This window comes from Enterobacter sp. RIT418 (genome assembly GCF_003057745.1).
Classification (GTDB): domain Bacteria; phylum Pseudomonadota; class Gammaproteobacteria; order Enterobacterales; family Enterobacteriaceae; genus Enterobacter.
Map to the genome: position 1 here is coordinate 56,169 of NZ_QBJD02000016.1, position 56,968 is coordinate 113,136.

General features: G+C 55.6%; 54 protein-coding genes and 1 other annotated feature (2 of these 55 only partly in view). Of the genes, 20 read left to right on the top strand and 34 right to left on the bottom strand.

What is annotated here, in order from left to right:
- The 3 genes from DBY73_RS17610 to ibpA form a co-directional block, all read right to left on the bottom strand.
- A protein-coding gene (locus DBY73_RS17610; RefSeq protein WP_112012364.1) for a putative transporter crosses the window boundary here: on the bottom strand, nucleotides 1–1,600 show its 5' portion. The gene continues 62 nt to the left of window position 1, outside the view; the window shows 1,600 of its 1,662 coding nt (coding positions 1–1,600); its start codon is at nucleotides 1,598–1,600; its stop codon lies beyond the left edge, outside the window.
- A gap of 165 nt (nucleotides 1,601–1,765) precedes the next feature.
- Complete coding sequence (gene ibpB, locus DBY73_RS17615) at nucleotides 1,766–2,194, bottom strand: small heat shock chaperone IbpB (protein WP_112012365.1); 429 nt, start codon at nucleotides 2,192–2,194, stop codon at nucleotides 1,766–1,768.
- 135 nt (nucleotides 2,195–2,329) lie between these two features.
- Complete coding sequence (gene ibpA / locus DBY73_RS17620; RefSeq protein ID WP_112012366.1) at nucleotides 2,330–2,740, bottom strand: small heat shock chaperone IbpA; 411 nt, start codon at nucleotides 2,738–2,740, stop codon at nucleotides 2,330–2,332.
- Nucleotides 2,734–2,806: a sequence feature (ROSE (Repression Of Heat Shock gene Expression) occurs in the 5'-region of heat shock genes and acts as an RNA thermometer to modulate expression.), on the bottom strand. It overlaps the preceding gene by 7 nt.
- A gap of 247 nt (nucleotides 2,807–3,053) precedes the next feature.
- On the opposite strand from ibpA, the gene DBY73_RS17625 reads away from it, so the two are divergent.
- Nucleotides 3,054–3,380 carry a YceK/YidQ family lipoprotein gene (locus DBY73_RS17625; protein WP_112012367.1) on the top strand — a complete coding sequence of 109 codons (327 nt, stop codon included), beginning with the start codon at nucleotides 3,054–3,056 and terminating at the stop codon, nucleotides 3,378–3,380.
- Here DBY73_RS17625 and DBY73_RS17630 read toward each other — a convergent pair.
- The 6 genes from DBY73_RS17630 to dnaA all read right to left on the bottom strand — a co-directional run bounded on the left by DBY73_RS17630 (nucleotide 3,377) and on the right by dnaA (nucleotide 11,822).
- Nucleotides 3,377–4,606, bottom strand: a complete 1,230-nt coding sequence (locus tag DBY73_RS17630) for a DUF3748 domain-containing protein (RefSeq protein WP_112012368.1) — start codon at nucleotides 4,604–4,606, stop codon at nucleotides 3,377–3,379. The genes DBY73_RS17625 and DBY73_RS17630 overlap by 4 nt on opposite strands.
- Before the next feature lie 50 nt (nucleotides 4,607–4,656).
- A complete protein-coding gene (yidA, locus tag DBY73_RS17635; RefSeq protein WP_112012369.1) occupies nucleotides 4,657–5,469 on the bottom strand; it encodes a sugar-phosphatase in 813 nt (270 codons plus the stop codon).
- Between the two features lie 192 nt (nucleotides 5,470–5,661).
- Nucleotides 5,662–8,073 (bottom strand): DNA topoisomerase (ATP-hydrolyzing) subunit B, encoded by a 2,412-nt coding sequence (gene gyrB / locus DBY73_RS17640; protein ID WP_112012370.1) that lies wholly within the window; start codon nucleotides 8,071–8,073, stop codon nucleotides 5,662–5,664.
- A gap of 28 nt (nucleotides 8,074–8,101) precedes the next feature.
- Nucleotides 8,102–9,175 carry a DNA replication/repair protein RecF gene (gene recF / locus DBY73_RS17645; protein WP_112012371.1) on the bottom strand — a complete coding sequence of 358 codons (1,074 nt, stop codon included), beginning with the start codon at nucleotides 9,173–9,175 and terminating at the stop codon, nucleotides 8,102–8,104.
- Between the two features lie 147 nt (nucleotides 9,176–9,322).
- Entirely contained in the window at nucleotides 9,323–10,423 is a 1,101-nt protein-coding gene (gene dnaN, locus DBY73_RS17650) for a DNA polymerase III subunit beta (protein ID WP_112012372.1), read from the bottom strand.
- A gap of 4 nt (nucleotides 10,424–10,427) precedes the next feature.
- Nucleotides 10,428–11,822, bottom strand: a complete 1,395-nt coding sequence (gene dnaA, locus DBY73_RS17655; RefSeq protein WP_010426558.1) for a chromosomal replication initiator protein DnaA — start codon at nucleotides 11,820–11,822, stop codon at nucleotides 10,428–10,430.
- A 600-nt stretch (nucleotides 11,823–12,422) separates the two neighbouring features.
- Here dnaA and rpmH point away from each other — a divergent pair.
- The 6 genes from rpmH (at nucleotide 12,423) to DBY73_RS17690 (ending at nucleotide 16,940) form a co-directional block, all read left to right on the top strand.
- Entirely contained in the window at nucleotides 12,423–12,563 is a 141-nt protein-coding gene (gene rpmH / locus DBY73_RS17665; protein ID WP_000831330.1) for a 50S ribosomal protein L34, read from the top strand.
- A 16-nt stretch (nucleotides 12,564–12,579) separates the two neighbouring features.
- Complete coding sequence (rnpA, locus tag DBY73_RS17670; protein ID WP_014072458.1) at nucleotides 12,580–12,939, top strand: ribonuclease P protein component; 360 nt, start codon at nucleotides 12,580–12,582, stop codon at nucleotides 12,937–12,939.
- Nucleotides 12,903–13,160, top strand: coding sequence for a membrane protein insertion efficiency factor YidD (gene yidD, locus DBY73_RS17675; protein WP_001307474.1), 258 nt, complete (start codon nucleotides 12,903–12,905; stop codon nucleotides 13,158–13,160). Before rnpA ends, yidD begins: the two co-directional genes overlap by 37 nt.
- Nucleotides 13,161–13,162: 2 nt before the next feature.
- Nucleotides 13,163–14,806 (top strand): membrane protein insertase YidC, encoded by a 1,644-nt coding sequence (gene yidC / locus DBY73_RS17680; protein ID WP_112012374.1) that lies wholly within the window; start codon nucleotides 13,163–13,165, stop codon nucleotides 14,804–14,806.
- Nucleotides 14,807–14,998: 192 nt separating this feature from the next.
- Nucleotides 14,999–16,363: a tRNA uridine-5-carboxymethylaminomethyl(34) synthesis GTPase MnmE gene (gene mnmE, locus DBY73_RS17685; protein WP_112012375.1), complete on the top strand. Its 1,365-nt coding sequence runs from the start codon at nucleotides 14,999–15,001 to the stop codon at nucleotides 16,361–16,363.
- A gap of 169 nt (nucleotides 16,364–16,532) precedes the next feature.
- Nucleotides 16,533–16,940, top strand: coding sequence for a GNAT family N-acetyltransferase (locus DBY73_RS17690; protein WP_112012376.1), 408 nt, complete (start codon nucleotides 16,533–16,535; stop codon nucleotides 16,938–16,940).
- Between the two features lie 199 nt (nucleotides 16,941–17,139).
- Here DBY73_RS17690 and DBY73_RS17695 read toward each other — a convergent pair whose 3' ends face one another.
- Nucleotides 17,140–17,514, bottom strand: a complete 375-nt coding sequence (locus DBY73_RS17695; protein ID WP_112012377.1) for a DUF6232 family protein — start codon at nucleotides 17,512–17,514, stop codon at nucleotides 17,140–17,142.
- A gap of 343 nt (nucleotides 17,515–17,857) precedes the next feature.
- Here DBY73_RS17695 and DBY73_RS17700 point away from each other — a divergent pair, with 343 nt between their 5' ends.
- The 4 genes from DBY73_RS17700 (at nucleotide 17,858) to DBY73_RS17715 (ending at nucleotide 21,456) form a co-directional block, all read left to right on the top strand.
- Entirely contained in the window at nucleotides 17,858–19,033 is a 1,176-nt protein-coding gene (locus DBY73_RS17700; RefSeq protein WP_112012378.1) for an MFS transporter, read from the top strand.
- Nucleotides 19,002–19,964 (top strand): HTH-type transcriptional regulator YidZ, encoded by a 963-nt coding sequence (yidZ, locus tag DBY73_RS17705; RefSeq protein WP_112012379.1) that lies wholly within the window; start codon nucleotides 19,002–19,004, stop codon nucleotides 19,962–19,964. The genes DBY73_RS17700 and yidZ overlap by 32 nt, the downstream gene beginning before the upstream one ends.
- A 142-nt stretch (nucleotides 19,965–20,106) precedes the next feature.
- Nucleotides 20,107–20,853, top strand: a complete 747-nt coding sequence (locus tag DBY73_RS17710) for a phosphopantetheinyl transferase (RefSeq protein WP_112012380.1) — start codon at nucleotides 20,107–20,109, stop codon at nucleotides 20,851–20,853.
- Nucleotides 20,854–20,889: 36 nt separating this feature from the next.
- A complete protein-coding gene (locus tag DBY73_RS17715) occupies nucleotides 20,890–21,456 on the top strand; it encodes an NADPH-dependent FMN reductase (protein ID WP_112012381.1) in 567 nt (188 codons plus the stop codon).
- A gap of 61 nt (nucleotides 21,457–21,517) precedes the next feature.
- On the opposite strand, the gene adeP is transcribed toward DBY73_RS17715, so the two are convergent.
- On the bottom strand, nucleotides 21,518–22,855 hold the full coding sequence (gene adeP, locus DBY73_RS17720) for an adenine permease AdeP (protein WP_146745787.1): 1,338 nt from the start codon (nucleotides 22,853–22,855) through the stop codon (nucleotides 21,518–21,520).
- 166 nt (nucleotides 22,856–23,021) lie between these two features.
- Between adeP and yieH the strand changes: the two genes are divergently transcribed.
- Nucleotides 23,022–23,687: a 6-phosphogluconate phosphatase gene (yieH, locus tag DBY73_RS17725; RefSeq protein WP_112012383.1), complete on the top strand. Its 666-nt coding sequence runs from the start codon at nucleotides 23,022–23,024 to the stop codon at nucleotides 23,685–23,687.
- Between the two features lie 92 nt (nucleotides 23,688–23,779).
- Here the strand turns inward: yieH and phoU are convergent, their stop codons facing one another.
- From phoU to asnC, 20 genes are all read right to left on the bottom strand, one after another.
- A complete protein-coding gene (phoU, locus tag DBY73_RS17730) occupies nucleotides 23,780–24,505 on the bottom strand; it encodes a phosphate signaling complex protein PhoU (protein ID WP_008500182.1) in 726 nt (241 codons plus the stop codon).
- A 13-nt stretch (nucleotides 24,506–24,518) separates the two neighbouring features.
- The gene (gene pstB / locus DBY73_RS17735; protein ID WP_008500183.1) at nucleotides 24,519–25,292 is read right to left on the bottom strand and encodes a phosphate ABC transporter ATP-binding protein PstB; all 774 of its coding nucleotides are present in this window, start codon (nucleotides 25,290–25,292) and stop codon (nucleotides 24,519–24,521) included.
- Nucleotides 25,293–25,339: 47 nt separating this feature from the next.
- On the bottom strand, nucleotides 25,340–26,230 hold the full coding sequence (gene pstA / locus DBY73_RS17740; RefSeq protein WP_112012384.1) for a phosphate ABC transporter permease PstA: 891 nt from the start codon (nucleotides 26,228–26,230) through the stop codon (nucleotides 25,340–25,342).
- The gene (gene pstC / locus DBY73_RS17745; RefSeq protein WP_112012385.1) at nucleotides 26,230–27,189 is read right to left on the bottom strand and encodes a phosphate ABC transporter permease PstC; all 960 of its coding nucleotides are present in this window, start codon (nucleotides 27,187–27,189) and stop codon (nucleotides 26,230–26,232) included. The genes pstA and pstC overlap by 1 nt, the downstream gene beginning before the upstream one ends.
- A gap of 128 nt (nucleotides 27,190–27,317) precedes the next feature.
- The gene (gene pstS, locus DBY73_RS17750) at nucleotides 27,318–28,358 is read right to left on the bottom strand and encodes a phosphate ABC transporter substrate-binding protein PstS (RefSeq protein WP_112012386.1); all 1,041 of its coding nucleotides are present in this window, start codon (nucleotides 28,356–28,358) and stop codon (nucleotides 27,318–27,320) included.
- Between the two features lie 276 nt (nucleotides 28,359–28,634).
- Entirely contained in the window at nucleotides 28,635–30,464 is a 1,830-nt protein-coding gene (glmS, locus tag DBY73_RS17755; RefSeq protein ID WP_112012387.1) for a glutamine--fructose-6-phosphate transaminase (isomerizing), read from the bottom strand.
- Between the two features lie 361 nt (nucleotides 30,465–30,825).
- A complete protein-coding gene (gene glmU, locus DBY73_RS17765) occupies nucleotides 30,826–32,196 on the bottom strand; it encodes a bifunctional UDP-N-acetylglucosamine diphosphorylase/glucosamine-1-phosphate N-acetyltransferase GlmU (RefSeq protein WP_112012389.1) in 1,371 nt (456 codons plus the stop codon).
- A 138-nt stretch (nucleotides 32,197–32,334) separates the two neighbouring features.
- Nucleotides 32,335–32,754, bottom strand: coding sequence for a F0F1 ATP synthase subunit epsilon (locus DBY73_RS17770; protein ID WP_006177560.1), 420 nt, complete (start codon nucleotides 32,752–32,754; stop codon nucleotides 32,335–32,337).
- Nucleotides 32,755–32,774: 20 nt separating this feature from the next.
- Nucleotides 32,775–34,157 (bottom strand): F0F1 ATP synthase subunit beta, encoded by a 1,383-nt coding sequence (gene atpD, locus DBY73_RS17775; protein ID WP_006177559.1) that lies wholly within the window; start codon nucleotides 34,155–34,157, stop codon nucleotides 32,775–32,777.
- Nucleotides 34,158–34,188: 31 nt separating this feature from the next.
- Complete coding sequence (atpG, locus tag DBY73_RS17780; protein ID WP_014881884.1) at nucleotides 34,189–35,052, bottom strand: F0F1 ATP synthase subunit gamma; 864 nt, start codon at nucleotides 35,050–35,052, stop codon at nucleotides 34,189–34,191.
- 51 nt (nucleotides 35,053–35,103) lie between these two features.
- On the bottom strand, nucleotides 35,104–36,645 hold the full coding sequence (gene atpA / locus DBY73_RS17785) for a F0F1 ATP synthase subunit alpha (protein WP_006808751.1): 1,542 nt from the start codon (nucleotides 36,643–36,645) through the stop codon (nucleotides 35,104–35,106).
- A 12-nt stretch (nucleotides 36,646–36,657) separates the two neighbouring features.
- Nucleotides 36,658–37,191: a F0F1 ATP synthase subunit delta gene (gene atpH / locus DBY73_RS17790; RefSeq protein ID WP_112012390.1), complete on the bottom strand. Its 534-nt coding sequence runs from the start codon at nucleotides 37,189–37,191 to the stop codon at nucleotides 36,658–36,660.
- Between the two features lie 14 nt (nucleotides 37,192–37,205).
- A complete protein-coding gene (gene atpF / locus DBY73_RS17795) occupies nucleotides 37,206–37,676 on the bottom strand; it encodes a F0F1 ATP synthase subunit B (protein WP_003862370.1) in 471 nt (156 codons plus the stop codon).
- 48 nt (nucleotides 37,677–37,724) lie between these two features.
- Nucleotides 37,725–37,964 carry a F0F1 ATP synthase subunit C gene (gene atpE, locus DBY73_RS17800; RefSeq protein WP_000429386.1) on the bottom strand — a complete coding sequence of 80 codons (240 nt, stop codon included), beginning with the start codon at nucleotides 37,962–37,964 and terminating at the stop codon, nucleotides 37,725–37,727.
- Nucleotides 37,965–38,013: 49 nt separating this feature from the next.
- The gene (atpB, locus tag DBY73_RS17805; protein ID WP_006177554.1) at nucleotides 38,014–38,829 is read right to left on the bottom strand and encodes a F0F1 ATP synthase subunit A; all 816 of its coding nucleotides are present in this window, start codon (nucleotides 38,827–38,829) and stop codon (nucleotides 38,014–38,016) included.
- Between the two features lie 8 nt (nucleotides 38,830–38,837).
- A complete protein-coding gene (gene atpI, locus DBY73_RS17810; protein ID WP_112012391.1) occupies nucleotides 38,838–39,218 on the bottom strand; it encodes a F0F1 ATP synthase subunit I in 381 nt (126 codons plus the stop codon).
- 617 nt (nucleotides 39,219–39,835) lie between these two features.
- The gene (rsmG, locus tag DBY73_RS17815) at nucleotides 39,836–40,459 is read right to left on the bottom strand and encodes a 16S rRNA (guanine(527)-N(7))-methyltransferase RsmG (RefSeq protein ID WP_112012392.1); all 624 of its coding nucleotides are present in this window, start codon (nucleotides 40,457–40,459) and stop codon (nucleotides 39,836–39,838) included.
- A 107-nt stretch (nucleotides 40,460–40,566) separates the two neighbouring features.
- Nucleotides 40,567–42,456 carry a tRNA uridine-5-carboxymethylaminomethyl(34) synthesis enzyme MnmG gene (mnmG, locus tag DBY73_RS17820; protein WP_112012393.1) on the bottom strand — a complete coding sequence of 630 codons (1,890 nt, stop codon included), beginning with the start codon at nucleotides 42,454–42,456 and terminating at the stop codon, nucleotides 40,567–40,569.
- A 374-nt stretch (nucleotides 42,457–42,830) separates the two neighbouring features.
- Nucleotides 42,831–43,280 (bottom strand): FMN-binding protein MioC, encoded by a 450-nt coding sequence (gene mioC, locus DBY73_RS17830; protein WP_112012394.1) that lies wholly within the window; start codon nucleotides 43,278–43,280, stop codon nucleotides 42,831–42,833.
- Between the two features lie 90 nt (nucleotides 43,281–43,370).
- On the bottom strand, nucleotides 43,371–43,829 hold the full coding sequence (gene asnC / locus DBY73_RS17835; protein WP_003862383.1) for a transcriptional regulator AsnC: 459 nt from the start codon (nucleotides 43,827–43,829) through the stop codon (nucleotides 43,371–43,373).
- A 150-nt stretch (nucleotides 43,830–43,979) separates the two neighbouring features.
- On the opposite strand from asnC, the gene asnA reads away from it, so the two are divergent.
- Entirely contained in the window at nucleotides 43,980–44,972 is a 993-nt protein-coding gene (gene asnA / locus DBY73_RS17840) for an aspartate--ammonia ligase (protein WP_112012395.1), read from the top strand.
- 4 nt (nucleotides 44,973–44,976) lie between these two features.
- On the opposite strand, the gene viaA is transcribed toward asnA, so the two are convergent.
- Together viaA and ravA are read right to left on the bottom strand one after the other, a co-directional pair.
- A complete protein-coding gene (viaA, locus tag DBY73_RS17845) occupies nucleotides 44,977–46,428 on the bottom strand; it encodes an ATPase RavA stimulator ViaA (protein WP_112012396.1) in 1,452 nt (483 codons plus the stop codon).
- Nucleotides 46,422–47,918 (bottom strand): ATPase RavA, encoded by a 1,497-nt coding sequence (gene ravA, locus DBY73_RS17850; protein ID WP_112012397.1) that lies wholly within the window; start codon nucleotides 47,916–47,918, stop codon nucleotides 46,422–46,424. Before ravA ends, viaA begins: the two co-directional genes overlap by 7 nt.
- Nucleotides 47,919–48,139: 221 nt before the next feature.
- On the opposite strand from ravA, the gene kup reads away from it, so the two are divergent.
- The 7 genes from kup (at nucleotide 48,140) to rbsR (ending at nucleotide 56,088) form a co-directional block, all read left to right on the top strand.
- Nucleotides 48,140–50,008 (top strand): low affinity potassium transporter Kup, encoded by a 1,869-nt coding sequence (gene kup, locus DBY73_RS17855; protein WP_112012398.1) that lies wholly within the window; start codon nucleotides 48,140–48,142, stop codon nucleotides 50,006–50,008.
- Between the two features lie 224 nt (nucleotides 50,009–50,232).
- Entirely contained in the window at nucleotides 50,233–50,652 is a 420-nt protein-coding gene (rbsD, locus tag DBY73_RS17860) for a D-ribose pyranase (RefSeq protein WP_112012399.1), read from the top strand.
- Nucleotides 50,653–50,659: 7 nt separating this feature from the next.
- A complete protein-coding gene (gene rbsA, locus DBY73_RS17865) occupies nucleotides 50,660–52,165 on the top strand; it encodes a ribose ABC transporter ATP-binding protein RbsA (protein ID WP_112012400.1) in 1,506 nt (501 codons plus the stop codon).
- Nucleotides 52,166–52,169: 4 nt separating this feature from the next.
- Nucleotides 52,170–53,135, top strand: a complete 966-nt coding sequence (rbsC, locus tag DBY73_RS17870; protein WP_112012401.1) for a ribose ABC transporter permease — start codon at nucleotides 52,170–52,172, stop codon at nucleotides 53,133–53,135.
- A 27-nt stretch (nucleotides 53,136–53,162) separates the two neighbouring features.
- Nucleotides 53,163–54,053 (top strand): ribose ABC transporter substrate-binding protein RbsB, encoded by an 891-nt coding sequence (gene rbsB / locus DBY73_RS17875; protein ID WP_023333911.1) that lies wholly within the window; start codon nucleotides 53,163–53,165, stop codon nucleotides 54,051–54,053.
- Between the two features lie 109 nt (nucleotides 54,054–54,162).
- On the top strand, nucleotides 54,163–55,092 hold the full coding sequence (gene rbsK / locus DBY73_RS17880) for a ribokinase (RefSeq protein ID WP_112012402.1): 930 nt from the start codon (nucleotides 54,163–54,165) through the stop codon (nucleotides 55,090–55,092).
- A 3-nt stretch (nucleotides 55,093–55,095) separates the two neighbouring features.
- Entirely contained in the window at nucleotides 55,096–56,088 is a 993-nt protein-coding gene (rbsR, locus tag DBY73_RS17885; RefSeq protein WP_112012403.1) for a ribose operon transcriptional repressor RbsR, read from the top strand.
- On the opposite strand, the gene mdtD is transcribed toward rbsR, so the two are convergent.
- On the bottom strand, nucleotides 56,054–56,968 hold the 3' portion of the coding sequence (mdtD, locus tag DBY73_RS17890) for a multidrug transporter subunit MdtD (RefSeq protein ID WP_112012404.1). The gene runs 519 nt beyond the window's last position; only the last 915 of its 1,434 coding nucleotides appear in the window; the start codon falls outside the window, past its right edge; the stop codon is at nucleotides 56,054–56,056. The genes rbsR and mdtD overlap by 35 nt on opposite strands.

Below are 56,968 nucleotides of genomic sequence, written 5' to 3' on the forward strand. Positions count from 1 at the left end.
CCAGCGGATAGACCGTGGCGTACGACAGCGCCGCCGCGCCGCTGGTCGAATGCAGGTTATTGGCAAAGGCCAGCGCGGGCGGATCGGTCATGGAGCCCGCCAGCATCCCGCACAGCGTCAGGTAGTTCATTTTGGCGAACATCCGCGCCAGTATTCCCACCGTCAGCAGCGGGATCGCCGTGATAAAGATGCCGTAACCGACCCAGCTCATCCCCTCGCCCTGAATCAGCGTGTCGACAAAATCGCCGCCGGACTTCAGCCCCACCACCGCCAGGAACAGCACGATGCCCAGCTCGCGCAGCGCCAGGTTAGCGCTCGGGGGCATAAACCAGTAGAGCTTGCCGATGCAGCCGATGCGCCCGAGGATCAGCGCCATAATCAGCGGCCCGCCCGCCAGACCTAGCTTGAGCGCGACAGGGAAGCCGGGCACGTACAGCGGAATAGAGCCGAGCAGCACGCCAAGCCCGATGCCGATAAATACCGGCAGCATCTGCACCTGCTGCAATTTCTGCTGGGCGTTGCCAACCATATCCGCCACGGCGTCGATGGAGGACGGCCGGCCGACAAGGTTGAGGATATCGCCAAACTGCAGGCTGGCCTCCGGGCTGGCGACCAGCTCAACGCCCGCGCGGTTAAGCCGGGAGATCACCACGTCGTAGCGTTCTTTTACCTGCAAATCGCGGATTTTCCTGCCCAGTACCTTTTCGTTCGTCACCACGACGCGCTCGACGCGCATGTCGGTACCGCGCGTCGAAAGCGACGTATCGACCTCCTGGCCAATCACCAGCCGGGCGTTATTGAGGTCCGCCGGCTGCCCGACCAGATGCAGCAGGTCGCCGTGCTGGATCACCGTGCCCGGCGAGGGCACCATCAGCATATCGTCGCGCTTCAGGCGCGAGCAAATGATGGTGGCGCTGTTCAGGATGGGCACGTCCTGAATCGCCATATTGTTCAGGTTGGGATTTTCCACGCGAATGTTGATGGTTTTAATCAGCGCGTGGCCGTTGGTCAGCGTGCTTTCGTGGTCCTTTGCTTCTTTATCCACGTTAACGCGAAACAGGACGCGCACCAGCCACATGGAGAGCAAGATGCCGCAAATGCCAAACGGGTAGGCCATGGCGTAGCTCATTCCCATCTGGTCAACGACGTCCGGGGCGATGCCTAAATCACGCAGGATTTGTTGCCCCGCACCCAGCGCGGGCGTGTTGGTAACCGCACCAGAGAAAATGCCGAGCACCACGGGAAGCGGGATCGCAAAAAGCTTGTGCAGGACGGCGGTGACCAGCCCGCCCATCACCACAATGCCGAGGGCGAAGAGGTTTAGCCGCAGCCCGGAGACGCGAAGCGAGGCGAAAAAGCCCGGCCCTACCTGGATGCCAATGGTATACACGAAGAGGATCAGGCCAAATTCCTGAATAAAGTGGAGCATATCGGCGCTGAGCGTAAGCCCAAGCTGCTCGGCAAAATGGCCGACAAAAATCCCGCCAAACAGCACCCCACCGATGCCAAACCCGACGCCGCGAATTTTGACATTGCCAATCCATAGCCCAACCACCGCGACCAGGGCCAACACGCTAACGGTTAACGCGATATCACTCATGATCATCTTCCTTGCCATAACCTTAGTTATGGTAAGGATTCTCTCAGAGCCGATAACCGTTGTATGGGCGATGGCGCACAAAAAAGCCCTGCCGAAGCAGGGCCTTATCTTTTCACCCTTTCCCTGTGGGAGGGGGCCGGAGTGAGGGCACCAGCCCGCACAAAATTAGCTATTCAACGCCGGACGCTCGCTAATGGCGATGCGCTGCGGCGCAATGGCTTCAGGCAGGTTACGGGTGACGTCGATATGCAGCAGCCCGTTGCTGAACGTTGCGCCGGACACTTCCATATGGTCCGCCAGGGTAAAGCTCAGGCTGAACGGCTGGATGACCAGGCCCTGATGCAGCCATTTGCTGTCGGTCTCTTGTTTCTCAGGCGTTCCTTTCACCGTCAAACGCGTGCCTTCAAGCTGGATATCCAGGTCTTCCTGGCGGAAACCGGCCAATGCCAGCGTGATGCGGTAGTGGTTATCGTCGCTTTTTTCGATGTTGTACGGCGGAAATGCCTGTTGATCAGGGGTGCTTTGCAGGGCGTTAGCCAGCTTGTCAAAACCAATCCACTGACGCAGAAGTGGGGATAAATCGTAGTTACGCATAGGTGTTCTCCTTCTAAGAAGCGAGTTGGCGCAGGTTATTTTTGTGCGCGGTTGTTCCTGCAAATCCAGCTGGATTCGCATATGCTCCCGTTACGGCAAGCAATTCTGGGTGGGCCGCTCGTGCGGCCCGCGACATTAGTTGATTTCGATACGGCGCGGTTTTTTCTCTTCCGGAATCACGCGTTCCAGCTCGATAAACAGCAGGCCGTTCACCAGGTTCGCGCCTTTAACGTGAATGTTTTCAGCTAACTGGAACTTGCGTTCAAAGTTGCGCTCGGCGATGCCCTGGTACAGGTAGGTACGCTCCTTCTGCTCTGCGGTATGGGAACCTTTCACCAGCAGCAGGTTGTCCTGCGCGGTGATTTCCAGTTCGCTTTCTGCGAAACCGGCCACGGCGATAGCGATGCGGTAATGGTTTTCGTCAACCAGCTCAACATTGTATGGAGGGTAGCCGTTGCTCTGGCTCTGGTTATTTTCTAAATGGTTGAACAGGCGGTCAAAACCAATTGCAGAACGGTATAGCGGAGAAAGATCGAAGTTACGCATAGATAAAAACTCCTGAAATCAGCGAGAAATTTAGCCTTCCACCATGGACAGGCTTCTGCATCCCCTGAACGCCCATCAGGCGCGTCCATCATCGGGCTACATTCCTAAAATGGGTCTGGTTACGGATTTTTCAAGCGTATTTATTTGAGATTTTTTTGCACTTTGCGGGTTGTCGCATAGACTGGGACAACAGCACAAAGGGTTAAATTGCGATGGCTGCCACAGTGCGGGGTTTATGCGCTATTCATTTTGAACAGGGCTGATATAACCCTGAGTTGCAGGTCTATGTAGTGCCATTAACGATGACTGAGTGATGATGAAAAATGTTCTGATAAAGCTGACAACGTTCAGCGGGGTGGTTTTACTTTGCGGGTGTTCGAGCGTGATGTCTCACACCGGCGGTAAAGAAGGAACATATCCGGGGACGCGCGCCAGCGCGGCCATGATCTCGGATGACGATACGAACTGGGGAACAAAATCTCTGGCGATCCTCGACATGCCGTTCACGGCAGTCGCCGACACGCTCCTGCTGCCGTGGGATCTGTTCCGTACGGACAGCTCCGTGCGTTCGCGCGTTGAGAAAAGCGAGCGGCAAAATCTGGCAACCAATGCCGTAATCCCCCCAGCCGATATGCCCTAGCGCTTTTCGGTTTCCGTTAGCCAAAGCTGGCGGAAACCGTCCGTCTCCGCCATCCAGGCAATTTTCTTACCGTCAGGGGAAAAGATAATCGCGTCCACCGACGGTGGATTGCCGCGATCGGACGTCAAAAACGTCACCTCTCCGCTCTGCGCGTCGCACAGCGCAATCCGGTTTTTAAGCACAAATCCCAGCATTTTCCCTGAAGGATGCCAGTTAAATGCCGACTGAATGTCGCTGTCATTATGGGTTAACTGACGCGGCTCGCCGCCCTGCGGCGAAATCAGCCAGAGCTGCACAATGCCGTGATCATCGCGCATCAAAAAGGCGATCTGCGTGGCCTGCGGATTGCTGCGCACCCAGTGGCGCGGCGCGTTCACCAGCCCCGGATACGCCCGCTGGTGGGTAAAGGTTAAACGACGCTGGACGATGCCCGCCGGCGGCGCGGGAAGGGTTTCAGGCGTTCCCTGCAGCGGCGCATCGCCCGCGCGCTTCCAGCCCTGCTCGTCTTTCGGAAGGTCGACAATAAACAGCTCAGGCACTTTCACGCCCGTGGCGGACAGCGTATCGCCGATAAACGCCAGCCTGTCGTTGCCCACCCAGCCTTCTTCGTAGGCGCGGTTGATCTCATCGCTGCCCGGTATTGGCGTCGGCGTCGTGCGGCTAACCAGCACGCTCCAGAAGGTGCCAGCATAGTTACGCGGATGGTTGCCGCGCGGCGTGACCGGGCCAAACGGCGACGCGACGCCGACGTTGCGTAAGTCCAGCTTTGGGTCGCGCGCGCGCAGCACGTGGTCATTATAGGTAAAGCTGACGAACTGCCCGTTTGGGCTGAAGACGTGCACGTGGCTGCCGCCGCGCAGCGCGCCCGGCGTGTAGGGTGCGGTGATATCCATCGCATCAAGGTTTTCGACCGCGCCGTTATGTGCAATGACCCCCTGACGGTGGTGAAAATCATACTGCCACGCCGCGTCGGGGTTTTCCGGCCCGTGAATAAACACGTACTTATCTTCTGCAGGATGAACGGTCACCACGCCAACGTGCGCGCCGCGGCAGGCGCGATAAATCACCTCCACCTCGCCGGTATTCACGTTGACCCGCTCGATGGTTTCACCGGTGAACGACGCGCCCGACGGGCGCACGTCAAATGCCAGCCACTGGCTGTCCGGCGTCCAGGTGTTGATGTTGGTGAGCTGGTGGTTGCGGGAAGCGAAGGTGATTTGTTTCATAAGGATACCCTGATGCGCGGTTATCGCATCAGGGTATCGCAAGCTGATTTTTAGTTCAGCACAAACTTCTCAATGGCGTACGCCACGCCGTCTTCCAGGTTAGATTTGGTGACGAAGTTAGCGACTTCCTTCACGGACGGAATGGCATTCTCCATCGCCACGCCCATACCCGCGTATTCGATCATCGCGATGTCGTTTTCCTGATCCCCCAGCGTCATGATCTCTTCTGGCTTAATGCCCAGCGCGTCGGCCAGGGATTTCACGCCCGTGCCTTTATTGACGCGTTTATCGAGGATTTCGAGGAAGTACGGCGCGCTTTTCAGCACGGTGTATTTCTCTTTTACCTCTGCCGGAATGCGCGCGATGGCTTTATCCAGGATCTCAGGCTCGTCGATCATCATCACTTTCAGGAACTGGGTGGCAGGGTCCATTTTCTCCGCTTCGCAGAACACCAGCGGGATGGTCGCAACGTAGGATTCATGCACCGTGTAGTAGCTGATGTCGCGGTTAGCGGTATACAGCGTGTTGCGGTCGAGCGCGTGGAAGTGAGAACCCACCTCGCGGGACAGTTTTTCAAGATACAGGTAATCATCATAGCTCAGCGCGGTTTGCGCCACCGTGCTGCCATCCGCCGCTTTCTGCACCAGCGCGCCGTTGTAGGTAATGCAGTAATCACCCGGCTGGTTCATGTGCAGCTCTTTCAGGTAGCTGTGCACGCCCGCATACGGACGCCCCGTGGTCAGCACTACGTTCACGCCTTTTTCGCGCGCGGCAGCGATGGCATTTTTAACGGCGGGAGAGATAGTGTGGTCCGGCAGCAGCAGCGTGCCGTCCATATCGATTGCAATGAGTTTGATGGCCATGAGATCCCCAGATTAAGTGAGTCTGGACTCATGCTAACGCGATTCGGCTCAAAAAACACGGTAAGAAAGGGGGATTGGATTTGAGGAGAGGATTCCTCTTTTGCGCAGTTTTTTTCCCCGAGAGGAAGAAAAGACGGTACCGGGCATTCCCCTCTCCCCTATGGGGAGAGGGTTAGGGTGAGGGGATATTACTTAGATATCGATATTCGCCGCTTTCAGGGCGTTTTCTTCGATAAAGGCGCGACGAGGCTCAACCGCGTCACCCATCAGAGTGGTGAACAGCTGGTCGGCGGCAATCGCGTCCTTCACGGTCACGCGCAGCATGCGGCGGCTTTCCGGATCCATGGTGGTTTCCCAGAGCTGTTCCGGGTTCATTTCGCCCAGACCTTTATAGCGCTGGATAGCGAGGCCACGACGGGACTCTTTCACCAGCCACTCCAGCGCCTGCTCGAAGCTGGCTACCGGCTGGCGGCGCTCGCCGCGTTCGATGAAGGCATCGTCTTCGATCAGGCCGCGCAGCTTCTCGCCGAGCGTGCAGAGACGACGATATTCCGGACCGGTCACAAACTCGTGCTCGAGCGGATAATCGGTATCAACGCCGTGGGTACGCACGCGGATAATCGGCTCAAACTGCCCGTCAGCGTTCTGCTGAACGTCGCACTTCCACATGCTGCCGTGCTGCTCTTTCTCGTTCAGCTCGCTCACCAGGGCATTGACCCAGCGGGAAACGGTCTGTTCGTTGCTCAGATCGGCCTCGGTCAGCGTTGGCTGATACACCAGCGCTTTCAGCAGCGTCTTCGGATAACGACGCTCCATGCGCGTAATCATTTTCTGCGCGGCGTTGAACTCGGAGACCAGACGTTCCAGCGGCTCGCCGGCCAGCGCAGGCGCGTGGGAGTTGGCGTGCAGGGTGGCACCGTCGAGCGCGATCGCGATTTGGTACTGATCCATCGCTTCGTCGTCTTTGATGTACTGTTCCTGCTTGCCTTTCTTCACTTTGTACAGCGGCGGCTGCGCGATGTAGACGTGGCCACGCTCAACGATTTCCGGCATCTGACGGTAGAAGAAGGTCAACAGCAGCGTACGGATGTGCGAACCGTCGACGTCCGCATCGGTCATGATGATGATGCTGTGATAGCGCAGTTTGTCCGGGTTGTACTCGTCGCGGCCAATGCCGCAGCCCAGCGCGGTGATCAGCGTTGCCACTTCCTGAGAAGAGAGCATCTTGTCGAAGCGCGCTTTCTCAACGTTGAGGATTTTACCCTTCAGCGGCAGGATCGCCTGGTTCTTACGGTTACGGCCCTGCTTCGCAGAACCGCCCGCGGAGTCCCCTTCCACGAGGTACAGTTCGGACAGCGCCGGGTCGCGCTCCTGGCAGTCCGCCAGCTTGCCCGGCAGGCCAGCCAAGTCCAGCGCGCCTTTACGACGGGTCATTTCACGGGCTTTACGCGCCGCTTCGCGCGCGCGCGCCGCGTCGATAATTTTGCCCACGACGATTTTCGCGTCGGACGGGTTTTCCAGCAGGTATTCGCTCAGCAGCTCGTTCATCTGCTGCTCTACCGCCGATTTCACCTCGGAAGAGACCAGCTTGTCTTTGGTCTGCGAGGAGAACTTCGGATCCGGCACCTTCACGGAGACAACGGCAATCAGACCTTCACGGGCGTCGTCGCCGGTGGCGCTGACTTTCGCTTTTTTGCTGTAGCCTTCTTTGTCCATGTAGGCGTTCAGGGTACGGGTCATCGCCGCGCGGAAGCCCGCCAGGTGCGTACCGCCGTCACGCTGTGGAATGTTGTTGGTGAAGCAGTAGATGTTTTCCTGGAAACCGTCGTTCCACTGCAGCGCCACTTCTACGCCAATGCCGTCTTTTTCGGTGGAGAAGTAGAAGATATTCGGGTGAATTGGCGTTTTGTTCTTGTTCAGATACTCAACGAACGCCTTGATGCCGCCTTCGTAATGGAAGTGGTCTTCTTTGCCGTCGCGCTTGTCTTTCAGACGGATAGAGACGCCGGAGTTCAGGAACGACAGCTCACGCAGGCGCTTCGCCAGGATGTCGTATTCGAATTCGGTGACGTTGGTGAAGGTTTCCAGGCTCGGCCAGAAGCGCACCAGGGTACCGGTTTTGTCGGTGTCGCCGGTCACGGCCAGCGGGGCCTGCGGCACGCCGTGGGTGTAGAGCTGGCGGTGAATTTTACCTTCGCGCTGGATAACCAGCTCCAGCTTCTGCGACAGGGCGTTTACCACGGAAACGCCAACGCCATGCAGACCACCGGACACTTTATAGGAGTTATCGTCGAACTTACCGCCCGCGTGCAGCACGGTCATGATAACTTCCGCAGCGGATACCCCTTCTTCCGGATGAATACCGGTTGGGATGCCGCGACCATCATCGGTGACGGAGACGGAGTTGTCCGCATGGATCGTGACCACGATGTCTTTACAGTGACCCGCGAGCGCTTCGTCGATAGCGTTATCCACAACCTCGAATACCATGTGGTGCAGACCGGTGCCGTCATCCGTGTCGCCGATATACATACCCGGGCGCTTACGCACCGCATCCAGCCCTTTCAGGACTTTGATACTGGAGGAGTCATAAGAATTCGACATCAACGTTTCTCGCTCATTTAAACTTGGGTTAATCCGTTATTTTACCCTTTTCCACGGTAAACATCTTCGAATTTTCGTCCGACATGTCTATAACGTGTTCAGCGCTAATCGCGCTGACGAAAACCTGCGACTGCGTGGCTTTTAAGCGGCTGGCAAGCAGCCCGCGCCGCGCGTCGTCGAGTTCCGAGGCAAAATCATCTATCAGATACAGGCAGCGCCGCCCGCTCTCGCGGGTGAGGAACTCCCCCTGCGCCAGGCGCAGCGCGCACATCAGGAGCTTAAGCTGCCCGCGCGACAAGGTATCTTCAACCGGTGCGCCGTCTGCACGAATGCGAAAATCCGCCTTGTGCGGACCGTGCGCGGTGTAGGTCAGCATGCGATCGCGCTCGAAGCTTCTCTCCAGCACGTCGGCATAATCCGTCTCTTTCTCCCAGCCGCGCTGGAAGGAAAAGGTCAGGGAAAACTCCGGTAAAAACTGTTTGCAGGTATCGGCCATGTCTTCGGCGATCCCTGCGCTGTATTCGGCACGCCAGCGGCTGATTTGTTCCGCCAGCGGGATCAGTTCCCTATCCCACGGACGCAGCTGGGCGTAGCGGGTGACCTGGCGCAGCGCGGCGTTGCGCTGCTTGAGCAGGCGCTTCAGATTGCTCCAGGCGTTAAAGAACCCGGCTTCATTGTGAAAGCATCCCCAGTCGAGGAACGCTCTTCTGTATTTGGGGCCGCCGTTGAGTAAAGTAAACCCCTCGGGCGTGATCAGCTGCATCGGCATCAGCAGCGCCAGCTCGGCCACCTTATGGCCGTCTGTGCCGTCGATGCGCACCTTGCTGTCGCCCTGCTTGTCTTTGGTCAGACCGATGGCGGTTTCGCGCTCTTCGCCCTGCAGGCGCCCGTGAAGCACAAAGGATTCCTGCTCGTGGCGAATGACGCGACCAATCTGCAGGCTGCGAAACGCCCGGCCGTGGCCAAGCGTGTAGATGGCTTCCAGCACGCTGGTTTTGCCGCTGCCGTTCGCGCCAACCAGGAAGTTAAAGCCGGGGGATAAAGCAAGATCCGCATTTTCAATGTTACGGAAGTCTTTGATTAAAAGGCGCGTCAGTGACATATCTGAGTTTCTTCGGGCCAGGGCGTAATCGGCGCAGCCAGTTTCAACGCGGACTGCGCGCAGACCCTGGAGCGTACACGCAGTACGTGACAGGGGCGAGCACAGCCCAGGTTGAAAATGGCAAGTAAGATAGCCCGATAGTTATCACTACAGTCTCATTGGCATGACAACATAAGCCGCCGACTGTGATGCGGCATCTTCAATCTGTACGCTCGAAACGGAGTCAGTCAGCAGGATGCGAACGTTCTCGCATTTCAGCGCGTTCAGCACATCCAGCACATAGCTGACGTTGAAGCCGATTTCCATCTCAGCCCCGGCGTAGGTGACGTCCAGAATCTCTTCCGCCTCTTCCTGCTCTGGGTTGTTGGCGGTGATTTTGATCTGATTTTCGCTTACGTACAGGCGCACGCCGCGGAACTTCTCGTTAGAGAGGATTGCAGCACGGGCAAACGCCTGCTTAAGCGTATCGCAGCTTGCTTCCAGATGCTTATCCGGGTTTTTCGGCAATACGCGGCGATAATCCGGGAAACGACCGTCAACCAGCTTCGAGGTGAAGACAAAATCGCCCACGTGGGCACGAATGTTGTTGCTGCCGATCTGCACGCGCAGCGGAGTATCGCCGCCGTCGAGCATGCGCATCAGCTCAATCACGCCTTTACGCGGCACGATCACCGAATGGTTTGGCAGGGAATCGCCAATCGGCATGGAACAGACCGCCAGACGGTGGCCGTCAGTGGCCACGGTACGCAGCTCTTCACCTTCGGTTTCGAACAGCATGCCGTTTAAGTAGTAACGAACGTCCTGATGAGCCATGGAGAACTGCGTGGCCTCAATCAGACGCTTCATCGTCGCCTGCGGCAGGGTAAATTCAACTTCGCTCTGCCAGTCGTCGAGGTTCGGGAAGTCTGCGGCAGGCAGCGTGGAGAGCGAGAAACGGCTGCGGCCAGAGCGCACCAGCATGCGGTCGCCTTCGAGCTGCACGGCAATTTCTGCACCTTCCGGCAGCCCGCGGCAGATATCAAAGAATTTACGTGCCGGAACGGTAGTCGCGCCCGCGTCATGCGGCTGAGACAGCGTAACGCGCGCGATCATTTCCATTTCCAGGTCTGTGCCGGTCAGCGACAGCGTGCCGTCCGCGACCTGAAGCAGCAGGTTTCCAAGAATAGGCAACGTTGGGCGGCCACCTAATGGGCCACTTACCTGCTGCAGCGGTTTTAATAAATGTTCACGTTCAACAGTAAATTTCATAGCGTCACGATGATAGAGTTCTGATTAAATTGGAAAAATCTTCTTTTATGTCGTGGCTTTCTTCGCGTAACTGCTCAATCTTACGGCACGCGTGCAGCACGGTCGTATGGTCACGGCCACCAAACGCATCGCCAATTTCCGGCAGGCTGTGGTTGGTTAACTCCTTTGCCAACGCCATTGCCATCTGACGCGGACGCGCCACGGAGCGGGAACGACGTTTAGACAGTAAATCGGCCACTTTGATTTTGTAGTACTCAGCCACCGTCTTTTGAATATTATCAATGGTGACCAGTTTTTCCTGCAATGCCAACAAATCACGCAGGGCTTCACGTACAAAATCGATGGTGATCGCACGGCCGGTAAAGTTGGCATTGGCAATAACGCGGTTCAGCGCCCCTTCCAGCTCACGAACGTTGGAACGCAGACGCTTGGCGATAAAGAACGCCACTTCACCCGGCAGGCGAATGTCGTTTTCATCGGCTTTTTTCATCAGGATCGCGACGCGGGTTTCCAGCTCCGGCGGCTCGATCGCCACGGTCAGGCCCCAGCCGAAGCGGGATTTCAGACGATCTTCAACGCCGTTGATCTCTTTTGGATAACGATCCGAGGTCAAAATGATCTGCTGATTTCCTTCCAGCAGGGCATTGAAGGTGTGGAAAAACTCTTCCTGCGATCGTTCTTTATTGGCAAAGAACTGGATGTCATCGATCAGCAGCGCGTCAACGGAACGGTAGTAGCGTTTAAACTCTTCGATCGCATTGTTTTGCAGGGCTTTTACCATGTCCTGAACGAAGCGCTCGGAGTGCATATACACCACTTTCGCATTGGGCTTGCGCGCCATAATGCCGTTACCCACCGCGTGAAGAAGGTGCGTTTTACCCAGGCCCGTGCCGCCATAAAGGAACAGCGGGTTGTAGGCGCCACCGGGATTATCCGCAACCTGGCGAGCCGCCGCGCGCGCCAGCTGGTTCGACTTACCTTCAACGAAGTTATCAAACGTGTGTTTTACGTTAACGTTAGAGCGATAGGTAGGTTCTGCCGGAGCGGGAACATTATCCCAGCCCTGGCGAGCAGGTGCCACGCGAGGTGCAGGAGCGGGCGCCGCCTGCGCGGGTGCGGCCACGTTAACGGTCTCACGAACGGTTTGCGTGACCGGCTTGGTGCCCACTTCAAAACGTAGCTGTGGCGCGTCTGAGCCGCAAAAATCGTTCAGCAATCCATTGATATTATTAAGGTACTTATCCCTTACCCAATCGAGCACAAAACGGTTTGGCGCATACAAAGCCAGCGTGTTATCGCTCAGCTCCGCCTGCAATGGGCGGATCCACATACTGAATTCTGTGGCTGGTAACTCATCCTGCAATCGGGCAAGACACTGCTGCCAAAGCGAAAGTGACACGGCGGACTCCACTCGAACAATAAAAGAAAACTATTGAATATTCATGATTGTTGACGCACATCGACAAGACCCTGTGCAAAGGGGGACGTGCGAATTGCTATCTGCAATTTTATCCAGACCAGGATCCGTGGATCCCGATCGGGACCGCGGATCATAGCCTAAACTGAGCCAGAGATCTTCTGTTTCTCACAGATTCTTCCCGATTTATCCACAGGAAGATCCGGAACCGGGTAAGTGTAATCGATCCAGGCGCGCATGCCCCACGATTTAGCCCGCATATTGGAAAAATTAATGAGTACAGGCAAATTTTTGCTTAAATGATCTAACGAAGATCCGGCACGATCCTTGCGCTTTGTCGGTGAGCCCGTATAATCCTCGACCCGGCGCGTGATGCTCATCTTCCTGCGTCGTCCGTTGCTCATTTTCCACGCGAAATCGTGCGGAAATACGCGGGAAATAAGGAAAGAGAATTGACTCCGGAGTGTACAATTATTACAATCCGGCCTCTTTAATCACCCACGGCTTCGGCGTCCGTCATTCGAAACTCGGTCGGGCATCCGCAAAAGTCATGAATTTATTCAAGTTTAGGTAGAAATCGCCATGAAACGCACTTTTCAACCGTCTGTACTGAAGCGCAACCGTTCTCACGGCTTCCGTGCTCGTATGGCTACTAAAAATGGTCGTCAGGTTCTGGCACGTCGTCGTGCTAAAGGCCGCGCTCGTCTGACCGTTTCCAAGTAATAAAGCTAACCCCTGAGTGGTTAAGCTCGCATTTCCCAGGGAGTTACGTTTGTTAACTCCCACTCATTTCACTTTCGTCTTCCAGCAGCCACAACGGGCTGGCACGCCGCAAATCACCATCCTCGGCCGCCAAAATTCGCTGGGGCATCCCCGCATCGGTCTCACTGTCGCCAAGAAAAACGTTAAGCGTGCGCACGAACGCAATCGGATTAAACGTCTGACGCGTGAAAGCTTCCGTTTACGTCAACACGAACTGCCTTCAATGGATTTCGTGGTGGTGGCTAAAAAAGGGGTTGCCGACCTCGATAACCGTGCTCTCTCGGAAGCGTTGGAAAAATTATGGCGCCGCCACTGTCGCCTGGCTCACGGGTCCTGATAGCCCTGATAAGGGTCTATCAACGCCTGATTAGTCCGCTACTCGGGCCGCACTGCCGTTTCACACCAACATGTTCAAGCTACGGAATTGAGGCATTGCGCAGGTTTGGAGTGATAAAAGGCAGTTGGTTGACGGTGAAACGCGTATTAAAATGCCACCCTTTACACCCCGGTGGAGACGACCCCGTCCCCCCAGGACCATTTGATACCAGAGAACACTAACGATGGATTCGCAACGCAATCTTCTTATCATCGCTTTGTTGTTCGTGTCTTTCATGATCTGGCAGGCTTGGGAGCAGGATAAAAATCCTCAACCTCAGCAGCAGACCACGCAGACCACGACCACCGCAGCGGGTAGCGCCGCCGACCAGGGCGTACCGGCCAGTGGCCAGGGGAAACAGATTACGGTTAAGACCGATGTGCTTGAGCTGACTATCAACACCCGTGGTGGTGATATTGAGCAGGCGCTGCTGTTGACCTACCCGAAAGAGCTGAAGTCTACCGAACCGTTCCAGTTACTGGAAACCACACCTGAGTTTATCTATCAGGCGCAAAGCGGCCTGACCGGTCGTGATGGCCCAGATAACCCGGCTAACGGTGCGCGTCCACTGTATAACGTCGAGAAAGATACGTTTGTCCTGGCTGATGGTCAGAACGAAATCGCTATCCCGATGACCTACACCGATGCCGCAGGCAACACCTTCACCAAAACCTTCACCCTGAAACGCGGTGAGTATGCGGTGAACGTGGGCTACAACGTGAAGAACAGCAGCGAGAAGCCGCTGGAGCTGTCTACCTTCGGCCAGCTGAAGCAGTCCATCAACCTGCCGTCTCACCGTGACACCGGAAGCAGCAACTTTGCGCTGCATACCTTCCGTGGCGCGGCATACTCCACGCCTGACGCGAAGTATGAGAAATACAAATTCGACACCATCGCTGATAACGAGAACCTGAACGTTAGCGCGAAAGGCGGCTGGGTTGCGATGCTGCAGCAGTATTTCGCCACCGCATGGGTTCCGAATAACGACGGTACGAATAACTTCTACACCGCGAATCTCGGTAATGGTATTGCAGCCATCGGCTACAAATCTCAGCCGGTTCTGGTTCAGCCTGGTCAAGCCGGTACGCTGGCAAGCACCCTGTGGGTCGGCCCGGAAATTCAGGATAAAATGGCTGCAGTCGCGCCGCATCTGGATCTGACCGTCGATTACGGCTGGTTGTGGTTCATCTCTCAGCCGCTGTTTAAGCTGCTGAAGTTCATCCACAGCTTCCTGGGCAACTGGGGCTTCTCCATCATCGTTATCACCTTCATCGTTCGTGGCATCATGTACCCGCTGACTAAAGCGCAGTACACCTCCATGGCGAAGATGCGCATGCTGCAGCCTAAGATTCAGGCGATGCGTGAGCGTCTGGGCGATGACAAACAGCGTCAGAGCCAGGAAATGATGGCCCTGTATAAAGCAGAGAAAGTGAACCCGCTGGGTGGGTGCTTCCCGCTGCTGATTCAGATGCCAATCTTCCTTGCGCTGTACTACATGCTGATGGGCTCCGTTGAGCTGCGCCATGCGCCGTTCGCCCTGTGGATCCATGACCTGTCCGCACAGGACCCGTACTACATCCTGCCGATCCTGATGGGCGTGACGATGTTCTTCATCCAGAAGATGTCGCCGACCACCGTGACCGACCCGATGCAGCAGAAGATCATGACCTTTATGCCGGTCATCTTCACCGTGTTCTTCCTGTGGTTCCCGTCAGGTCTGGTGCTGTACTATATCGTCAGCAACCTGGTGACCATCATCCAGCAGCAGCTGATTTACCGTGGTCTGGAGAAGCGTGGCCTGCATAGCCGCGAAAAGAAAAAGTCCTGATACTCTTCATTCTTCAAGCCGCAGGCGCGTTGGCTGCGTTTGATTGCCCCAGTCACTTACTTCAGTAAGCTCCTGGGGCGCACAAACTTGCCGCCTTCCTGCAACTTGAATTATTTCGAGTATTCACGGTAGAGTTATGCCAGAGAAGGCGGTCATTAGACCGCCTTTTTCACATTTACAAAGAGACCAACCATGAGCCATAACGACACTATCGTCGCCCAGGCAACCCCACCGGGACGCGGTGGTGTAGGCATTCTGCGCATCTCCGGCCTGAAGGCGCGCGAGGTGGCCGAAGCGGTGCTGGGTAAACTGCCAAAGCCGCGCTACGCGGATTATCTGCCGTTTAAAGACAGCGACGGCACGCCGCTGGACCAGGGCATTGCGCTGTGGTTCCCCGGCCCGAACTCCTTTACCGGTGAAGACGTGCTGGAGCTGCAGGGCCACGGCGGACCGGTGATCCTCGACCTGCTGTTAAAACGCATTCTGACCCTGCCGGGCCTGCGCATTGCGAAGCCGGGCGAGTTCTCCGAGCGTGCCTTCCTCAACGACAAGCTCGATCTGGCGCAGGCCGAGGCGATTGCCGACCTGATCGACGCCAGCTCCGAGCAGGCGGCGCGCTCGGCGCTGAACTCTCTCCAGGGCGCATTTTCCGCGCGCGTGAATCATCTTGTCGAAGCACTGACTCACCTGCGCATCTACGTCGAAGCGGCCATCGACTTCCCCGACGAAGAGATCGACTTCCTCTCTGACGGCAAAATTGAAGCCCAGCTTAATAGCGTCATGGCCGATCTCGACGCCGTGCGCGCCGAAGCGCGCCAGGGCAGCCTGCTGCGCGAAGGGATGAAGGTGGTGATTGCCGGACGCCCTAACGCCGGGAAATCAAGCCTGCTGAACGCCCTCGCGGGCCGTGAAGCGGCGATCGTCACCGATATCGCCGGCACCACGCGCGACGTGCTGCGCGAGCACATTCACATCGACGGCATGCCGCTGCACATTATTGATACGGCAGGGCTGCGCGATGCCAGCGACGAAGTTGAGCGCATCGGTATCGAACGCGCCTGGCAGGAGATCGAGCAGGCCGACCGCGTGCTGTTTATGGTGGATGGCACCACGACTGACGCCGTTGACCCGGCTGAGATCTGGCCAGACTTTATCGCCCGCCTGCCGGCCAAGTTACCGATCACCGTGGTGCGCAACAAGGCGGATGTCACTGGCGAAACCCTCGGCATCAGCGATGTAAATGGTCACTCACTGATTCGCCTGTCGGCCCGCACGGGCGAAGGCGTGGACGACCTGCGCAACCATCTCAAGCAGAGCATGGGCTTTGACACCAGCATGGAAGGCGGCTTCCTGGCGCGCCGCCGTCACCTGCAGGCGCTGGAAGAGGCGGCGAACCACCTCGTTCAGGGTAAAGCGCAGCTGATCGGCGCGTGGGCGGGTGAGCTGCTGGCGGAAGAGCTGCGCCTGGCGCAGCAGAACCTGAGCGAGATCACCGGCGAATTTACGTCGGACGATCTGCTGGGAAGGATTTTCTCGAGCTTCTGTATTGGCAAATAAGTTTTAGTCCACCCTCGTCCGTGAACGACCACTAACCCGCATTAACTGCCTGTTAATGCGGGTTTTTATTTTTAACGGATTATTTTCCTACCGATATCCGTATCGTTTCGGGCATTGCTATCACAACATCAGGTTGCTAAAAGTTAATTATTTGTTATTGGTGATAGTCATGACTACCGAACACACCGTTGTTGAGTCCGTTCCCTCTGCCGAAGATTTTTGCCGTTTACGAAGTATATCGGGGTTATCAGCACGACCGCTTGAGGCTGCCAGGGTGGGTCTGCCGCGAAGCTGTTATGGCGTACACATTCTCTGGCAAGGAGTGCCTGTCGGCATGGGGCGTATCGTTGGCGATGGTGCATTAAACTTCGAGATAGTCGATATCGCCGTCGACCCCGCCCATCAGGGGCGTGGACTTGGCCGAATCATTATGGAAAACATTATTCGATGGCTGGATAGCAACGCTTATAAAGGCGCTTATGTCTCTCTGGTGGCTGACGTACCGGAACTCTATGCGAAGTTCGGTTTTGAGTTAGTCCGGCCGGAAAGCGAAGGAATGGCGAGAGTCTGGGGGTAGTGTTGTCATCTGGGTCAGCAAAGATACCGCTTTTGTATCCTTAAATGCGCCCAGGGCCGTGTTTTAAGACCGATTATCTTAAATGTATTAATGGGTTAGCTTGATTTCCCAGCTTCTGTACTGTAGCTAATTCAAACAACTCTTAAAATGCTGGCGACGGGTGAAAGCGCTGAAACTCTGATTGTCACCAGCTGATATATTATCCTCGATGAATAATGGCGTTGTTTAAGGAGTTAATAACATCATCAATATATTGTTTATCTGTACTGGAGAGTGCTTGTGATTCACCAGAAGAACTATTTAAATATACAATATATTCTGGTTTGATTGCTTTAAACCATGCAATGGCTGCAATAACCATAACTACACCGATCGCTTTGGCCAAAAAACCGGTGACTAAAAACACCATCACGAATCCAATAAGCGCCATAACAACAGGGCCAACTTTAGAGGGATCTGTTTGGCCACGTTTCACTGAAGTGACACCATTCATCGCATAGGTTGTTGAATCAACAATAAATCTAGCATTAGTGATACTTACATTACCATTTCTATAAAATTCAGTTTCTTCCATTTTAAAATCCTTAACTCTTAGCTATATGTAATAATAAAGGGTATGAGTTTATTTTCGGAAAAATATCTCAAAGCTTTAGCATTTTGGTGAAAATATTAACACTGTTTTCATCCAGGCTGACAGGGAAAGGCGATTGCGAAACAAAAATATTATCTCAGAAATCAAAGATAATATGGAAAGCTTTTAAACCGTAATACCAATACGCCCCGTTTTGCTTTAACTTGATCCCATTAAATGCCGCCAACCAGCCTCTTTCCTCCCAGGAAATCACTATTGTCCAAATGGCAACTCGCCTAATCCACTTCATCCCCCTATTCTGCATGCCTGCATCTATGGGGGGTTTATGGCGCGTTTTCTGTTTTGTAGTTTCGCATTAGTTCTGCTTTATCCGTCAGGCATCGATATGTATCTGGTGGGATTACCGCACATCGCCCAGGATCTCGGGGCCAGCGAAGCGCAGCTGCACATCGCGTTTTCGGCCTACCTCGCGGGGATGGCGTCGTCGATGGTCTTTGCCGGGAAAATTGCCGATAAGGCCGGTCGTCAGCCCGTCGCAATAACGGGCGCGGTCATTTTTGCCCTCGCCTCGGTGCTTTGCTCGCTGGCGCACGGCAGCACGACGTTTCTTGCGGGTCGTTTTATCCAGGGCATTGGCGCCGGCGGCTGCTACGTGGTGGCGTTTGCGATTCTGCGCGACACCCTGAGCGCCCAGCGGCGCGCGAAGGTGCTCTCCATGCTGAACGGCATTACCTGCATCATTCCGGTGCTGGCCCCGGTTGTGGGATATCTGATTATGCTGAAACTCCCCTGGCAGAGCCTGTTCTGGACGATGGCGAGCATGGGCATGTTGGTGTTTCTTCTGTCGATCGCGGTATTGAAGGAGACCCATCCCGGCGCGCAAAACGCGGGACACACGGCATCAATTCATCCTGCCGAAAAGCTTCTTAACCGATTCTTCCTGAGCCGCCTGGCGGTCACCACCCTGAGCGTGGCGGTGATCCTGACCTATGTAAACGTTTCCCCTGTTTTACTGATGGAAACCATGGGCTTCGATCGCGGAGAATATTCGACGGTGATGGCGTTAACCGCACTGGTTAGCATGGCCGTCTCTTTCTCAACGCCGTTTGCGCTGAACGTCTTCCGTCAGCGCACGCTCATGCTGGCCTCGCAGGTTTTATTCCTGACGGCAGGCGTGATTCTGGCAACCGCCAGCTCGCACGCGGTGATGCTGGTGGGCATTACGCTGATTTGCGCCGGGTTCTCCGTCGGGTTTGGCGTGGCGATGAGCCAGGCGCTCGGCCCGTTCTCGCTGCGCGCGGGGGTCGCCAGCTCGGTGCTGGGCATCGCACAGGTCTGCGGGTCATCGCTGTGGATATGGCTGGCAGCCGTTATCGGCCTCAACGCGCTGAATATGCTGATCGGGATTCTGATTGGCTGTAGCATGCTCTGCATTCTCTTACTTATGGTCATCCAGCCCGCAGCGCATTATGAAGAAGCCCATCAGCAGCCTCGATCTTAACCTGTTACTGTGCCTGCAGCTTTTGCTGCAGGAGCGTAGCGTCACCAAAGCCGCAAAGCGGATGAACGTGACGCCGTCCGCGGTCAGCAAATCACTGGCGAAGCTGCGCGACTGGTTCGAAGACCCGCTGTTTGTGAAAACGCCGCTGGGGCTGCTGCCCACGCCCCTGACGGTTAGCCTGGAGCAGGATCTGGCCGACTGGATGCAGATAGGCAATCAGATCCTCGATAAATTTCACCATGATTCCCCGGGCAATCTAAAATTCGAGCTGGCGGCGGAAACCCCGCTGATGCTGATCCGCCTTAACGCGCTGCTGGAGCAGGTGAACCAGCGCTACCCACAGGCAACGGTGAAGATGCGCCACTGGGATTACGACTCGCTGGACGCCATTACGCGCGGGGAAGTGGACCTTGGTTTTACCGGACGGGAAACGCATCCGCGCTCGCGCGAGCTGCTCAAGCTGATGCCGTGGTTTATCGACTACGAAATTCTGTTCAGCGACCGGCCGTGCGTTTACGTTCGCGAGGATCACCCTGCGCTCCAGGAGGAGTGGAACCTGGAGACGTTCCTGCGCTATCCGCACATCAGCATTTTCTGGGAGCGTAGCGATACCTGGGCGCTGGATGAGGTGTTAAGAGAAATGGGCCGCGAGCGTAACATCGCCATGAGCCTGCCCGGCTTTGAGCAGTCGATGTTCATGGCGGCTCAGCCCGGCCACCATTACATTGCCACGGCGCCGCATTACTGCCATCACTACAATCAGCTCCACCAGCGAAAGCTGGTCACCTTGCCCATTCCGATTGATGAAGCGCAGGCAGAAAAGCTGACCGTTCCCTTCACGCTCATCTGGCACAAGCGAAACAGCCACAACCCCAAAATACTCTGGTTACGAGAAACCATTAAGGCCCTTTACGGCGCGCCGCTGCGTTAGCGATCCCTTTTTTTGGACAAGAAAATGTAAAGTTCGGCTTTCAGGCTATTTTTACTTTCAATTACCGATTAAAACTGTAGCTGAGTTAAGCGATAATCATGTAACCGTTTAACCTATCGGGTCCATTATCAAGGAGCGAAAAATGGCTACGCATTTTGCACGTGGAACGCTGAAAGAGGGACGGCTCGTGTCGCCCAGAATGTCTTCTGCCTGCCACGATGAGGCACGTAATCTCCCCGAACATCGCAGGACGCGTTTTTTAGCTTCCAGAGCACTTCTCGCCGAACTGATGTTTATGCTGTACGGCACCGGCGAGCTGCCGGATATGATTACGCAACCCGAAGGCCGGCCGGTCTTTGCCAACCCCGAACTCCCTCGTTTTTCCATCGCCTACGCGGGCAATATTGTGGGCATTGCTCTGACCACCGAAGGTGACTGCGGGCTGGATCTCGAGCTTCAGCGCGCCACGCGCGGTTTCCACGTCCTTAATCCGCATGAAGATTATCCGCTTTCCAGTAATGAAAAGCTGTGGATACGCAATCAAAACGATCCCGCTGAGGCTAAGGCTCAGCTCATCACGCTGCGCCAGAGCATTCGCAAGCTTTGCGGCTGCGCATCAGACGACGCCAGCCTGCTGCAGCTTCTCCCCGGCTCGGGACGGCTGCGCGCAACAAAAGCGGCGCGCATCGAAGCGCTCAGCGACGCAGAGGATGTGCTAATTTGGTCGATTGCCGTCACGCCGGCCATTGAGCGGCTGAAAATCTGGGAGTTTGACAGCACCCGCGGATGGCGTAGTCTTCCGGAGGTGCCCGAGCGCGCCAACGAGCCCGCCGCACGCCTTATGCGGCTGACCAGTTTACCCGCAGAAAAAGCATTTACCCTTAGCTGATCCATTCCGGATCACCATGATGAAACAGGAGTAATCATGTCTGATACGTTGAAAGTTGTTACGTTACTGGGGAGCCTGCGCAAAGGTTCATTTAATGGAATGGTCGCTCGCACGCTGCCGCAGCTGGCCCCCGCGGGAATGGAGATTGTCGCACTGCCTTCCATTGGCGATATCCCGCTCTATGATGCCGACATGCAGCAGGAAGAGGGATTCCCGCAGAGCGTGGAAGCAATTGCAGAACAGATCCGCCAGGCGGACGGCGTGGTCATCGTTACACCTGAATACAACTACTCGGTTCCCGGTGGCCTGAAGAACGCGATTGACTGGTTGTCCCGTTTGCCGGAACAGCCGCTTTCCGGAAAACCGGTCTTGATTCAGACCAGCTCAATGGGCGCCATTGGCGGCGCACGCTGCCAGTATCACCTGCGCCAGATTCTGGTATTCCTGGATGCAATGGTCATGAACAAGCCGGAATTTATGGGCGGCGTGATTCAGAATAAAGTCGACCCGCAGACGGGTGAAGTGGTAGATCAGAGCACGCGCGACCATCTGAGCGGACAGCTGACGGCGTTCGGGGATTATATTAAGCGGGTGAAGGCATAAGCCGGAGCGGCCCGTTGCCCTCACCCTAACCCTCTCCCACAGGGAGAGGGAACAAACCTGTTTATTTGGCGTCGATAAACACAATCTTCAGCACGAACAGCAACGCCACCACGATCACGCACGGGCTGAGCTCGCGGAAGCGACCGGTACCGATCTTCATCACGCAGTAGGAGATGAAGCCCAGCGCGATACCTTCGGTAATCGAGAAGCTAAACGGCATCATGACGGCGGTAATAAACGCCGGTACCGCTTCGGTTAAATCTTCCCACTTCACGCGCGCCAGGCTTGAGGTCATCAGCACGCCGACGTAAATCAGCGCACCGGCTGCCGCATACGGTGGCACCATTCCTGCCAGCGGAGAAAGGAAGATCACCAGCAGGAACAGCAGGCCAACCACTACCGCCGTCAGCCCGGTACGACCGCCCACGGACACGCCGGAAGAGGATTCAATGTAAGCGGTAACAGAAGACGTGCCGATGAACGAACCGGCCACGGACGAGACGCTATCCACAAACAGCGCCTGCTTCATGCGCGGGAACTTGCCTTTCTCGTCAGCCAGGCCCGCTTTGTCGGTGACGCCGATCAGCGTGCCGGAAGAGTCAAACAGGTTAACCAGCATGAAGGAGAAAATTACGCCCGCCAGGCCGAGGTTCAGCGATCCTGCCAGGTCAACGTGACCAATAACGGTAGTGACGCTCGGCGGCGCGGAGACGATGCCGCTATAGTGAACGTCGCCCAGCATCCAGCCCAGCAGCGTGGTCACAATTATCGAGACCAGCACCGCGGCGTGAATGTTACGCGACGCCAGAATGGCGATGATAAAGAAGCCCAGCACGCCCAGCAGCACGCCGTGGGAGGCCAGGTTGCCGATGCTTACCAGCGTTTCCGGGTTCGCAACGATGACGCCCGCGTTCTTCAGGCCCATCATGCCGATGAACAGCCCAATACCGCTGGTGATGCCCACGCGCAGGCTGACAGGGATATTGGCAATCATCCAGTAGCGCACGCGGAAAATGGTCAGCAGCAGCAGGCCAATGGCGCCCCAGAAGATCGCGCCCATGCCCACCTGCCACGGCAGGCCCATGGCCTGAACCACCACGAAGGCGAAGAACGCGTTTAAGCCCATTGCCGGAGCCAGTGCGACCGGCAGGTTAGCAAACACGCCCATCAAAATGCTGCCCAGCGCGGCGATCAGGCAGGTGGTCACGAAGACGGCGCTGGTGTCCATACCGGCCACGCCCAGAATCTGTGGGTTAACAAAAACGATATAGACCATCGTCAGGAAGGTAGTAAAACCGGCGATCACTTCGGTGCGTGCCGTTGTGCCGTGCTCGCGCAGCTTAAACACGCGCTCAAGCAAACCCTGACCAGACGTCTGGGTAGTGTGTTGTTGACTCATCATCAATTTCCGAACAAGGAGGGAAAATTCGTCGCTATCCTATACCAAAATGCGACAATAAGGGCAGTTACGGGATACTTTTTTTCATTGATTTTGCTTATACGGCAACGATTGCGTCTCGTAAAACAGCAGTACGTAAACGTTAAACTTGTTAAAAGGGAAAGGCATGTCCGGAATTGAAGCGGTATTTTTCGACTGCGACGGTACGCTGGTCGACAGTGAGGTCATTTGTTCCCGCGCGTATGTCGCTATGTTTCAGGAATTTGGCATTACGCTCGATCTCGACGAGGTGTTCAAACGCTTTAAGGGCGTGAAGCTCTACGAGATCATCGACATCATTAACGAAGAGCACGGTGTGGATCTGGCGAAAGCGGATCTGGAACCGGTGTACCGCGCCGAGGTCGCACGCCTGTTCGACTCCGAGCTGGAGGTGATTGCCGGTGCGAACGCGCTGCTGGATGCGATGACGGTGCCGATCTGCGTGGTTTCTAACGGTCCGGTCAGCAAAATGCAGCATTCGCTGGGCAAGCTGGAGATGCTGCACCATTTCCCGGACAAGCTGTTCAGCGGCTACGATATCCAGCGCTGGAAGCCCGATCCGGCGCTGATGTTCCACGCGGCGAAAGCGATGAACGTCAACGTAGAGAACTGCATTCTGGTGGATGACTCTTCTGCGGGGGCGCAGTCGGGAATTGATGCAGGCATGGAGGTGTTTTACTTCTGCGCCGATCCGCACAACAAGCCGATCGATCATCCAAAGGTGACGACCTTTACCGATCTGGCGCAGCTGCCTGAATTGTGGAAGGCACGCGGGTGGAATATTACTCGCTGATTTTTCCCCTCACCCCGACCCTCTCCCAAAAGGAGAGGGAGAAAACCAATTTGTCCCCTCTCCTTAGGGAGAGGGTTAAGGTGAGGGTAAAATCACTCTTTCGGATCTTTCCCCGCCAGCAGCTTGTCCAGCTCGTCGCCGCCGACGTGACGGAAATCCTGCCCCTTCACGAAGTAGAAGATGTATTCGCAAATGTTCTGGCAGCGGTCGCCGATACGCTCGATGGAGCGCGCGCAGAACAGGGCGGTCAGCACGCTTGGAATAGTACGGGAGTCTTCCATCATGTAGGTCATCAGCTGACGCACGATGCCTTCATACTCCTGGTCGACTTTCTTGTCTTCACGGTAGATACGCACCGCTTCGTCCAAATCCATACGCGCAAACGCGTCCAGCACGTCGTGCAGCATCTGCACGGTGTGGCGGCCCAGCGACTCCAGGCTCACCAGCAGCGGCTGGTGCTGCTGGGAGAATTTCTCCAGCGCGGTGCGGCAGATTTTATCCGCAACGTCACCGATGCGCTCCAGCTCGGCGATGGTTTTGATGATCGCCATCACCAGACGCAGGTCGCTCGCCGTGGGCTGACGCTTGGCGATAATGCGCACGCACGCTTCGTCGATGGCGACTTCCATCATGTTGACGTTTTTGTCGCCTTCAATGACGCGCTTCGCCAGCTCGCTGTCCTGGTTGTGCATCGCCGTAATCGCATCAGAAAGCTGCTGCTCGACCATGCCGCCCATGGTCATCACCTGGGTACGAATGCTTTCCAGCTCTGCGTTGAACTGGCCTGAAATGTGTTTGTTAAGATTGAGGTTGTCCATGATTCACTCCAAATCAACCGTAGCGGCCAGTAATGTAATCTTCGGTTTGTTTCTTCGCAGGCTTAGTGAACAGATCGTCCGTGTTACTGAACTCAATCAACTCACCCAGGTACATAAACGCCGTGTGGTCGGAGCAACGCGCAGCCTGCTGCATGTTGTGGGTCACGATCACCACGGTGTAGTCCTGCTTCAGCTCGGTGATCAGCTCTTCAATGCGGCCCGTTGAGATCGGGTCAAGCGCGGAACACGGCTCGTCCAGCAGCAGCACTTCCGGGCGAATGGCGATACCGCGCGCAATGCACAGACGCTGCTGCTGGCCACCGGAGAGAGAGTACCCGCTCTGGTGCAATTTATCTTTGGTTTCGTTCCAGAGTGCGGCCTTGGTCAATGCCCACTGCACGCGCTCGTCCATATCCGCGCGGGAAAGCTTTTCGAACAGGCGCACGCCAAACGCGATGTTGTCATAAATCGACATCGGGAACGGCGTCGGCTTCTGGAATACCATGCCCACTTTTGCGCGCAGGAGGGCAATATCCTGAGCCTGGGTCAGAATGTTTTCGCCGTCGAGGATAATTTCACCTTCGGCGCGCTGCTCCGGATAAAGCGAATACATTTTGTTAAAGGTACGCAGCAGGGTGGATTTACCACAGCCTGACGGACCGATGAATGCCGTAACCTGGTTCTTCGCGATATCCAGATTGATATTCTTCAGGGCATGGAATTTGCCGTAGTAGAAGTTCAAATCACGAACCTGAATCTTACCCGGGGCAGTATCAACCATACTCATTGACTCATTTCCTCATTCGGCGCCGCGAAGTGCCGCGCCGTAAAAATTTAACCGTGTTTCTTCTTCGCGAAAATGACGCGCGCCAGAATGTTCAGTAACAGTACGCAAAGGGTAATGATCAGCACCCCGGCCCACGCCAGCTGCTGCCATTCCGCGAATGGGCTCATCGCAAATTTAAAGATCGTCACCGGCAGGTTGGCGATCGGCTGCATCATGTCCGTACTCCAGAACTGGTTGGAGAGGGAGGTAAACAGCAGCGGAGCCGTTTCACCGGCGATACGCGCAACCGCCAGCAGGATGCCGGTCATGATCCCGGAGATAGACGCTTTCAGCGTAATCGCGGAGATCATCTTCCACTTCGGCGTGCCCAGCGCGTAAGCCGCTTCGCGCAGGCTGTCCGGCACCAGCTTCAGCATGTTCTCGGTGGTTCGTATGACGATGGGCACCTGCAGCAGCGCCAGCGCAATCACGCCCGCCCAACCGGAGAAGTGTTCCATCTGCGCCACCACCACGGTGTAAACGAACAGGCCGACGACGATAGACGGCGCGGACAACAGAATGTCGTTGATGAAGCGAATCACTTCCGCCAGCCAGGATTTGCGTCCGTACTCGGCAAGGTAAATCCCGGCCATGATGCCCAGCGGCGTACCGAAAACCGTCGCCCACAGGATCAGCAGGCCGCTGCCCGCCAGGGCATTCGCCAGACCCCCGCCCGCCGTGTTTGGCGGCGGCGTCATTTCGGTGAACAGCGCCAGAGACATGCCGTCGATGCCGCGGGTAATCGTGGACATTAAAATCCAGATTAGCCAGAACAGGCCGAACGCCATCGTCGCCATGGAGAGCGTCAGCGCGATGCGGTTTTTGAAGCGGCGCTTCGCCTGCATTTTGCGGCGGGATTCCGCCAGCTCCGCGGTGTTTTGCATTTCGAGAGTTGCCATTAGCGCGCCCCCTCGTTTTTAGCCAGACGCATAATCATCAGCTTGGAAATCGCCAGTACGATGAAGGTAATCACAAACAGGATCAGGCCCAGCTCCATCAGCGCCGCTACGTGCAGCCCGGACTCGGCTTCGGCAAATTCATTCGCCAGCGCGGAGGTTATGCTGTTACCCGGCATGTAGAGCGAAACGCTGTCCAGCTGGTAGGTATTACCAATGATAAAGGTCACCGCCATGGTTTCACCCAGCGCGCGGCCTAAGCCCAGCATAATGCCGCCGATGACTCCATTTTTGGTGAACGGAAGCACGATGCGCCAGATGACTTCCCAGGTGGTGCAGCCAATGCCGTAGGCCGACTCTTTCATCATCACCGGGGTTTGTTCGAAGACGTCGCGCATGACCGCCGCAATGTACGGAATAATCATGATGGCGAGGATCACGCCCGCGGCCAGAATGCCGATACCGAACGCCGGGCCAGAGAACAGGGCGCCGACAAACGGAATCGCGGAGAGAACGTTACCGACCGGCTCCTGGAAGTAGGTCGCGAACAGTGGCGCAAAGATAAACAGGCCCCACATGCCGTACACGATACTGGGGATCGCGGCCAGCAGCTCAATGGCGATGCCCAGCGGGCGTCTCAGCCAGCCCGGCGCCAGCTCCGTCAGGAACAGGGCAATGCCGAAGCTCACCGGAACCGCAATCAGCAGGGCGATGAACGAAGTCACCAGCGTGCCGTAAATCGGCACCAGCGCACCGTAGATATCGTTCGGCGCATCCCACTCTTTGGTCCACAGGAAGGCGAAACCGAATTTCTGAATGCTCGGCCAGGAGGAGAAAATCAGAGACACGATAATGCCGCCCAGCAGCAATAGCACAATCAGCGCAGCCAGTTTGACCAGCGCGCTGAAAATCATGTCACCTTTTTTACCCGGAGGGTTAAATGCAGGCTTGGTTGCAGCCATAAATTACTCTTCTTTATGTGACGTCTTACGAATATGCCCGATGGCGCTCGCGCATACCGGGCCTACAGCCGGAGCCGTAGGGCGGGTAAGCGCGAGCGCTACCCGCCATCTTCGTCAAAAATATCCTGTTAGTACAGCGCTTTACCGCTGCTGTCTTTCACGTTGGTTTTCCATGCAGCACGAATCTGCTCAACCACGTTGTCTGGCAGGCTAGCGTAGTCCAGGTCGTTAGCCTGCTTGCCGCCGTTTTTGTACGCCCAGTCGAAGAACTTCAGCACTTCGGCGCCCTGCTCAGGCTTCTTCTGATCTTTGTGGACCAAGATGAAGGTGGTAGAGGTGATTGGCCACGCGTCGTCGCCCTTCTGATTGGTCAGGTCCTGAGCGAAGGATTTGCTCCAGTCAGCGCCTTTCGCGGCGTTAGCGAAGTTCTCTTCGGTCGGGCTCACCGGCTTACCATCAGCAGAAACCAGCTTGGTATAGGCCAGGTTGTTCTGCTTGGCATAGGCGTACTCTACGTAACCGATAGAGCCCGGCAGACGCTGGACGAACGCGGCGATACCGTCGTTACCCTTACCGCCCAGGCCGGTTGGCCAGTTCACGGTAGAGCCAGAGCCGACTTTAGATTTCCACTCGTCGTTCACTTTCGCCAGGTAGCTGGTGAAGACGAAGGAGGTGCCGGAACCGTCAGCGCGGCGAACCACGGCGATGTTCTGCGAAGGCAGCTTAACGCCCGGGTTCAGCCTGGTGATGGCTTGGTCATCCCACTTTTTGATTTTGCCCAGGTAGATGTCGCCCAGGGTTTTGCCGTCCAGCACCAGCTCGCCTGATTTCAGGCCAGGGATGTTAACGGCCAGCACAACGCCGCCGATCACGGTCGGGAACTGGAACAGGCCTTCCTGATTCAGTTTCTCATCAGACAGCGGAGCGTCTGAAGCGCCGAAATCAACGGTGTTAGCGGTAATTTGTTTTACGCCACCGGAGGAGCCAATACCCTGATAGTTAACCTTGTTACCGGTTTCTTTCTGATAGGTATCTGCCCATTTGGCATACACCGGCGCAGGGAAGGTTGCACCCGCGCCCGTCAGGCTTGCTGCTGCAAACGCAGAGAAAGCACTCATCGATAAGGTCGCGGCGACAACAGTTGCGACAGTGGTACGCATAACTTTCATAATGTCTCCTGCAGGATTTTCGTAAATCGTTGTTTAAGTGGCTACGATGAGCAAAATAGGACAAACAGGTGACAGATAAATGTACGAATTATGACAGTTTTATGACAACGGAAATTTCACTTAAAGTTAAGTGAAAAATCATATATTTATCATTATCTTAAAGAAGGATATGACAGTGTGTTTTCAGTAATATTTTCTTTATGTGACACTGAAAAAATAGCTGAAAATGACAGATTGTCATAAAAAAGCTCCACCCGAAGGTGGAGCCTTGAGGGATTATTCTACGGTGACGGACTTCGCCAGGTTACGCGGCTGGTCAACGTCGGTGCCTTTAATCAGCGCGACGTGATAAGCCAGAAGCTGCAGCGGAACGGTGTAGAAGATTGGCGCAATGACCTCTTCTACATGCGGCATCTCGATGATGTGCATGTTATCGCTGCTGGCAAAACCGGCATCTTTATCAGCGAAGACGTACAGCACGCCGCCGCGGGCGCGGACTTCTTCGATGTTAGACTTCAGCTTTTCCAGCAGTTCGTTGTTAGGTGCGACAACGATAACCGGCATATCCGCGTCGATCAGCGCCAGCGGGCCGTGCTTCAGCTCGCCCGCCGCGTAGGCTTCCGCGTGAATATATGAGATCTCTTTCAGCTTCAGCGCGCCTTCCAGCGCAATCGGATACTGATCGCCACGGCCAAGGAACAGGGCGTGATGTTTGTCAGAGAAATCTTCCGCCAGCGCTTCAATGCGCTTGTCCTGAGACAGCATCTGCTCAATACGGCTCGGCAGCGCCTGCAGGCCGTGAACAATGTCATGCTCAACGGACGCGTCCTGGCCTTTCAGGCGCGCCAGTTTCGCCACCAGCATCAGCAGAACGGTCAGCTGAGTGGTAAATGCCTTAGTCGATGCCACGCCGATTTCGGTGCCTGCTTTGGTCATCAGCGCCAGATCGGATTCACGCACCAGCGACGAGCCGGGAACATTACAGATAGCCAGCGAGCCCAGGTAGCCCAGCTCTTTAGAAAGGCGCAGCGCCGCCAGGGTGTCCGCCGTTTCACCAGACTGAGATAAGGTGATCATCAGGCTGTTGCGGCGTACGGCGGATTTGCGGTAGCGGAACTCTGACGCAATTTCCACATCGCACGGCACGCCCGCCAGGGATTCAAACCAGTAGCGAGAGACCATGCCGGAGTTGTATGAGGTCCCGCAGGCGACGATCTGAATATGCTCTACTTTGCCGAGCAATTCGTTGGCGTTGGCGCCCAGTTCGCTCAGGTCCACCTCGCCGTGGCTGATGCGCCCGGTCAGCGTGTTCTTAATAGCGTTCGGCTGCTCGTAGATCTCTTTCTGCATGTAGTGACGGTAAGCGCCTTTGTCGCCCGCGTCGTACTGCAGGTTGGATTCGATCTCCTGACGCTTCACCTGTTCGCCTTTGGTATCGAACACGGTCACGCTGCGGCGCGTCACTTCCGCGATATCGCCCTCTTCGAGGAAGATAAAGCGACGGGTCACCGGCAGCAGCGCCAGCTGGTCAGAAGCGATAAAGTTTTCGCCCATGCCCAGACCGATAACCATCGGGCTACCGGAACGCGCGGCCAGCAGGGTAGAAGGGTCACGGGAATCCATGATCACCGTACCGTACGCACCGCGCAGCTGAGGTATCGCGCGCAGCACCGCTTCACGCAGCGTGCCGCCCTGTGCCAGCTCCCAGTGAACCAGGTGAGCAATCACTTCGGTGTCGGTTTCAGAGACAAAGGTATAGCCGCGCGCTTTGAGTTCTTCGCGCAGCGGTTCGTGGTTTTCAATAATGCCGTTATGCACCACCACGATGTGTTCAGACACATGCGGGTGCGCGTTACCTTCAGACGGTTCGCCGTGCGTCGCCCAGCGGGTGTGCGCGATACCGGTGCCGCCGTGCAGTGGGTGTTCTTCCGCGGCCTGAGCCAGCATTTGCACTTTACCGAGACGGCGCAGGCGGGTCATATGCCCTTCTGCATCGACAACGGCCAGACCGGCCGAGTCGTAGCCACGGTATTCCAGACGACGTAAACCTTCGAGAAGGATTTCAGCAATATCACGCTGCGCAACTGCGCCAACAATTCCACACATATTTTAGATTCCGAATTTAGGCATGATGCCTGCGTTGTCGCTGACCTGTATTTACCCTACGTCTTTCACGCTGCGGCTGCGTTGGCTTCTCGTACTCGCCACGGTCACTTACTTAAGTAAGCTCCCATGGACTCATACGCTTGCCGCCTTGCCACAACGCGAAATCCTTTGGGTAACGCCCTTTCCGGGCACCCCGAGCCTTGTAGAGAGTGGGGTTATTGTTATGGGTACTGCTTGTGGGGGGAGGATTATATTATCCCCTCACCCCGGCCCTCTCCCCAAAGGGGCGAGGGAGAAAAACACCGCACCGAACAATCCCCTCTCCCCTTTGGGGAGAGGGTTAGGGTGAGGGGTAAATCCGTTACTTCTTCTTCACCGGGCGTTTCCAGCCCTGCTTGTGCACCTGCGGCACGCGGCTTAGCACTAACTCGTTATCCGCCACGTCACGCGTCACGGTCGTCCCGGCAGCAATAGTCACGCCGTTACCTACGGTAACAGGCGCCACCAGCTGCGTGTCGGAACCGACGAACACGTCATCGCCAATGATCGTTTTAAACTTGTTGGCACCGTCATAGTTACAGGTAATGGTACCTGCACCAATATTCACGTTATCGCCAATTTCCGCATCGCCCAGATAGGTCAGATGACCGGCCTTGGAGCCTTTACCCAGACGTGCCTTCTTCATTTCAACGAAGTTACCCACGTGAGCGCCTTCCAGCAGCTCAGCCCCCGGGCGCAGGCGGGCGAACGGGCCAATAGTGCAGGCCGCTTCCAGATGGGCATCTTCCACCACGCTGTACGGGCTGATTTCACAGTCGTCACCGATGACGCTGTTTTTGATCACGCAACCTGTACCAATTTTGACGCGGTTACCGAGCTGGACGTTGCCTTCAACGATAACGTTAGTATCAATTTCAACGTCGCGCCCGTGGGATAGCGTACCGCGCAGATCGAAACGCGCCGGATCGCGCAACATCACGCCCGCCAGCAGAAGCTTTTCGGCCTGCTCGGACTGATAAATACGCTCGAGGCGGGAAAGCTGCAGGCGGTTGTTTACGCCTTCCGTTTCGCTGATGCGCGCCGGATGAACGGCGGCAATTTCACGGCCTTCCTGATACGCCATCGCGATGATGTCGGTGATGTAGTATTCACCCTGCGCATTATTATTGTTGAGGTTTGACAGCCAGCGCTTCATGTCTGCGCCGTTGGCAATCAGGATGCCGGTGTTGATTTCCTGGATCTGGCGCTGCGCGTCGGTGGCATCTTTATGTTCGACAATACCGGTCACGTTGCCGTTTTCACGCGTGATGCGGCCATAGCCGCTCGGATCGTCCAGCACGACGGTAAGCAAGCCAATGCCGCCCTGCGGCTTGGCTTCACGCAGGCGAGTCAGCGTTTCAACGGAGATCAGCGGGACGTCGCCGTAGAGCATCAGAATGTCTTCATCATCGGCGAAGAACGGAGCCGCCTGCTGCATCGCATGGCCGGTACCCAGCTGTTCTGCCTGAAGCACCCAGTTGAGCTTGTCATCACGCAGCGTTGCTTTCAGCAAATCGCCACCGTGACCGTACACCAGGTTGACCTGACGCGCGCCCAATTCATTTGCAGCATCAATAACATGCTGCACCATCGGCTTTCCTGCCAGCGTGTGAAGCACCTTGGGAAGATCGGAATACATGCGGGTGCCTTTGCCTGCGGCAAGAATGACCACGCTCATCGTATTGTTCAACATACGCGTCCTGACTGTAATTTAAGTGAGAAGTAAAAACGTTTGATGCTCAAAATTCTACATCTTTTTCATCATGAATTAAGGATGAAAAAAAAAGCCAGCCTGGGAACCAGACTGGCTTTTGTGCTTTTCAAGCCGGTGTTACATCGCTTTTTTGGTCAACTCGATAACGCGCAGTTTCGCGATCGCTTTGGCCAGCTCCGCAGACGCCTGAGCGTAATCCACGTCACCATGAGAGCTGCTAATGTGCTCTTCAGCCTTACGCTTCGATTCCAGGGCTCGCGCTTCGTCGAGATCCTGTCCACGGATAGCGGTATCGGCCAGAACGGTCACACTGCCAGGCTGCACTTCAAGAATGCCGCCAGACAGATAGATAAACTCTTCGTGACCGAACTGTTTAACGATGCGGATCATACCAGGCTTAATGGCGGTGAGCAGCGGTGCGTGCCCTGGGAAAATACCCAGTTCACCTTCACTACCCGTTACCTGGATTTTCTCGACCAGACCAGAGAACATTTGTTGCTCTGCGCTGACGACGTCCAGGTGGTAAGTCATTGCCATATCACCCTCCGATTAAGGCGTTAAAGTTTTTTGGCTTTTTCCACGGCTTCGTCGATGGAACCAACCATGTAGAACGCCTGCTCCGGCAGGTGATCGTATTCGCCTTCCATGATGCCCTTAAAGCCACGGATGGTGTCTTTCAGGGAAACGTATTTACCCGGAGAACCGGTGAATACTTCCGCAACGAAGAACGGCTGGGACAGGAAGCGCTGGATCTTACGCGCGCGTGCTACCACCAGTTTGTCTTCTTCAGACAGCTCATCCATACCCAGGATGGCGATGATGTCTTTCAGTTCCTGGTAACGCTGGAGCAGGGACTGTACGCCACGCGCGGTGTCGTAGTGTTCCTGACCCACAACCAGTGGATCCAGCTGACGGCTGGTGGAGTCCAGCGGGTCAACGGCCGGGTAGATACCCAGAGACGCGATCTGACGGCTCAGTACCACGGTTGCATCTAAGTGCGCAAAGGTGGTGGCTGGAGATGGGTCAGTCAAGTCATCCGCAGGTACGTATACCGCCTGAACGGAGGTGATAGAGCCGGTTTTGGTAGAGGTGATACGTTCCTGAAGAACACCCATCTCTTCCGCCAGCGTTGGCTGATAACCTACCGCTGAAGGCATACGACCCAGCAGTGCGGATACTTCAGTACCGGCCAGGGTGTAACGGTAGATGTTATCGACGAACAGCAGAACGTCACGACCTTCGTCACGGAACTTCTCAGCCATCGTCAGGCCGGTCAGCGCTACGCGCAGACGGTTTCCTGGTGGCTCGTTCATCTGGCCGTAAACCAGGGATACTTTGTCCAGAACGTTGGAGTCGGTCATTTCGTGGTAGAAGTCGTTACCCTCACGAGTACGTTCACCTACGCCCGCAAACACGGAGTAACCGGAGTGCTCGATCGCGATGTTACGGATCAGCTCCATCATGTTTACGGTTTTACCTACACCCGCACCACCGAACAGACCGACTTTACCGCCCTTCGCGAACGGACACATCAGGTCGATAACTTTGATACCGGTTTCCAGCAGTTCCTGAGAGCTGGACAGCTCTTCGTAGGACGGTGCCGCGCGGTGGATAGCCCAACGCTCTTCTTCACCGATGTCGCCTTTCATGTCGATTGGCTGACCCAATACGTTCATGATACGACCCAGCGTTGCTTTACCTACCGGGACTTCGATCGGGTGCTCAAGGTCTTTCACTTCCAGACCACGACGCAGACCGTCGGAAGAACCCATCGCGATGGTACGCACGATACCGCCGCCGAGCTGCTGCTGAACTTCCAGCACCAGGCTCTCGTTACCATTCTGTACCTCAAGCGCGTCGTACACGCGTGGTACGGCGTCCTGAGGGAACTCGACGTCCACCACGGCGCCGATTACCTGGACAATCTTTCCAGTAGCCATCTTGAATCCTCTACGTAATTCGTAAACCTGGTTAAACCGCGGCGGCCCCCGAGACGATCTCGGTGAGTTCCTGAGTAATGCTGGCCTGACGAGCTTTGTTGTAAACCAACTGCAGCTCTTTAATCAGGCTGCCGCCATTATCGGTCGCGGCTTTCATCGCCACCATTCGTGCGGCCTGCTCGCTGGCCAGGTTTTCTACAACGCCCTGATAAACCTGTGATTCAACGTAACGACGCAGCAGGGTATCCAGCAGCGGTTTCGGATCGGGTTCATACAGGTAATCCCAGGCTTTCTGCTTCAACTCGTCATCTTCTGATGCCGGTAAAGGCAGCATCTGAGTGATCGTAGGCACCTGAGACATGGTGTTAATAAATTTGTTGCTGACAACGTACAGTCTGTCCAGACGGCCTTCATCATAGGCCTGCAACATCACTTTAACCGGGCCGATCAGTTCGGACAGGGACGGGTTATCACCCATACCGGTCACCTGAGCGACAATGTTGCCACCAACGGAGTTAAAGAAAGAGACGCCTTTAGAGCCAATCAGTGCCAGATCGCACTGAACGCCTTTATCGGACCAGCCTTTCATATCCGCCAGCAGTTTTTTGAACAGGTTAATGTTCAAGCCGCCACACAGACCACGGTCGGTCGACACCACCAGGTAGCCCACGCGCTTAACGTCGCGTTCTTCCAGGTAAGGGTGCTTATATTCCAGATTACCGTTTGCAAGGTGACCAATCACTTTGCGCATGGTTTCTGCATAAGGACGGCTGGCCGCCATGCGATCCTGCGATTTACGCATTTTGGAAGCGGCGACCATCTCCATCGCTTTAGTGATCTTCTGCGTGTTTTGGACGCTTGCGATCTTACTACGTATCTCTTTTGCGCCGGCCATGAGCTTCTCCTCAATGCCTGACGGCTTGTCTCACGACAAGCCGCCGGACGATTACCAGGACTGGGTTGCTTTGAAGGAATCGAGGATAGCTTTCAGCTTGCCTTCGATTTCATCGTTATAGCCACCGGTCTGGTTGATCTCTTGCATCAGCGGAGCGTGATCACGGTCGACGTAAGCCAGCAGAGCGGCTTCGAAGCTACCGATTTTCGCCAGTTCCACATCTTCGAGGTAACCGCGTTCAGCCGCGAACAGAACCAGACCCTGCTGAGCAACAGACATTGGTGCGTACTGTTTCTGCTTCAGCAGCTCGGTCACTTTCTGACCGTGGCTCAGCTGTTTACGGGTTGCTTCGTCCAGATCGGATGCGAACTGAGAGAACGCAGCCAGTTCACGATACTGTGCCAGCGCGGTACGAATACCACCGGACAGTTTCTTGATGATCTTGGTCTGAGCAGCACCACCTACACGGGATACGGAGATACCCGGGTTAACCGCCGGACGAATACCGGAGTTAAACAGGTTGGTTTCCAGGAAGATCTGACCATCGGTAATGGAGATTACGTTGGTCGGAACGAACGCAGAAACGTCACCCGCCTGGGTTTCAATGATCGGCAGTGCGGTCAGAGAGCCCGTTTTACCCTTCACTTCACCTTTGGTGAAGTTCTCGACGTATTCCGCGTTAACGCGGGAAGCACGCTCCAGCAGACGAGAGTGGAGGTAGAATACGTCGCCAGGGAATGCTTCACGTCCTGGTGGACGACGGAGCAGCAGGGAAACCTGACGGTAAGCAACGGCCTGTTTAGACAGGTCATCGTATACGATCAGCGCATCTTCACCGCGGTCACGGAAGTATTCGCCCATTGCGCAACCGGCGTATGGCGCCAGGTATTGCAGTGCAGCAGATTCAGAAGCGGTCGCGACAACAACGATGGTGTTAGACAGCGCGCCGTGCTCTTCCAGTTTACGAACCACGTTAGAAATGGTGGACGCTTTCTGGCCGATAGCCACGTACACACATTTGATGCCGGAGTCACGCTGGTTGATGATGGCGTCGATTGCCATCGCGGTTTTACCGGTCTGACGGTCACCGATGATCAGTTCACGCTGACCACGACCGATTGGGATCATGGCATCAACGGACTTATAGCCAGTCTGTACTGGCTGATCAACGGACTGACGGTCGATAACGCCCGGTGCGATAACTTCGATTGGGGAGAAGCCATCGTGCTCAACCGGACCTTTACCGTCGATTGGCGCACCCAGGGTGTTAACCACGCGGCCCAGCAGGCCACGGCCAACCGGCACTTCCAGAATACGGCCAGTACACTTAACCTTCATGCCTTCGGCGAGGTCAGCGTATGGGCCCATCACAACAGCACCTACGGAGTCGCGCTCCAGGTTCAGTGCGATAGCGTAACGGTTACCCGGCAGGGAAATCATCTCACCCTGCATACAATCGGCCAGGCCGTGGATGCGGATAACACCGTCACTTACAGAAACAATAGTACCTTCGTTGTGAGCTTCACTCACAACACTGAACTGAGCAATGCGCTGCTTGATCAGTTCGCTGATTTCGGTGGAATTCAGTTGCATGCTCCAGTCCCCTTAAGACTGCAAGACGTCTGCAAGGCGTTCAAGACGGCCGCGTACGCTGCCATCAATGACCATATCACCCGAGCGGATGATTACGCCTGCCATTACAGACTTATCGATTTTGCAATTCAGCTTAACTTTGCGTGACAGACGTTTTTCCATCGCGGCGGTAATTTTCGCAAGCTGTTCATCACTCAGTTCAGTCGCAGAGGTCACTTCGACTTCTGCAGTGGCTTCACTAAGGGCACGTAAGTGCTCAAACTGCTCAAGAACATCCGGGAGCACGCGCAGACGACCATTCTCTGCCATCACCTTAATCAGGTTCTGGCCGTTGGCATCCAGCTGCTCTCCGCACACGGCGATAAACGACGCGGCGAGGGTTTCAGGCGCTAATGCACCGGAAAGCAACTCAGCCATTTGTTCGTTTTTCGTCACCTCAGCGGCAAACGCCAGCATGTCCTGCCAGCGATCGACACTTTGGTGTTCGACAGCAAAGTCAAAAGCTGCTTTGGCGTAGGGGCGAGCTACCGTAACAAATTCAGACATCAGCCCCTCCCTCCTTACAGTTCAGCGACAAGTTTGTCCACGATGTCGCTGTTAGCAGCTTCATCCACGGAACGTTCGATGATCTTCTCGGCGCCAGCAACAGCCAGAATCGCAACCTGCTTACGCAGTTCTTCACGAGCACGTTTACGCTCGGCTTCAATTTCAGCCTGAGCCTGTGTCACGATCTTAGTACGTTCCTGTTCTGCTTCAGCTTTGGCTTCGTCCAGGATCTGAGAACGGCGTTTGTTAGCCTGTTCAATGATTACCTGAGCTTCAGCTTTCGCTTTTTTCAGCTGGTCTGTCGCGTTGGCCTGTGCAAGGTCCAAATCTTTCTTAGCGCGTTCTGCGGAAGCCAGACCGTCAGCAATTTCTTTCTGACGTTTTTCGATGGCAGCCATTAAAGGCGGCCATACATACTTCATGCAGAACCAGACAAAGAGAATAAACGCGATGGCCTGGCCGAGGATTGTTGCGTTCATGTTCACAGCACAATACCTCTTAAATTTCTGTGGCTTGGGGTTTTAAAACAACTACTACGCGACAGCAAACATCACGTACAGACCCAGACCTACAGCGATCATTGGGATTGCATCCACCAGACCCATAACGATAAAGAACTGAGTACGCAGCAGAGGAATCAGATCCGGTTGACGCGCTGCGCCTTCCAGGAATTTACCTCCGAGGATGCCGATACCGATCGCAGCACCGATAGCCGCCAGACCCATCATCACAGCGGCAGCCATGTACAGCAGATCCATATTCAGGTTTTCCATGACAGTCTCCAGTTTGTTTCAATTAAAACGTAGTAGTGTTGGTAAAAAATCAGTGCTCTTCAGACGCCATCGACAGATAGACGATCGTCAGAACCATGAAGATAAAGGCTTGCAGCGTAATGATCAGGATGTGGAAAATGGCCCATGGCACATTAAGAATCCACTGTGACCACCACGGCAGAAGACCCGCGATCAGAATGAAAATCAGCTCACCCGCATACATGTTGCCGAACAGTCGCAGACCCAGTGAAACAGGTTTGGACAGCAGGCTAACGCCTTCCAGGATCAGGTTGACCGGAATAAACGCCCAGTGGTTGAACGGCTGCAAGGTAAGCTCTTTCACAAAGCCGCTTACGCCTTTCATTTTGATGCTGTAGAAAAGAATCAGGATAAATACGCCCAGCGCCATCGACAGGGTGATGTTCACGTCAGCGGACGGAACCACGCGCAGTGCTGGCAGACCGAGGACATGTTCGCCAATCCACGGCAGGAAATCGATAGGCAGAAGGTCCATCAGGTTCATCAGGAAGACCCAGACAAAGACCGTCAGCGCCAGCGGAGCAATCAGCTTGCTCTTACCGTGATACATGTCTTTGACGCTACCGTGGACGAAGCCGATGATCATTTCGACGAAGGTCTGGAATTTCCCTGGAACACCGCTGGTCGCTCGTTTAGCAACACCGCGGAACATGGCCAGGAACAGAAGACCCAAAACCACCGAGAAGAACATGGAGTCGATGTTGATCGTCCAGAAGGTGGCCGGGGGGTTATGTGGATCCACCAGCGAGAATGTACGCAGGTCCAGCTGAAGGTTATTCAGATGGTGACCTATGTAATCCTGCGGCGTCATATTTTCTGAAGCCATGATGCCTTTTACCCTTTGTTATTGATTACAGCTGGAGCCAGAACTTGTACCACCAGCACCAAAACCCACGTAGCTATCAGCGGCATGAATACCACTTTTAAAACCGCCAGCGCCATCACCAGCAAAGCAAAGGTCAGCAACACCTTACACACTTCGCCCAAAGCGAAGGACCAGGCCACGCGGCCTTTGGCGGGTGTATGCGCCTGATGACGCCAGGCAAAAATCATAAACAACATGTTTGGCAAAACTACCGCCAATCCCCCGCACGCGGCGGAGATGCCCCAGAAGGGGTCTTTGAGGCTAAACAGCAGTCCACTTGCTATCACGGCCAGAAACTGAATGAACAGAAGCTTACGAGCAACGTTTCTACTCAAGAGCGACACAGACATCACGTTTTTACTCCTGCTCCCTTCGAGGTATGCCGCGTGTCGTATAAAACGTCCTTTAAGGCTCAGAGTCAAGCATCAAAAAGCGGACAAATTATACGGTGCGTACCCGTGATTTCAAACATTAAGTAGCGAAAAGGTGAATAAATGTTTAAATATTTTTCCCCGCCCCTATTTTTTAACTTTTGATGAAAGTGCCGTCCATAGAGCAAAACTGCAAACCACGCGGAAACATTGACGACAAAGCGTGCACGAGATCACAAATTATACATTTACGATAAGGATGTGTTTATCAAAGCCTTGAATCGCATAACGTCATCTTTATGAAATTAAAGAAAAAATATCGTAACTATTTTCAAAACAGCCCTGTATACAACAAAAACCTTTCATTGACATTCTTAATAAATAATTAACATCAATGATTCATAACTGTTCATCACATTTAGCAGACTGATATTTTCATTGTTGACTATCAGCCGTGTGCAATAAATCGAATCACGTTAACCATAAGAAAAGCCATGGTAACATCAAGGTTAAATTAACTTCAGCCCATCGTCGCGAGTTGTGCTGCTTTTTAACACAAAGAGAACAGCACAAATTCCACATTTTTTATTAAATTTTTAAATATTGTTTGGCTTAATAATCACCAAATGACGCTCGCCCTCGAGTTGAGGAACCTTCAGTTTTTCAATAGATTCGACCGAATAGCCTTCCGGTAGTTGCTCAATTTCGTCGCCAGGCATCTGGCCTTTCAGCGCATAAAAACGTCCATTCTCAGCAGGCAGATGCTTACACCAGCTCACCATGTCGTTTAACGAGGCAAATGCACGGCTGATCACGCCGTCAAACGGCGGCTCTGCCGGAAAGTCCTCTACCCTGCTCTGAACCGGCGTAATGTTTTCAAGCTTCAGCTCATGCTGAACCTGACGCAGAAAACGCACGCGCTTGCCAAGACTGTCCAGCAGCGTGAAATGACTCTCCGGACGGACAATCGACAGCGGAATGCCAGGCAGACCGGGCCCCGTACCGACGTCAATAAAGCGTTCACCGTTAAGATGCGGTGCGACGACAATGCTGTCGAGGATATGGCGAATCAGCATCTCGTTGGGGTCGCGTACGGAGGTCAGGTTGTACGCTTTGTTCCATTTATTCAGCATGTCGACATACCCCACCAGCTGAGTTTTCTGGTGATCGGTGAGCGAAATACCTGCCTGATCCAGCAGACGAGAGAGTTTATTGAGCACGGTGAGTACCTGTTGGAAAACTTAGGTTGCGGGTAGCGTTGTGCTTACCCGCCCTACGGATTTAGTAGACCCGGTAAGCGCAGCGCCACCGGGCAATGTTCAGGGCATTACGCGCTGCGGCGCAGCATGCCCTGTTTTTTCAACCACACCAGCAGGATAGAAATCGCAGCTGGCGTAACGCCTGAGATGCGTGAAGCCTGGCCGATCGACACTGGCTTGTGATCGTTAAGCTTGGCGATCACCTCGTTGGAAAGCCCCGTTACCTGACGGTAGTCCAGCATTTCCGGCAGCAGCGTGTTTTCGTTTCGCTGCTGTTTTTCGATCTCATCCTGCTGGCGCGCGATGTAGCCTTCGTATTTTACCTGGATTTCGACCTGCTCCGCGGCTTCCGCGTCTTCGAGGCCTGGCGCAAACGCGGTCAGTTTGACCAGGTTTTCATAGGTCACTTCAGGGCGACGCAGCAGGTCTTCACCGCTGGCTTCACGCGAGAGCGGCGCGGTCAAGTGAGCGTTCACTTCGGCAGCGGTTTCCGCCTGCGGATTGACCCACGTTGTTTTCAGACGCTGACGTTCCTGCTCAATGCGCTCCAGCTTCTCGTTGAAACGCGCCCAGCGTTCATCGTCAACCAGACCCAGCTCGCGGCCCATTTCGGTCAGGCGCAGGTCTGCGTTGTCTTCACGGAGCATCAGACGATATTCCGCGCGGGAGGTAAACATACGGTACGGTTCTTTGGTACCGAGCGTGCAGAGGTCGTCAACCAGGACGCCCAGATAGGCCTGGGAACGCGCCGGCGCCCAGCCGTCTTTTTCCGCAGAGAAGCGTGCGGCGTTCAGACCGGCCAGCAGCCCTTGTGCGGCCGCTTCTTCGTAACCTGTGGTGCCGTTAATCTGGCCAGCGAAGAACAGGCCCTGGATGAATTTGCTTTCCAGGGTTGGCTTCAGGTCGCGCGGATCGAAGAAATCGTACTCAATCGCGTAGCCAGGGCGAACGATTCTCGCATTCTCCATCCCCTGCATAGAGCGAACAATCTGCATCTGCACGTCGAACGGCAGGCTGGTGGAGATCCCGTTCGGGTAAATTTCGTTAGAGGTCAGCCCTTCCGGTTCAAGGAAGATCTGGTGCTGGTTGCGATCGGCAAAGCGCATCACCTTATCTTCGATCGACGGGCAGTAGCGTGGGCCGATCCCTTCGATCACGCCTGCGTACATTGGGCTGCGATCGAGGTTATTGCGGATCACGTCATGGGTTTTTTCGTTGGTGTGCGTGATGTAGCACGGCACCTGCTGCGGATGCTGCGCCGCATTGCCCATGAACGAGAAGACCGGCATCGGATTATCGCCGTGCTGCTGTGCCAACACGCTGAAATCGATGGTGCGCGCGTCAATACGCGGAGGCGTACCGGTTTTCAGACGGCTCACGCGCAGCGGCAGTTCACGCAGGCGACGCGAAAGCGGAATGGACGGCGGATCGCCAGCACGGCCGCCGCTGTAGTTGTCCAGTCCGATATGGATTTTACCGTCCAGGAAGGTCCCGACGGTCAAAACGACGGCTTTAGCGCGGAATTTGAGGCCCATTTGGGTCACGGCGCCGACGACGCGATCGTTCTCAACGATAAGATCTTCAACCGCCTGCTGGAAGATCATCAGGTTTGGCTGATTCTCCAGCGCGGTGCGTACCGCCTGACGGTAAAGCACGCGGTCAGCCTGAGCGCGGGTCGCACGCACAGCCGGACCTTTGCTCGCGTTTAGTATCCTAAACTGAATGCCTGCACGATCGATCGCTTTCGCCATCAGGCCGCCAAGTGCATCCACTTCTTTTACCAGGTGTCCTTTCCCAATGCCGCCAATCGCCGGATTACAGGACATTTGTCCCAGCGTGTCGATATTGTGTGTCAAAAGCAGGGTCTGTTGACCCATACGCGCCGCGGCCATTGCGGCCTCGGTGCCTGCATGACCCCCGCCAATGATGATGACGTCAAAAGGATCCTGATAAAACATGGTGGTCTGCCTCGCATAACGCGGTGTGAAAATGGATTGAAGCCCGGGCCGTGGATTCTACTCAACTTTAGTCTTTCGAGAAAGCATTGGGATCCTGGGCTATTAAAAAGAAGATCTTTTTATTTAGAGATCTGTTCTATTGTGATCTCTTATTAGGATCGCGAACCTTTGTGGATAAGTCCGATCTCGCGAATAAGATCATGTGGTTAGCAAGGATCGTTAGCTGTGAGTGAACGGTGATCCTGGCCCGTATAAGCTGGGATCAAAACGTCACTTTATACACAGGCCAAAAACATACTCTGCGTTGTTCGTTGGATAACTACGGGTTAATACGAGCTTTTAACCAGAGTTATCCACATCTGTTTGCGCGATCTTTAAGCGTGTTTGAGTAAATTTTTCCAATCTGCTAGCCAGATCTCGGCCGGATCTTCCGGAATATCATGATCGAGGATGTTGATCTTCAGCGTTTCACCCAGCTGTTTTGCCCCACATGCGGTAACAGCGGCTTCAACTTTCTCTATTGCACCGCAGAAGGTGTCATATTCACGGCTGCCGATCCCGACCGCCCCAAAACGAACGTTTGACAGGTCAGGCTGCTGTTCCTGCAGCTCGTCATATAAAGGTTGAAGATTGTCAGGAAGATCGCCAGCGCCATGAGTAGAGGTGATAAGCAGCCAGACCCCATCAGTCGGAAGATCGTCAAGCAGCGGACCGTGCAGGGTTTCCGTGGAAAAGCCCGCTTCTTCCAGCTTCTCAGCCAGATGTTCCGCTACGTATTCCGCACCGCCCAGGGTGCTGCCGCTGATAAGAGTAATGTCCGCCATTGATCGCTCGCTCATAGAAAGAGGGGGCCATTGTACGCTGTGAGCGAGCTGGGATCTACCTGTGGAAAATGTGGGAATGAAATTGCCCGATCACGGGCGGATGGTGCGCATGATCGGGTTTTGCAGGGAGATCAGCGTCTCGGTGGACTGAATTTCATCGATTGTTTGGATCTTGTTGATAAGTACCTGCTGAAGGGCATCAATGGATCGACACATGACCTTTATAAAGATGCTGTAGTGCCCGGTGGTGTAATACGCCTCGGTGACTTCGTCCAGCGCGTTGAGTTTTTCCAGCGCGGAGGGATAGTCTTTCGCGCTTTTCAAAATGATGCCAATAAAGCAGCACACGTCGTAACCCAGCTGCTTCGGGCTGACGTCAATGCGCGCACCAGTAATGATCCCCGCCTGCTTCATTTTCTCTACGCGAACGTGAATCGTGCCCGGGCTGACGCCAAACTGTTTTGCCAGCTCGGCGTAGGCGGTGCGCGCATTGGCCATTAGCGCTTCCAGGATGCCGCGGTCAAGATTGTCGATCTGATAATTTTCCATAGCTTTTTCTTATGAAGATTGATGATTCTTTCTATTCTAGCGTTATATTTTATCGATTCAAAAGTGAAGTCGGCTTTTTGTTGTTGAGTTATTGAATTAAGCACCGGTTCTGTTGCTTAATCATTACCAACAGGACGCAGGAGTAAAATAATGAAAACCGCTTACATCGCAAAACAACGCCAGATCAGTTTCGTAAAATCCCATTTTTCTCGCCAGCTGGAAGAAAAGCTTGGCCTTATTGAAGTACAGGCTCCGATTCTTAGCCGCGTGGGTGACGGGACGCAGGATAACTTGTCTGGATGCGAAAAAGCGGTACAGGTGAAAGTGAAAACACTGCCAGACGCCCAGTTCGAAGTGGTTCATTCCCTTGCGAAGTGGAAGCGTCAAACCCTGGGACAACACGACTTCAGCGCGGGCGAAGGGCTTTACACGCACATGAAAGCCCTTCGCCCCGATGAAGACCGCCTGACGGCCATTCATTCTGTTTACGTCGACCAGTGGGACTGGGAGCGGGTGATGGGGGACGGCGAGCGTCATCTCGGCACGCTGAAAGCGACCGTTGAAGCGATTTACGCCGGGATCAAAGCCACCGAAGCGGCAGTCAGCAAAGCGTTTGGTCTGGCACCGTTCCTGCCGGAAACAATCCACTTTGTACACAGCCAGGAGCTGTTGAGCCGCTTCCCGGATCTTGATGCGAAAGGCCGCGAGCGTGCCATCGCTAAAGAGCTAGGGGCCGTGTTCCTGATTGGGATCGGCGGCAAGCTTTCTGACGGTAAGCGTCACGACGTTCGTGCGCCGGATTATGATGACTGGAGCACCGTGGGCGAGGGCGAACTTGCCGGTCTGAACGGCGATATTCTGGTCTGGAACCCGGTGCTGGAAGATGCCTTCGAACTCTCTTCAATGGGCATTCGCGTGGACGCCGACGCGCTTAAGCGCCAGCTGGCGGTGACCGGCGACGAAGATCGCCTCAAGCTGGAGTGGCACCAGGCGCTGCTGCGCGGTGAAATGCCGCAGACTATTGGCGGCGGTATTGGTCAGTCTCGCCTGACGATGCTGTTACTGCAGCTGGATCACATCGGCCAGGTTCAGTGCGGCGTGTGGCCACTGCAGGTTCGCGAAAGCGTCGGTTCTCTTCTTTAATTAATTACCGCCGCCAGCGCCTCAGCAGGCGGCTACGCAGCCCGGTGTCAAAGCGCCAGATGTGATCGAAGATGCGCATGATGCCGGGTTTGCCGTGGGCGGACATCGCCACGGCGTGGAAGCGGTGCTGATGCACCCGCTGTAGCTCCTTCACTTTATTTACCACATCATCCGGCAGCCGCTGGGCAATAAAATCAGAAATGACCACCGCGTCAGCGTCATACCACTCTCCGCCCTGCATGCGTTCAATGATGCTGCGAAAACAGCTGGCCAGATCGGTGCCGCCGCGAAAGCGCTGGCTCAAAAAGCGGATCGCCTGCTCAAGGCCCTGCATGTTTGTCAGTTCGTAGGCCACGATGTCGCTCGAAAACAGCATGATAAAGCAGCGTCGCCGATCCGCGAGCGCGACGCGCATCAGCGCCAGGCAGAACGCTTTTGCGCACTGCTCGTTGAATCCGCCCATTGAACCGGACGTATCCACGCAGACGATAAAAGGCCCGCGCGGCTGCTCGTCAAAATCCTGATGAATGACCGGGCGCTGGCTAATCTTCTCGCGCCAGGCCTCGCCGTGCAGGCGATAGGTAAGCAGCTGTTTTTCCACCAGCCGACGATAAAACTCATATTCCAGTTCGGTCATGCCCAGCGTGCTCAGCTCCGTAGGCAAAAGGCGCAGTATGTCGTCGCTTTGCTGTAAGCCATCCACCTGCTCCGGCACGGTGGCCGGTTCGCGCACCAGCGTGCGGAACGTTTCCATCGGTGCGTCTTTCTTTGGGACGGATTTAGCCTCCCGCGAGCGGCCCAGCTGTTCGGCGAGCTTCATCAGCTCCGGCTGCTGGGCCAGGAAGTCGCCGTACCTGACGATCAGCTGGTAATCGCCGCGCCGCAGCTGGCCGGCGCTCATGTCCCAGAGGCGGCCGGCGGCATTTTCATTTTCCACCAGCACCTCTTCGAGCTGCCCGCTTAAGGTCATTCGTTCCTGAACTTCGCTCAGCAGCTGCTCGCGCTCCTCATCCAGAAGCTGCTGGTTGAGCGTGGTTGCCTGAACGACCAGGCTCAGCCGCCAGCGCTGCAGGAACAACGTATGCAGCGCCGGCGTAAAGGTGGCGTTCTCCGTCACCAGCGTTCTCGCCTGGCTTGCAAACGGGGAGTGGACGGTATCGAGCACCGCCAGGGTTTGCGGTAGCTGCACGATAAACTGCGTCGTGGAGAGCCGCTGGCACTGCTGATAGGCCGCGACTTCTTCGGTTAGCTCCGGGGGCACCTCCGTCTCTTTGAAGCGCTGCCGCAGGGTATCGCGCCAGCGGGGGAGATCGTCGGTCATCGCCTTTTTTAGCTTTGGGAATTTTTCAAAGAAGGCCGCCAGCTGCGGCGATGCCAGCAGCGTAATGACCACCTCCTCGATCATCCCCTCCTCGCTGACCGCCAGCATCACGTTGAGCGTGTCCAGCGTTAGCATTGACGCGCCTGTTTAATCTGGGCGCTAACGTCCTGCAGGCTGGCTTCGATGCGGCCCAGCCAGTCGCTATGAATAAAGAGGCATTTTTGCTGCTCGCTGAAGCGCGTGTGCTGCTGGTGCCATTCGGTATCCAGCGCGTCGAGCTGCTGTTTGATCTCCTCCGGCACGCTGTCGGCGGCAGTTCCTGGCAGCGCAAGACGCGAACCCTGCAGGCTGACGTCGCGGATCACCAGATGCTGGCTGCTGTCCACTTCCATCGTGAGCGGTTGCGCAAAGCCGATCCCGTTGAGCTTGCCGCGGATCTCGCCGCCTTTGTCGAGCCACTGGGACAGCGCGTCTCGCTCGATCGTAACGTGCACCACCTGCATGTCGTGCAGCTTAAGCGGCTTCTGGAGCAGCAGCGTCAGCGTTGCGTCGGTGAGTTCTGCGGGCAGTTCATAGTGGGCTTTGCGCGCGAACATGCCGCCAAGGCGGCTTACCTTCAGCGCGGTTTTATCGCTTTGCTGCTGCTGAAGCTGGATGCGGCGCTGGGTAATCGCGCCCAGCTGGTTCAGCATCGACTGCTGGCCCCACGCGTGTCCGGTCATCAATACTTCAAGCTGCTGCTGCATCAGGTTCATGCCTTCGGCATCATGCCACAGGCAATCTTTGAGGAGGATCAGATCGATAGGCGCAACGGCATCGCGGCCGCTGAACAGCGCGCTGGCCTGCAGCAGGCGAATTGCTTTTTTCCAGCGGCGGTCCGAGACGTACGGCGCGGACGGCAGCAGGTCCAGCTGCTGGCGCAGCATGAAGATCAGCTCGAATACGGCGTCGGGCAGCGCGATTTTGCCAATGTCCTGCTGCCACTGCGCATACTCCTCATCCGATACCTGAAGGGATGCGGAGACCGGATTTTCATTTTCATCCTGCTGGCTGACCAGCATCGAGCGGAAATTTGATTTGTCCTGCACCTTGTCCAGCCACAGGCGGATCAGCATGCGGTCGTACAAGGCTTCCAGGCTGCTGTCGGCTTCGGGCAGCTCGTTGGAAGCCGCCACCAGCAGGCGCATCGGGATTTTTTCTTCAGTGGCGCCGTTACGGAAGCGGCGTTCATTTATCGCCGTTAGCAGGGTGTTCAGAATGGCCGGGCCCGCTTTCCAGATCTCATCGAGAAAAACAATCTCCGCTTCCGGGAGATACCCTTCCGTCAGGCGCTGATAACGTCCCTCATCCTTAAGGGCCTGGATGGACAGCGGGCCGAAGACCTCTTCCGGGGTGGAAAAGCGCGTCATCAGATATTCGAATGCGCGGGCGTTCTGGAAGGCAAATTTTAACCGGCGGGCAATCAGGCTTTTCGCAATGCCGGGCGGCCCCAGTAAAAACACGCTCTCACCGCTCAGCGCGGCCAGTAAGCAAAGGCGAATAGCGTGGCTACGCTCGAAAAGGCCTTTTTCCAGCGCGCTGCTGAGGCGGGAAATTCTTTCTGCTAATAAGTGTGAGTGAGCCATAATAGTTTTGCGTCCTTTCGCCGTGGAGCGGCTAATTGATGCGAGTATAGACGTTTCGCTCAGGGCTGGTAATAGACTGAAGTGCGGCGCAATTTTCTTTGCGCTACATTAACGCGGTTGCATTTAGGGGTACGATTTTGCCATTAATCGTGCATACTGTGCGCTTTTTGTGGGCCAAGGGACTAAGCACACATTTGTTATACAAACGAAAAGACTAGTCTATGAGCACTGATAATAAGCAATCATTACCCGCAATAACGCTTGCGGCGATCGGGGTTGTGTACGGTGATATCGGCACCAGCCCGCTTTATACGCTTCGTGAATGTCTGTCCGGTCAGTTTGGTTTTGGCGTTGAACGTGATGCCGTCTTTGGCTTCCTGTCACTCATCTTCTGGCTGCTGATCCTTGTCGTTTCCGTGAAATATCTTTCTTTCGTCATGCGCGCTGATAACGCGGGCGAAGGCGGTATCTTAACGCTGATGTCCCTTGCCGGGCGCAACACTACCCCCAAAATGACGTCGGTGCTGGTGATTATTGGCCTGATTGGCGGCAGCTTTTTCTACGGCGAGGTGGTCATTACGCCGGCGATTTCGGTCATGTCGGCGATTGAGGGGCTGGAGATTGTCGCACCGCAGCTTGATTCGTGGGTGGTCCCGCTTGCTATCATCGTTTTAACGCTGCTTTTCGCAATTCAAAAGCACGGCACGGGGCTGGTGGGCAAGCTGTTTGCGCCGATTATGCTGGCCTGGTTCCTTGTCCTTGCCGCACTCGGCCTGCGCAGCATTATTGCCAATCCGGACGTACTGCATGCGCTGAACCCGATGTGGGCTATTCATTTCTTCCTTGAATACAAAGTGGTCTCCTTCGTGGCGCTGGGGGCCGTGGTGCTCTCTATCACCGGCGTGGAAGCTCTGTACGCGGATATGGGGCACTTTGGCAAACTGCCGATTCGCGTCGCGTGGTTCACCGTGGTGCTCCCGTCGCTGGTGCTGAACTACTTCGGCCAGGGCGCGCTGCTGCTTGAACATCCGGAAGCCATTAAGAACCCGTTCTTCCTGCTGGCACCTGACTGGGCGCTGATCCCCATGCTTGTTCTCGCAACCCTGGCAACGGTTATCGCGTCTCAGGCGGTCATCTCCGGCGTGTTCTCGCTGACCCGTCAGGCGGTGCGTCTGGGCTACCTGTCTCCGATGCGCATCATCCATACCTCGGAGATGGAGTCCGGCCAGATCTACATTCCTTTCATTAACTGGCTGCTTTATTTCGCCGTGGTGATCGTGATTGTAAGCTTCGAACACTCCAGTAACCTGGCGGCCGCATACGGTATCGCCGTGACGGGAACGATGGTGCTGACGTCGATTCTCTCCACCACCGTTGCGTACCGTAACTGGCACTGGAACAAGTTCCTCGTGGCGCTGATTCTGGTGGGCTTCCTGTGCATCGACGTGCCGCTGTTCTCGGCCAACCTCGACAAGATTGTCTCCGGCGGCTGGCTGCCGCTGACGCTTGGCCTGGTGATGTTTATCGTGATGACCACCTGGAAAAGCGAACGCTTCCGCCTGCTGCGCCGCATGCATGAGCACGGTAACTCTCTGGAGGCCATGATTGCCTCGCTGGAGAAATCCCCGCCGGTGCGCGTACCGGGTACGGCGGTGTATATGTCTCGTGCGCTGAACGTGATCCCGTTTGCGCTGATGCATAACCTCAAGCACAACAAAGTGCTGCACGAGCGCGTGATCCTGCTGACGCTGCGTACCGAAGATGCGCCTTACGTTCATAACGTGCGCCGCGTGCAGATTGAGCAGCTCTCGCCGACCTTCTGGCGCGTGGTGGCGAGCTACGGCTGGCGCGAAACGCCTAACGTGGAGGAGGTCTTCCACCGCTGCGGTCTGGAAGGCTTAAGCTGCCGCATGATGGAGACCTCGTTCTTCATGTCGCACGAGTCGCTGATCATCGGCAAGCGTCCGTGGTATTTGCGCCTGCGCGGCAAGCTGTACCTTATCCTTCAGCGCAACGCCCTGCGCGCGCCTGACCAGTTTGAGATCCCGCCTAACCGCGTGATTGAGCTGGGGACGCAGGTCGAGATTTAATGTCCTCTGTGGGCGGATGACCTCGCCCCAACCCTCTCCCACGTGAGAGGGCGCAAACATAAAAAACGGTAACCTGACGGTTACCGTTTTACATTTACCTCCGGCTCATTTCATTTAGCGAAACGTTTCGACGTCGATCACAATTCTGTTACGTGATGATGGTTTTCTGACCATGCCTCGGATTAAACTCACCACAGCGAAACGTTTCGCTAGTGGAGCATAAAATGAAGAAAGGCACGGTACTCAACTCAGAGATCTCATCGGTTATTTCCCGCCTTGGGCATACCGATACGCTGGTAGTTTGCGATGCAGGCCTGCCGGTTCCGCGCAGCACAACCCGTATTGATTTGGCGTTAACGCAGGGCGTGCCCTCGTTTATGCAGGTACTGGACGTGGTGACCGCGGAGATGCAGGTTGAGACGGCTATTCTCGCGGCGGAAATCAAACAACATAATCCGCAGCTCCACGAAACGTTGCTTGGCCGCATCAAGCAACTGCAACAACACCAGGGAAACACCATTGAAATTCGTTACACCACGCACGAAGACTTCAAAAAACAAACCGCAGACAGTCAGGCGGTGATTCGCAGCGGGGAATGCTCCCCGTATGCGAACGTCATTCTCTGTGCTGGCGTCACCTTCTGAGGCCATCATGGACGCATTATTGCAGCTTAAAGGGATCGATAAGTCGTTCCCGGGCGTAAAAGCCCTCTCCGGCGCGGCGCTGAACGTTTACCCCGGGCGCGTCATGGCGCTGGTGGGCGAGAACGGCGCGGGCAAATCCACCATGATGAAAGTGTTGACCGGTATCTACCAGCGCGATGCCGGTTCGCTGTTGTGGCTGGGTAAAGAGACTACCTTCAACGGCCCGAAATCTTCGCAGGAAGCGGGCATCGGCATTATCCACCAGGAGCTGAACCTCATTCCGCAGCTCACGATTGCTGAGAACATTTTCCTTGGCCGTGAATTTGTTAACCGGTTCGGCAAAATCGACTGGAAAACGATGTACGCCGAGGCGGACAAGCTGCTGGCGAAGCTGAACCTGCGCTTTAAGAGCGACCGCCTGGTCGGCGATCTCTCCATCGGCGATCAGCAGATGGTGGAAATCGCGAAGGTGCTGAGCTTTGAGTCGAAGGTCATCATCATGGATGAACCGACCGACGCCCTGACCGATACCGAAACCGAATCCCTGTTCCGCGTCATTCGCGAGCTTAAATCGCAGGGGCGCGGGATTGTCTATATCTCTCACCGCATGAAAGAGATCTTCGAGATCTGCGATGACGTGACCGTATTCCGCGACGGCCAGTTCATCGCCGAACGCGAAGTGGCGACGCTCACCGAAGATTCGCTGATTGAAATGATGGTGGGGCGTAAGCTCGAGGATCAGTATCCACATCTGGACAAGCAGCCTGGCGAGATCCGCCTGAAGGTAGATAACCTTTGCGGGCCGGGCGTGAACGACGTGTCCTTTACCCTGCGCCAGGGCGAGATCCTCGGCGTGGCGGGCCTGATGGGCGCGGGCCGTACCGAGCTAATGAAGGTGCTATACGGCGCGCTGCCGCGCACCAGCGGATACGTTACGCTCGACGGCCGCGAGGTGGTGACGCGTTCGCCGCAGGATGGCCTGGCGAACGGCATCGTCTATATCTCCGAGGACCGCAAGCGCGACGGTCTGGTGCTCGGCATGTCCGTGAAAGAGAACATGTCGCTTACGGCGCTGCGCTATTTCAGCCGCAGCGGCGGTAGCCTGAAGCACAAAGACGAGCAGCAGGCGGTCAGTGATTTTATCCGCCTCTTTAACGTGAAAACGCCTTCCATGGAACAGGCGATCGGCCTGCTGTCCGGCGGCAACCAGCAGAAAGTGGCGATTGCGCGCGGGCTGATGACGCGCCCGAAGGTGCTCATCCTCGACGAGCCAACCCGCGGCGTGGACGTGGGCGCGAAGAAAGAAATCTACCAGCTCATTAACCAGTTCAAGGCCGACGGCCTGAGCATCATTCTGGTCTCTTCCGAGATGCCAGAAGTATTAGGCATGAGCGATCGCATTATCGTTATGCATGAAGGGCATCTCGGCGGTGAATTTACTCGCGAGCAGGCCACCCAGGAAGTTCTGATGGCTGCCGCTGTGGGCAAGCTTAATCGCGTGAATCAGGAGTAAGAAGATGACTACCCAGGCTGTTGCTGGTCGCCGTTATTTCACCAAAGCATGGCTGATGGAACAAAAATCGCTGATCGCCCTGCTGGTGCTGATCGCGATTGTATCGACCATGAGTCCGAACTTTTTTACCGTTAATAACCTGTTCAACATTCTTCAGCAGACTTCCGTAAACGCCATCATGGCGGTGGGGATGACGCTGGTGATTTTGACCTCGGGTATCGATCTGTCCGTCGGTTCCCTGCTGGCGCTTACCGGTGCGATTGCAGCATCAATTGTCGGGATTGAAGTTAACGCGCTGGTGGCGGTTGCCGCGGCGCTGGCCGCCGGCGCGGCTATCGGTGCCGTTACCGGCGTGATTGTCGCAAAAGGCCGCGTGCAGGCGTTTATCGCAACGCTGGTGATGATGCTGCTCCTGCGCGGTGTAACCATGGTTTACACCAACGGCAGTCCGGTGAACACCGGCTTTACGGATAACGCAGATCTGTTCGGCTGGTTCGGTATTGGCCGTCCTTTAGGTGTCCCAACGCCGGTGTGGATCATGGGTATCGTTTTCCTGGCGGCATGGTACATGCTGCACCACACCCGTCTGGGACGGTATATCTACGCGCTGGGCGGTAACGAAGCGGCAACGCGCCTCTCCGGCATTAGCGTTAATAAAGTCAAGATCATCGTCTACTCCCTGTGCGGCCTTCTGGCCTCGCTGGCGGGCATCATCGAAGTGGCACGCCTCTCCTCCGCGCAGCCGACGGCGGGGACGGGCTATGAGCTGGATGCCATCGCGGCAGTTGTTCTGGGCGGTACGAGCCTGGCGGGCGGAAAAGGTCGCATTGTTGGGACGTTGATCGGCGCATTGATCCTTGGTTTCCTGAATAATGGTTTGAATTTATTAGGTGTTTCCTCCTATTACCAGATGATCGTTAAGGCAGTGGTGATTTTGCTGGCGGTACTGGTAGACAACAAAAAACAGTAACTGACGACACTACAGGACATCTTAGATATGAACATGAAAAAACTGGCTACCCTGGTTTCTGCAGTCGCGCTGAGCGCAACCGTAAGTGCTAACGCCATGGCGAAAGATACCATCGCGCTGGTTGTCTCCACGCTGAACAACCCGTTCTTCGTCTCCCTGAAGGACGGTGCGCAGAAAGAAGCAGACAAGCTGGGCTACAACCTGGTGGTGCTGGATTCACAGAATAACCCGGCTAAAGAGCTGGCAAACGTTCAGGACCTGACCGTTCGCGGCACTAAAATCCTGCTGATCAACCCAACCGATTCTGACGCCGTAGGCAACGCCGTTAAGATGGCAAACCAGGCGAAGATCCCGGTGATCACGCTGGACCGTCAGGCGTCTAAAGGTGAAGTCGTTAGCCACATCGCGTCTGATAACGTGCTGGGCGGTAAAATTGCCGGTGATTACATTGCCAAGAAAGCCGGTGAAGGCGCGAAAGTGATTGAACTGCAGGGCATTGCGGGAACGTCCGCCGCCCGTGAACGCGGTGAAGGCTTCCAGCAGGCGGTTGCTGCGCACAAATTTAACGTGCTGGCGAGCCAGCCCGCTGACTTTGACCGCACTAAGGGTCTGAACGTTATGCAGAACCTGCTCACCGCGCATCCTGACGTGCAGGCCGTGTTCGCTCAGAACGATGAAATGGCGCTGGGCGCGCTGCGTGCTCTGCAGACCGCAGGTAAATCAGATGTGATGGTTGTCGGATTTGACGGCACGCCGGATGGTGAAAAAGCGGTAAATGATGGCAAACTGGCTGCGACCATCGCTCAGCTGCCTGAGCAGATCGGCGCCACCGGCGTTGAGACTGCCGACAAAGTGCTGAAGGGCGAAAAAGTTCAGGCGAAATACCCTGTTGACCTGAAGCTGGTCATCAAGCAGTAACAGGCGATTCAGGCAGTCGCTGGCTGCCTGAGGGACATCCAATAAAAGAAAAGTGTGGCATACGCCACCGGGTAACACCGGTGGCGCTCTCAGATGGACACCCCCAATCATGAAAACCGCAGGCAAGCTTGTCGTCCTTGGCAGTATCAATGCCGATCACATTCTTAACCTTGAGTCTTTCCCGACGCCGGGCGAAACCGTCACCGGCAATCAGTACCAGGTGGCGTTCGGTGGCAAAGGCGCTAATCAGGCGGTTGCCGCCGGGCGCAGTGGAGCGGATATTGCCTTTATCGCCTGTACGGGCGATGACGATACCGGCGAGCGCGTGCGTAAGCAGCTGGCCAGCGACAATATTGATATTTCGCCCGTTAGCGTAGTGAAGGGGGAATCAACCGGCGTGGCGCTGATTTTCGTCAACGCAGAAGGTGAGAATGTTATCGGTATTCATGCGGGCGCTAACGCGGCGCTGACGACTGAGCGCGTCGACGCGCAGCGTGAAATCATTGCCAGCGCAAAAGCGCTGCTGATGCAGCTGGAATCGCCGGTAGAAAGCGTACTGGCTGCGGCCAAAATTGCGCATGAAAATCATACGTCTGTGGTACTTAACCCTGCTCCTGCACGTGTATTATCAGACGAGCTGCTGGCGCTGGTGGACATTATCACCCCGAACGAAACCGAAGCGGAAAAGCTGACCGGCGTTCGCGTGGAAAATGATGATGACGCCGCGCGTGCCGCTCGCGCGCTGCACGATAAAGGCATCGGTACGGTGATTATTACCCTTGGCAGCCGCGGCGTGTGGGCCAGCATCAACGGTGAAGGCCGTCGTGTGCCTGGGTTTAAGGTCAAGGCGATCGATACCATCGCGGCGGGAGATACCTTTAACGGTGCGCTGGTGACGGCGCTGCTGGAAGGCGAAGTCCTGGACGTTGCGATTCGATTTGCGCATGCGGCAGCGGCTATCGCGGTGACGCGCAAAGGCGCTCAGCCTTCCGTGCCGTGGCGTAAAGAGATTGATGAATTTTTAAATCAGCAGGGGTAACGCTTGGCCACAATGAAAGATGTCGCCCGCATGGCGGGCGTTTCTACGTCTACGGTCTCCCACGTCATCAATAACGATCGCTTTGTTAGCGAGGCGATTAGGGAAAAAGTCGACGCGGCTATCAAAACTCTCAACTATGCGCCGTCGGCGCTGGCGCGCAGCCTCAAGCTCAACCAGACGCGCACCATCGGCATGCTGATCACCGCCAGTACCAATCCGTTTTATTCAGAACTTGTGCGCGGCGTAGAACGCAGCTGTTTTGAGCGCGGCTACAGCCTGGTGCTGTGCAATACCGAAGGCGACGAGCAGCGCATGAACCGCAACCTCGAAACGCTGATGCAAAAGCGCGTCGACGGGCTGCTGCTGCTATGTACCGAAACGCATCAGCCGTCGAAAGACATTATCCAGCGCTACCCTTCAATTCCTACCGTGATGATGGACTGGGCGCCGTTCGACGGCACCAGCGACCTGATTCAGGATAACTCGCTGCTGGGAGGCGATATGGCAACCCAGTACCTGATCGACAAAGGCCATACCCGCATCGCCTGTATTACCGGCCCGCTGGATAAAACGCCCGCGCGCTTGCGCCTGGAGGGATATCTTCGCGCCATGGTACGCGCCGGGCTGACGATTCCCGATGGGTATCGCGTCAACGCTGATTTTGAATTTAACGGTGGCTTTGAGGCAATGCAGAAACTAATAGCCCAGGAACAGCGCCCGCAGGCGGTGTTTATTGGTAATGATGCGATGGCGTTTGGTGCCTATCAGGCGCTGTACCAGGCGGGTTTACGCGTTCCGGACGATATGGCGGTTATTGGCTACGATGACATTGAGCTGGCGCGCTACATGACGCCGCCGCTCACGACCATTCATCAGCCTAAAGATGAACTTGGGGAACTGGCCATCGACGTGTTGATCCACCGTATGGCCCAGCCCTCGCTGCAGCAGCAGCGTCTGCAGCTTACTCCTGTTCTGATTGAACGGGGTTCTGCTTAGCCTTCGCTTTATGACGCTCTTTAATCAGATTTCTGCCGTCCTTCGGCTTTAAGAGCATGAAGACAAATGCCGAGACAACGGTCAGTGCACCCATCGAAATAAAGGTGTAGTGGAACTGCTCGACGGTATTTGCGCTGTCGAAACCTTCGTAAAAGCGCAGCACCGCCGCGCTCACGGCAACCCCCAGACTTATCGACAGCTGCTGCGTGACGGCCAGCACGCTGTTGCCGCTGCTGGCGTTATCATCGGTCAGGTCCGCCAGGGTGATGGTGTTCATGGCCGTGAATTGCGTCGACATAGCCATCCCCAGCACAAACAGCGGCAGGATCAGCATCCAGATCGGCAGCGCGGCGGATTGCAGCGAGAATTGCGCGATCATCAAACCGATAAACACGGTCACGCCAACCAGCGTCTTACGATAGCCAAACCAGCGCAGCACCTGGGTGACGGTTGATTTCGCCAGAATTGAGCCCATCGCGGTGGGCGCCATCATGCATCCCGCAATCAGTGCCGGGTAGCCAAAACCCACCTGCAGCATCAGCGGCATCAGGAACGGCACGCACCCTGTACCCAGGCGTGAGGCTATATTTCCGGCCACGCCAACCGAGAAGGTGCGGGTATTAAAGAGTGACAAAGAGATAAGCGGCGTTGGATGACGACGGGCGTGACGTATATAAAGAAGGAACAGCAGGATGCCGCTGAGAATGATCGCTAGCGCTATCCACGTTGCGACGATCTTCTCTCCAAACAGCTCCATCCCGCTGGAGAAGAGCACCAGGCTCAGACCAAACAGGAAAAAACCGCCCATATCGAAGCTGCGTCTTGGGGTAGTGAAGTTCGGCATATACTTACGCGCATACAGTAACCCTGCTACGCCAAT

Excerpts from the sequence above, each read along its gene's own strand:
- ibpB (WP_112012365.1), bottom strand. The coding sequence starts at position 2,194 with ATGCGTAACTACGATTTATCCCCACTTCTGCGTCAGTGGATTGGTTTT.
- ibpA (WP_112012366.1), bottom strand. The coding sequence starts at position 2,740 with ATGCGTAACTTCGATCTTTCTCCGCTATACCGTTCTGCAATTGGTTTT.
- DBY73_RS17625 (WP_112012367.1), top strand. The coding sequence starts at position 3,054 with ATGATGAAAAATGTTCTGATAAAGCTGACAACGTTCAGCGGGGTGGTT.
- DBY73_RS17630 (WP_112012368.1), bottom strand. The coding sequence starts at position 4,606 with ATGAAACAAATCACCTTCGCTTCCCGCAACCACCAGCTCACCAACATC.
- yidA (WP_112012369.1), bottom strand. The coding sequence starts at position 5,469 with ATGGCCATCAAACTCATTGCAATCGATATGGACGGCACGCTGCTGCTG.
- gyrB (WP_112012370.1), bottom strand. The coding sequence starts at position 8,073 with ATGTCGAATTCTTATGACTCCTCCAGTATCAAAGTCCTGAAAGGGCTG.
- recF (WP_112012371.1), bottom strand. The coding sequence starts at position 9,175 with ATGTCACTGACGCGCCTTTTAATCAAAGACTTCCGTAACATTGAAAAT.
- dnaN (WP_112012372.1), bottom strand. The coding sequence starts at position 10,423 with ATGAAATTTACTGTTGAACGTGAACATTTATTAAAACCGCTGCAGCAG.
- rpmH (WP_000831330.1), top strand. The coding sequence starts at position 12,423 with ATGAAACGCACTTTTCAACCGTCTGTACTGAAGCGCAACCGTTCTCAC.
- yidD (WP_001307474.1), top strand. The coding sequence starts at position 12,903 with ATGGCGCCGCCACTGTCGCCTGGCTCACGGGTCCTGATAGCCCTGATA.
- yidC (WP_112012374.1), top strand. The coding sequence starts at position 13,163 with ATGGATTCGCAACGCAATCTTCTTATCATCGCTTTGTTGTTCGTGTCT.
- mnmE (WP_112012375.1), top strand. The coding sequence starts at position 14,999 with ATGAGCCATAACGACACTATCGTCGCCCAGGCAACCCCACCGGGACGC.
- DBY73_RS17690 (WP_112012376.1), top strand. The coding sequence starts at position 16,533 with ATGACTACCGAACACACCGTTGTTGAGTCCGTTCCCTCTGCCGAAGAT.
- DBY73_RS17695 (WP_112012377.1), bottom strand. The coding sequence starts at position 17,514 with ATGGAAGAAACTGAATTTTATAGAAATGGTAATGTAAGTATCACTAAT.
- DBY73_RS17700 (WP_112012378.1), top strand. The coding sequence starts at position 17,858 with ATGGCGCGTTTTCTGTTTTGTAGTTTCGCATTAGTTCTGCTTTATCCG.
- yidZ (WP_112012379.1), top strand. The coding sequence starts at position 19,002 with ATGAAGAAGCCCATCAGCAGCCTCGATCTTAACCTGTTACTGTGCCTG.
- DBY73_RS17710 (WP_112012380.1), top strand. The coding sequence starts at position 20,107 with ATGGCTACGCATTTTGCACGTGGAACGCTGAAAGAGGGACGGCTCGTG.
- DBY73_RS17715 (WP_112012381.1), top strand. The coding sequence starts at position 20,890 with ATGTCTGATACGTTGAAAGTTGTTACGTTACTGGGGAGCCTGCGCAAA.
- adeP (WP_146745787.1), bottom strand. The coding sequence starts at position 22,855 with ATGAGTCAACAACACACTACCCAGACGTCTGGTCAGGGTTTGCTTGAG.
- yieH (WP_112012383.1), top strand. The coding sequence starts at position 23,022 with ATGTCCGGAATTGAAGCGGTATTTTTCGACTGCGACGGTACGCTGGTC.
- phoU (WP_008500182.1), bottom strand. The coding sequence starts at position 24,505 with ATGGACAACCTCAATCTTAACAAACACATTTCAGGCCAGTTCAACGCA.
- pstB (WP_008500183.1), bottom strand. The coding sequence starts at position 25,292 with ATGAGTATGGTTGATACTGCCCCGGGTAAGATTCAGGTTCGTGATTTG.
- pstA (WP_112012384.1), bottom strand. The coding sequence starts at position 26,230 with ATGGCAACTCTCGAAATGCAAAACACCGCGGAGCTGGCGGAATCCCGC.
- pstC (WP_112012385.1), bottom strand. The coding sequence starts at position 27,189 with ATGGCTGCAACCAAGCCTGCATTTAACCCTCCGGGTAAAAAAGGTGAC.
- pstS (WP_112012386.1), bottom strand. The coding sequence starts at position 28,358 with ATGAAAGTTATGCGTACCACTGTCGCAACTGTTGTCGCCGCGACCTTA.
- glmS (WP_112012387.1), bottom strand. The coding sequence starts at position 30,464 with ATGTGTGGAATTGTTGGCGCAGTTGCGCAGCGTGATATTGCTGAAATC.
- glmU (WP_112012389.1), bottom strand. The coding sequence starts at position 32,196 with ATGTTGAACAATACGATGAGCGTGGTCATTCTTGCCGCAGGCAAAGGC.
- DBY73_RS17770 (WP_006177560.1), bottom strand. The coding sequence starts at position 32,754 with ATGGCAATGACTTACCACCTGGACGTCGTCAGCGCAGAGCAACAAATG.
- atpD (WP_006177559.1), bottom strand. The coding sequence starts at position 34,157 with ATGGCTACTGGAAAGATTGTCCAGGTAATCGGCGCCGTGGTGGACGTC.
- atpG (WP_014881884.1), bottom strand. The coding sequence starts at position 35,052 with ATGGCCGGCGCAAAAGAGATACGTAGTAAGATCGCAAGCGTCCAAAAC.
- atpA (WP_006808751.1), bottom strand. The coding sequence starts at position 36,645 with ATGCAACTGAATTCCACCGAAATCAGCGAACTGATCAAGCAGCGCATT.
- atpH (WP_112012390.1), bottom strand. The coding sequence starts at position 37,191 with ATGTCTGAATTTGTTACGGTAGCTCGCCCCTACGCCAAAGCAGCTTTT.
- atpE (WP_000429386.1), bottom strand. The coding sequence starts at position 37,964 with ATGGAAAACCTGAATATGGATCTGCTGTACATGGCTGCCGCTGTGATG.
- atpB (WP_006177554.1), bottom strand. The coding sequence starts at position 38,829 with ATGGCTTCAGAAAATATGACGCCGCAGGATTACATAGGTCACCATCTG.
- atpI (WP_112012391.1), bottom strand. The coding sequence starts at position 39,218 with ATGTCTGTGTCGCTCTTGAGTAGAAACGTTGCTCGTAAGCTTCTGTTC.
- mnmG (WP_112012393.1), bottom strand. The coding sequence starts at position 42,456 with ATGTTTTATCAGGATCCTTTTGACGTCATCATCATTGGCGGGGGTCAT.
- mioC (WP_112012394.1), bottom strand. The coding sequence starts at position 43,280 with ATGGCGGACATTACTCTTATCAGCGGCAGCACCCTGGGCGGTGCGGAA.
- asnC (WP_003862383.1), bottom strand. The coding sequence starts at position 43,829 with ATGGAAAATTATCAGATCGACAATCTTGACCGCGGCATCCTGGAAGCG.
- asnA (WP_112012395.1), top strand. The coding sequence starts at position 43,980 with ATGAAAACCGCTTACATCGCAAAACAACGCCAGATCAGTTTCGTAAAA.
- viaA (WP_112012396.1), bottom strand. The coding sequence starts at position 46,428 with ATGCTAACGCTGGACACGCTCAACGTGATGCTGGCGGTCAGCGAGGAG.
- ravA (WP_112012397.1), bottom strand. The coding sequence starts at position 47,918 with ATGGCTCACTCACACTTATTAGCAGAAAGAATTTCCCGCCTCAGCAGC.
- kup (WP_112012398.1), top strand. The coding sequence starts at position 48,140 with ATGAGCACTGATAATAAGCAATCATTACCCGCAATAACGCTTGCGGCG.
- rbsD (WP_112012399.1), top strand. The coding sequence starts at position 50,233 with ATGAAGAAAGGCACGGTACTCAACTCAGAGATCTCATCGGTTATTTCC.
- rbsA (WP_112012400.1), top strand. The coding sequence starts at position 50,660 with ATGGACGCATTATTGCAGCTTAAAGGGATCGATAAGTCGTTCCCGGGC.
- rbsC (WP_112012401.1), top strand. The coding sequence starts at position 52,170 with ATGACTACCCAGGCTGTTGCTGGTCGCCGTTATTTCACCAAAGCATGG.
- rbsB (WP_023333911.1), top strand. The coding sequence starts at position 53,163 with ATGAACATGAAAAAACTGGCTACCCTGGTTTCTGCAGTCGCGCTGAGC.
- rbsK (WP_112012402.1), top strand. The coding sequence starts at position 54,163 with ATGAAAACCGCAGGCAAGCTTGTCGTCCTTGGCAGTATCAATGCCGAT.